Below are 56833 nucleotides of genomic sequence, written 5' to 3' on the forward strand. Positions count from 1 at the left end.
GGCGCCAACGCCCGGCAGACCGAGATGGAGGCCCGGCTCCAGGTCCGTACCCATGAGGAGCGGGTGAAGGGGCTCGCCGGGCGGGCCGACTCGCTCGACCGTGCCGCACACGCGGAACGCGAGGCACGCGCGCGTGCCGAGCAGCGCCGCGCCCGGCTGCGGCACGAGGCGGCCGTGGCGGAGGCCGTGGCCTCCGGCGCCCGGCAGCTGCTCGCGCACATCGAGGTGTCCCTCGCCCGGGCCGAGCAGGAGCGCACCGCCGCCGAGGCCGCCAAGGCGCGGCGCGAGCAGGAGCTGACCGCCGCGCGCACCGCCGGTCGGGAACTGAAGGCGGAACTCGACAAGTTGACCGACTCGGTGCACCGCGGCGAGGTGCTCGGCGCCGAGAAGCGGCTGCGCATAGAGCAGCTGGAGACCAAGGCGCTGGAGGAGCTGGGTGTCGAGCCGGAGGGGCTGGTGACCGAGTACGGCCCGCACCAGCTCGTGCCGCCCTCGCCCCCCGCCGACGGCGAGGTGCTGCCCGAGGACCCCGAGCACCCGCGCAACCAGCCCAAGCCCTTCCACCGGGCCGAACAGGAGCGCCGGCTCAAGGCCGCCGAGCGGGCCTACCAGCAGCTCGGCAAGGTCAACCCGCTGGCGCTGGAGGAGTTCGCGGCGCTGGAGGAGCGGCACAAGTTCCTCAGCGAGCAGCTGGAGGACCTGAAGAAGACCCGTGCCGACCTGCTGCAGGTGGTGAAGGAGGTCGACGAGCGCGTCGAGCAGGTCTTCACCGAGGCCTACCGGGACACCGCCCGCGAGTTCGAGGGCGTGTTCAGCAGGCTGTTCCCCGGTGGTGACGGCCGCCTGGTGCTGACCGACCCCGACAACATGCTGACCACCGGCGTGGACGTCGAGGCGCGCCCGCCGGGCAAGAAGGTCAAGCGGCTCTCCCTGCTCTCCGGCGGCGAGCGCTCGCTGACCGCGGTCGCGCTGCTGGTGTCGATCTTCAAGGCCCGGCCGAGCCCGTTCTATGTCATGGACGAGGTCGAGGCGGCGCTGGACGACACCAACCTCCAGCGGCTGATCCGGATCATGCAGGAGCTGCAGGAGACCTCGCAGCTGATCGTGATCACGCACCAGAAGCGCACGATGGAGGTCGCCGACGCGCTCTACGGCGTGTCGATGCAGGGTGACGGCGTCTCCAAGGTCATCTCCCAGCGCCTGCGGTAGCGCCGCGGTCAGCGCCGCCACTCAAGATCCACTCACTCAGCGTTCAAGAAATGAACACTGAGGCCTCGGACACATCGGAAAACTCACAGCTCCCGAACTATTGACTTCGAAACTTGAAGGCATAGTCTCTGCAACGTTGTTTTTACCTTCAGGTCTCACCTGTAAGGGCTCTACCCCCACCGGCAGCGTTGCCGTGGCCCGAGGAGATTTACGTGACCAGCACAACGCAGGCACCTCAGTCAGGAGCCAGGACGGCCCAACCCGAACATCTCGGGCACGTCATCTTCATCGCGGCGGCTGCCGCCATGGGCGGTTTCCTCTTCGGCTACGACAGCTCCGTGATCAACGGCGCGGTCGAGGCCATCCGGACCAAGTACGACATCGGCTCCGCGGCCCTCGCCCAGGTCATCGCGATCGCCCTGATCGGCTGCGCGGTCGGTGCCGCGACCGCCGGCCGCATAGCCGACCGGATCGGCCGTATCCGGGTCATGCAGATCGCCGCGCTTCTCTTCGTCGTGAGCGCCGTCGGCTCCGCGCTGCCCTTCTCCCTCTGGGACTTCGCCGTCTGGCGCGTCGTCGGCGGCTTCGCCATCGGCATGGCCTCCGTCATCGGCCCCGCCTACATCGCCGAGGTCGCCCCGCCCGCCTACCGCGGCCGCCTCGGCTCCTTCCAGCAGGCCGCGATCGTCGTCGGCATCGCCATCTCCCAGCTGGTCAACTGGGGCCTGCTCAACGCCGCCGGCGGCGACCAGCGCGGTCACCTGATGGGCCTGGAGGCCTGGCAGGTCATGCTCGGCGTCATGGTCGTCCCGGCCGTCCTCTACGGCATGCTCTCCTTCGCGATCCCCGAGTCCCCGCGCTTCCTGCTCTCCGTCGGCAAGCGTGAGCGCGCCAAGGAGATCCTCGCCGAGGTCGAGGGCAAGGACGTCGACCTGGACGCCCGCGTCGCCGAGATCGAGCACGCCATGACGAGCGAGCACAAGTCCACCTTCAAGGACCTGCTCGGCGGCGGCTTCTTCTTCAAGCCGATCGTCTGGGTCGGTATCGGCCTGTCGGTCTTCCAGCAGTTCGTCGGCATCAACGTCGCGTTCTACTACTCCTCGACGCTGTGGCAGTCGGTCGGTGTCGACCCGACGGACTCGTTCTTCTACTCCTTCACGACGTCGATCATCAACATCATCGGCACCGTGATCGCGATGATCTTCGTGGACCGCGTCGGCCGCAAGCCGCTCGCCCTCATCGGCTCGATCGGCATGGCCGTCGGCCTGGCGCTGGAGGCCTGGGCGTTCTCGTACCACCTCGTCGACGGCAGGCTCCCGAGCACCCAGGGCTGGGTCGCCCTGATCGCCGCCCACGTGTTCGTCCTCTTCTTCGCCCTGTCGTGGGGTGTGGTCGTCTGGGTCATGCTCGGCGAGATGTTCCCGAACAAGATCCGCGCCGCCGCCCTGGGCGTGGCCGCCGCGGCACAGTGGATCGCCAACTGGGCCATCACCGCGAGCTTCCCGTCGCTGGCCGACTGGAACCTCTCCGGCACCTACGTCATCTACACGGTCTTCGCCGCGCTCTCGATCCCGTTCGTCCTGAAGTTCGTCAAGGAGACGAAGGGCAAGGCGCTGGAGGAGATGGGCTGACCAGCCCCGTGAACTCGGGGAGAAGGGCCAAGTCCCCGCTGCCCCTCTCCTCGTACCTTCCGCCGCCCCCGGCCCGGCCACTGCCCGGTCCGGGGGCGGCGGTGTCGTACGCGCCGGTCACCAGATGAGAACGCGGGCGCCCAGTCGCTGGGCCCGTAGCGTCGCCGCCTCGATGTTGTCCAAGCGGCTCTCGATGCCGTACGGATGCTCCCCGAGCGTCGCGCAGATCATGTCCAGGTGGGTGGGCAACAGGGCGATCTCCTCCAGGAACCGGGGAAGCTCCTCGGCCGGGACCTCCATCCAGTCGCCGTCGAGCAGGGGAAGATAACGGGCGCCCAGCGAGCGCACCACCTCCGAGCCCCACACCTTCCACCGCCAGGACTCGAACCCGGCCGAGTCATTGCACCCCTCGGGCACCTCGAGCACGTCGAACTCGCCGTTCGGCCCGCGGACGACCACATCCACACTCAGACTCACGGTCCCAGTGGAGCACCACCGGACCCGCCCGGACCACCCGATATCGCCGCAGGTCAGTTGCCCAGTGCCGGAATCACCCGCTCCGCGAACAGCCGCAGGCTCCGCCGCCCCTCCTCCAGCGGCATCCCGCCCACCAGGGGATGCAGTACGAGGCTGTCGGCGCCCAGCGCCACGCACTCCTCCGGCGTGAGGATCCGGTACACGCCCTCCGCGCGCAGCTCCTCAACCGTCGTGGCCGCCGATCGCACCGCCGAGCGGATCCCGCCCGACTGCCAGGAGGCGTAGGTCCGCGCCTCGTGCAGGAAGTGCTCGCCGTACTCCGCCCACGTCCGGTCCGGGTCCTCGGCGATGTGCAGCAGGGGAGTCTCGGCCGCGGGCATCATGACCCAGCCCTCGGTGCCGTACTCGGTGAGCTGCTCCTTGTAGTAGGACTCCAGCTCCGGCAGGTGCGCGCTCGGGAAGAACGGCAGGCCGAGCCGGGCGGCCCGGCGGGCGGCGGCCTTGGAGGAGCCGCCGACCAGCAGGAGCGGGTGCGGGTCGGTGTACGGGCGCGGGGTGAGCCGCACCGTGCGGCCCCGGTACGCGAACTCCTCGCCGGACCACGCCCTCAGCAGGGTCTGCAGCAACTCGTCCTGCAGCCGCCCCCGGAGTTTCCAGTCGACGTCGAACAGGGCGTACTCCTCGGGCCGGTAGCCGATCCCGGCCACCGTCACCAGCCGTCCGCCGCTCAGCAGGTCCAGTACGGCGATCTCCTCGGCGAGCCGCAGCGGGTCGTGCAGCGGGCCGATCACCGCCGACACGGTGACCGCGATCCGGCGGGTCGCCCCGAACACCGCGCCCGCGAAGGCGAACGGCGACGGCAGCCAGTTGTTGTCGGCGCCGTGGTGCTCCTCGGTCTGCACGGTGCTGATCCCGTGCTCGTCCGCGTACGCGGCCATCTCCAGGGCGGCCCGGTAGCGGGCGGAGAGGGCGGCGGGGCCGGCGCCGGGAGCGACGAGGTTGAAACGGACGACCGTGACGGGCATGGGAAGTCCCCCTCCGGTGCGATGCGATGGAGGGGGACGTTAGCTGACGGAGCGTCAGATGGCCATGGGGGAGAGGAGGTAGGGTCGCGGGATGAGCGAAGCCGTACCCACGGATCCGCGGGCCGAGGCAGGGCGTGGCCGGGTCGCGCTGTGGCTGGACCCGGACGAACTGCGGTGGCCGGCCGGCCACTGCTGCTGCCCCGCCGACGCCGACCAGGAGACCCGGGACCGCTGCTCCCGTCTCCGCTTCCGGGCGAGTGCCGCCCTGCACAAGAGCGGCCTGCCCGGCTGAGGCCCGTCACACGGAGGCGGTCGCGCGCTCCTCGGCCGGCTCGGCGACCTCGGCCGGCTCGACGGCCTGCGCCGGCTTCGTCACCGCCGGCTTCGGCAGCGCCAGGTACAGCAGGCCCGAGATCACGATCGTGGCGACCCAGCCGAGGCCGTACTCGCCGATGACGTTGTTCTTCGCGAGCGGACCGGTGAACCAGTCCGAGGTCGTGAACATCAGGCCCGACACCAGGCCGATCGCCCACGCGGCCACCGCCGCGGGGGAGAAGCCGCCCTTGTACCAGTAGGCGCTGGTGCGGGTCGTGTCCGTCATGGCGCGGCCGTCGTACTCGGTGCGGCGCAGCATGTCCGCGCCGAAGACACCGACCCAGGCGGAGAAGGCGACCGCCAGCAGCGACAGGAAGGCGATGAACGAGCCCATGAAGCTCGTCGCCACCAGCATCAGCACACCACCGAAGACCAGCGAGATCACGGCGTTCACCGAGACCGCCCAGTGCCTCGGCACCCTGATGCCGAGGGTCTGCGCGGTGAAGCCCGCCGAGTACATCGACATCGAGTTGATCAGCAGCATGCCGATCAGCGCGATGAACAGGTACGGCACCGCGATCCACGTCGGCAGGATCTCCCCGAGGAAGGACACCGGGTCGGTGGCCGAGGCCAGGTCCGGCGTGGACACCGCCATCACCGCGCCCATCAGGACCATGGGCAGCACGACGATGCCGGCACCGCCGACCGCCGTACCGACGATCGCCTTCGAAGACGCCGTACGCGGCAGGTAGCGGGTGAAGTCCGGCGCCGTCGGGATCCAGCTGACACCGCCCGCCGCGATCATGCCGACCCCGGTGATCACCGCGGCCGTGGAGCCGCCACCGTGGTGCAGCACCTTCGACCAGTCGGTGTTCGCCACGAGATAGACCAGGACCAGCACCGAGAAGACGCCGAAGAGATAGGTGGCGTACTTGTTGCACTTCTGCACGGCGTTGATGCCGAGGCCCGAGATCGCGAAGGTCGCCACGACGAACACCAGCAGCATCACCATGTCCAGCACGCTGTTCGTCTTGATGCCGAACAGGATGTCCAGGATGGTGAGCATCGCGTAGGCGCCGGTGACCGCGTTGATCGTCTCCCAGCCCCAGCGTGCGACCCAGATCAGCGAACCGGGCAGCAGATTGCCGCGCTGGCCGAAGACCGCGCGCGAGAGTGCCATGCCGGGCGCGCCGCCGCGCTTGCCGGCGATACCGATCAGACCGACCAGGCCGTACGAAACGACCGGCGCCGCCACCGCGACGACGAGCGCCTGCCAGATGTTCAGGTGGTACGCCACGACGAGGCTCGCGCCCATCGTCAGCAGCAGCACGCTGATGTTGGCGCCGACCCAGGTGGGGAACAGCTCACGGGTCTTCGCGGTGCGCTCGTGATCGGGGACCTGCTCGATACCTCGGGTCTCGAGAGCGCCTTCGGTCTCGACGGTTTTGCTCATGAAAAAGGGGCACCAGACGTGGGGGGACAGGGACGGTCGGGACTCTACGCGCGTCGACCGAGTCGCCACCATCGTACTTTGCTCCGAGTCCTACTAATAAGTGGCGTTTGTCTCTCGGAGGAAGCCACAAACCGGCTCCTGCGGCGAGGGCGTGTCACGGCCCACCGTATGAACCGTGACACGCCCTGGGGACGCTGCTCCGCGTACCCGAACGATCCTGATACTGGACCCGTTGTGACTCCGCCCATGTGGGCTTCCGGCCGACGCGAGGTCGGACCGCGGGCCAGCCCGGCCCGGCGGGCCAGTGGCCCCTGCGCGTACAACGAACGGCCCGATCGGGGGTCACGCATACTGGCCTTGTTATGGAAACCGTCATCCTTGCTGTAGTCATCGCCGTGGTCGTGCTCGCGGCACTCGGCGGGCTGGTGGTGGGCACCCGGCGCAAGAAGCCGCTGCCTCCGCCCCCTCCGAAGACGCCCGACATCACCGCGCCCCCGGCCGAGCCGCACATCGGCGAAGAGGCCGAGACGCCGCGCGAAGAACCGCGCCGGACCATCGAGGAGGTGGATCTCCCCGGCGGCCCCGCACCGGTCGTCGTGGAGGAGCCTCCCGCTGTCGCGGCTCCCGAGATCGAGATCCCGGAGCCCACCGCGGGCCGGCTGATCCGGCTGCGCGCCCGCCTTTCCCGTTCCCAGACCGCCCTCGGCAAGGGCCTGCTCACGCTGCTCTCGCGCGAGCACCTGGACGACGAGACCTGGGAGGAGATCGAGGACACGCTGCTCACCGCCGACGTCGGCGTGCAGCCCACCCAGGAGCTGGTCGAGAGCCTGCGCGAGCGCGTGAAGGTGCTCGGTACCCGCACCCCCGAGGAGCTGCGCGGCCTGCTGCGCGAGGAGCTGCTCAAGGTCGTCGGCACGGAGTTCGACCGCACGGTCAAGACCGAGCCCGCGGACCGCAAGCCCGGCATCGTGATGGTCGTCGGCGTCAACGGCACCGGCAAGACCACCACCACCGGCAAGCTCGCGCGCGTGCTCGTCGCGGACGGCCGTACGGTCGTGCTCGGCGCCGCCGACACCTTCCGTGCCGCCGCCGCCGACCAGCTCCAGACGTGGGGCGAGCGCGTCGGGGCCTACACCGTGCGCGGCCCGGAGGCCGGCGACCCCGCCTCCGTCGCCTTCGACGCGGTCAAGGAAGGCAAGGAGATGGGGGTCGACGTCGTCCTCATCGACACCGCCGGCCGCCTGCACACCAAGACCGGCCTCATGGACGAGCTCGGCAAGGTCAAGCGGGTCGTGGAGAAGCACGCGCCACTGGACGAGGTGCTGCTCGTCCTGGACGCCACCACCGGCCAGAACGGCCTCGTGCAGGCCCGCGTCTTCGCGGAGGTCGTGGACATCACCGGCATCGTGCTGACCAAGTTGGACGGCACGGCCAAGGGCGGCATCGTCGTCGCGGTCCAGCGCGAGCTGGGCGTGCCGGTCAAGCTGGTCGGCCTCGGCGAGGGCGCGGACGATCTCGCGCCGTTCGAGCCGGAGGCGTTCGTGGACGCGCTGATCGGGGACTGACTGGTCACCGAACCCGGCAGCTGACAGGAAGCGCCCGCCCCAAGGTGCAGTTGGGTCGGGCGCTGCTGCTTTTGCGCCAACCGGCGCCGCCTTCGCGGACGCGGTTGCTCGCCGTCGTGGTGCCTCAATTGATGGTTGCTGCGGTCGGGGGCCGGGGAGGACTACGTTCGCGCCCGCGACCGCACCGGGCCGAGGCCGAGCTGGAGGCGTTCGTGGACGGTACGACCGGTCTACGCCCGCGCCCGCGACCGGTGTGCCACGTACGCCAGCGTGCCCAGCAGCAGGCGGGCCGCCGGAGGGCGGGTCGCCGAGTCCAGTGCGGGTGGGCGCAGCCAGCGGACCGGTCCCAGGCCGCCCCGGTCGGAGGGGGGCGCGGTGATGTGCGTGCCGGGGCCGAGGCCGCGCAGGTCCAGGGCCGAGGGGTCGTCCCAGCCCATGCGGTACAGCAGCCGGGGGAGCTCCGCGGCGGCGCCGGGCGCGACGAAGAAGTGGGCGCGGCCGTCAGGGGTCGCGGTCACCGGACCGAGGGGGAGCCCCATCCGCTCCAGGCGGGCCAGGGCGCGGCGCCCGGCGGCCTCGGAGACCTCGACGACGTCGAACGCCCGGCCCACCGGAAGCATCGCCGCGGCACCCGGGAACTCCGACCAGGCCTTGCTCACCTCGTCCAGCGTGGCCCCGGCCGGCACCTGGGGCGCGAAGTCCAGCGGATGCGCGCCCGGCGCCGGGCAGTCGGCGTGTCCGCACGAGCAGACGCCCGCCGCGGCCCGCGCTCCCGGCACCACGTCCCAGCCCCACAACCCGGTGAACTCGGCGACAGCGGTGCACTCCGACGAACGGCCGCGCCGGCGCGTGCCGGAGCGGATCTCGCGAATGCCGCCGATCGTGAAGCCCATGCCCCCTCCAACGGGTCCAGCGCGCCGGTGGTTACGACACGGAACGAGACGGAAGCGGAACGTAACGCTACGGCTCCGCCTTCCCCGGTCGGCGCGCGGACAAGGCGGCGCCTTGAGGTGCAACGGGTGGCGCATCGGGGTGTTCGCGCCCCCGCGCGCTTCACTTCGCCCACTTCCGGCCGTCCTATGTCAAGTGAATCGCGTACGGCCGACCGTGAGTTCATTCGAAGGGGTGGCGAATGGTGGCGTTTCCGGGATCCCGGTGGTTGAGCGGGTGATCGTAGGATTACTGTGAGTGCGCGAGTCCGGTCGGCATATGCATGGATGGGTATGCCGGAGGCGAGTCGCCAGCTCGTTCGAAGGGTGAGAACCGGCGGACAAGAGGCCGTATTTACCGGCATTCTGATAAGGCTTGGCGCACTCGACGACAAGTGGTCTCAGGGATGGGGGCGTTCCAGTGAGCGGCAACGGCGGTAGTGGAGCGAACGCTGACAGGCGCCCCAATGAGCTGCTCGGCTCGTGGTTCGTGCGCAGCGGCTGGTCCAAGGGCGAGCTGGCCCGCCAGGTGAACCGCCGGGCACGCCAGCTGGGCGCCAACCACATCTCCACCGACACCTCGCGCGTGCGCCGCTGGCTGGACGGGGAGAACCCGCGCGAGCCGATCCCGCGCATCCTCTCGGAGCTGTTCTCCGAACGCTTCGGCTGTGTGGTCTCCATCGAGGACCTCGGCCTGCGCGCCGCCCGCCAGTCGCCCTCCGCGTCCGGAGTCGACCTGCCCTGGACGGCCCCGCAGACGGTCGCCCTGCTCGGCGAGTTCTCGCGCAGCGACCTGATGCTGGCCCGGCGCGGCTTCCTCGGCACCTCGCTGGCGCTGTCCGCCGGCCCCTCCCTCATCGAGCCCATGCAGCGCTGGCTCGTCCCGAGTCCCGGGTCCCCGGTCGCCGTCGAGCCGGAGCCCGTCCTCGACTCCCGCAGGCCCGGCCGGCTGTCCAAGCCGGAGCTGGACCTGCTGGAGTCCACCACGCGCATGTTCCGCCAGTGGGACGCCCAGTGCGGCGGCGGCCTGCGCCGCAAGGCGGTCGTCGGCCAGCTGCACGAGGTCACCGACCTGCTCCAGGAACCCCAGTCCGAGGCCACCACCCGCAAGCTCTTCAAGGTCGCCGCCGAACTCGCCGAACTGGCCGGCTGGATGTCGTACGACGTGGGACTCCAGCCCACCGCGCAGAAGTACTTCGTCCTCGCCCTGCACGCGGCCAAGGAGGCCGGCGACAAGCCCCTCGGCTCGTACATCCTCTCCAGTATGAGCCGCCAGATGATCCACCTCGGCCGGCCCGACGACGCCCTGGAGCTGATCCACCTCGCCCAGTACGGCAGCCGGGACTGCGCGAGCCCGCGCACCCAGTCCATGCTGTATGCGATGGAGGCCCGCGCGTACGCCAACATGGGCCAGCCCGGCAAGACCAAGCGCGCGGTCCGCATGGCCGAGGACACCTTCGCCGAGGCCGACGAGTGGGACGAGCCGGACCCGGACTGGATCCGCTTCTTCTCCGAGGCCGAGCTGTACGGCGAGAACTCCCACTCCTTCCGCGACCTCGCCTACGTCGCCGGACGCAGCCCCGCCTACGCCTCCCTCGCCGAGCCGCTGATGCGGAAGGCGGTGGAGAAGTTCGCGGAGGACGGCGAGCACCAGCGGTCGTACGCGCTGAACCTGATCGGCATGGCCACCGTGCACCTGCTCCAGCGCGAGCCCGAGCGGAGCACCGACTATGCCGCCCAGGCCATGGAGATCGCCAAGAAGGTCCGCTCCGAGCGTGTGAACACTCGTATTCGAAAGACGGTCGACACGGCCGTACGGGACTACGGCGATCTCGCCGTCGTCGTCGACCTCACCGATCAGCTCGCCGCCGACCTGCCGGAAACCGCCGAAGCGGTCTGACACACCCGGCTCCCCCGCCCCGGCCGCGGCCGGTCCTCCCGAATTGCCCGACTCGGCTCCCCCACGCCAGGTCATCGGAGAGGCCCTGCCGCGGCCGGCCTGTGTCACGGCGGGTCCGCCGGCGATGGTTGCGTCACGATAACGATCGGCAAGCCGCGAATCCGGCGGTTCATCCAGGCGTAACAAGCAGGGCGCCTTCGTCACCCCGGCGAAACAACGAGGGGCTTCCACCGAAACCGCCCTGCGCCAATCTCATGGCGCATAACCGGCCCACACCCCACGACCCGCCGGACCGCTCAGGCACCGCCCGCACGGGGCCGTACCAACCGACGAGGAGACGCCGATGGCTCCAGCCATCATGCTTGCGGCGGACGCACCCAAGCTGTCGTCCGCCAACACAGGCTTCATGCTGATCGCTTCCGCCCTGGTGCTGATCATGACGCCGGGTCTTGCCTTCTTCTACGGGGGCATGGTCCGCGTCAAGAGCACCCTGAACATGCTGATGATGAGCTTCATCAGCATGGGCATCGTCACCATTCTGTGGGTGCTCTACGGCTTCTCCCTCGCCTTCGGCACGAACAACGGCCTCATCGGCTGGGACTCCGACTGGTTCGGCCTGCGCAAGATCGGTCTGACGGAACTCTGGCCCGGCTACACCATCCCGATCTTCGTGTTCATGGTCTTCCAGATGATGTTCGCGATCATCACCCCGGCCCTGATAAGCGGCGCCCTCGCGGACCGCGTCAAGTTCTCGGCCTGGTCGCTCTTCATCGCCCTGTGGCTCACGCTCGTCTACGTTCCGGTCGCCCACTGGGTCTGGGGCGCCGACGGCTGGGCCTACAAGCTCGGCGTGATCGACTTCGCGGGTGGTACGGCGGTCCACATCAACGCGGGTGCGGGGGCGCTCGGTGTCATCCTCGTCATCGGCAAGCGCGTCGGCTTCAAGAAGGACCCGATGCGCCCGCACAGCCTGCCGCTGGTCATGCTCGGTGCCGGGCTCCTGTGGTTCGGCTGGTTCGGCTTCAACGCGGGCTCCTGGCTCGGCAACGACGACGGCGTCGGCGCGCTGATGTTCGTCAACACGCAGGTCGCCACCGCCGCCGCCATGCTGGCCTGGCTCGCCTACGAGAAGATCCGGCACGGCGCGTTCACCACGCTGGGCGCCGCCTCCGGCGCGGTCGCCGGCCTGGTCGCGATCACCCCGTCCGGCGGCGCGGTCTCCCCGCTCGGCGCGATCGCTGTCGGCGCCATCGCCGGTGTCGCCTGCGCCGCGGCCGTGGGCCTGAAGTTCAGGTTCGGCTACGACGACTCCCTCGACGTCGTCGGCGTCCACATGGTCGGCGGCATCATCGGCTCCCTGCTGATCGGCTTCTTCGCCACCGGCAAGGGCCAGTCCACCGCGACCGGTGTCTTCTACGGCGACCACTCCTTCACCCAGCTGTGGAAGCAGTGCGCCGGTGTCGGCGCGGTCCTCGCGTACTCGCTGATCGTCTCCGCGGTCCTCGCCTTCCTGCTCGACAAGACGATCGGCATGCGGGTCACCGAGGACGAGGAGATCTCGGGCATCGACCAGGCCGAGCACGCCGAGACCGCCTACGACTTCAGCGGCGCCGGCGGCGGTGTCATCGGCTCCGTCGCCCACGCCCCGTCCCTGGCCGCCACGCAGACCAAGAAGGTGGACGCATGAAGCTCATCACCGCCGTCGTCAAGCCCCACCGGCTGGATGAGATCAAGGAGGCCCTGCAGGCCTTCGGCGTGCACGGCCTGACGGTCACCGAGGCCAGCGGTTACGGTCGTCAGCGGGGCCACACCGAGGTCTACCGCGGTGCCGAGTACACCGTCGACCTTGTCCCGAAGATCCGCATAGAGGTCCTGGCCGAGGACGACGACGCCGAGCAGCTGATCGAGGTCATCGTCAAGGCGGCCCGCACCGGCAAGATCGGTGACGGCAAGGTCTGGTCCCTGCCGGTCGAGACGGCCGTACGGGTCCGCACCGGCGAGCGCGGTCCGGACGCGCTCTGACCTCAACTGTCGAGAACGGGAGTCGCTGGGTGACGGGAACGGACGAGCGGATGGCAGAGGACTCGGGACCCAGCGGCTACGCGGCGGCCCGGCTGCGCCTCCTCACCGAGGGGGCGCGGTCCGGGCCGCCGCGCCGTGCCGCCCTCGCGGAACTGACCGACGACTGGCTCGCCGGGCTGTTCAAGGCGGCCGCCGAGGGATTCCCGGGCGCCTGTCTGGTCGCCGTCGGCGGCTACGGCCGCGGGGAGCTGTCCCCGCGCAGCGACCTCGATCTGCTCCTGCTGCACGACGGCAGTGACCCCAAGGCGGTCGCCGCGCTGGCCGACCGCCTGTGGTATCCGATCTGGGACCTGGGCCTCGCCCTCGACCACTCCGTGCGCACCCCGGCGGAGGCCCGCAGGACCGCCGGGGAGGATTTGAAAGTCCAACTCGGCCTCCTGGACGCCCGCCACCTGGCCGGCGACATGGGTCTCACCGCCGGCCTGCGTACGGCCGTCCTCGCCGACTGGCGCAACCAGGCGCCCAAACGCCTCCCCGAACTCCAGGAACTCTGCGCCGAGCGCGCCGAGCGCCAGGGCGAGCTGCAGTACCTGCTGGAACCCGACCTCAAGGAGGCCCGCGGCGGCCTGCGGGACGCCACCGCCCTGCGCGCCGTGGCCGCCTCCTGGCTCGCCGACGCCCCGCGCGAGGGCCTCGCGGACGCCCGCCGGCGGCTGCTCGACGTACGGGACGCGCTGCACCTGGCCACCGGCCGGGCCACCGACCGGCTCGCGCTCCAGGAGCAGGACCAGGTCGCGGCCGAGCTGGGCCTGCTGGACGCGGACACCCTGCTGCGGCAGGTCTACGAGGCGGCGCGGGTCATCTCGTACGCCAGCGACGTCACCTGGCGCGAGGTGGGGCGCGTGCTGCGCTCGCGTGCCGTCCGTCCCCGCCTGCGCGCCATGCTCGGCGGCGGCAAGCCGGTGACGGAACGGTCGCCGCTGGCCGAGGGCGTGGTGGAGCAGGACGGCGAGGTAGTGCTCGCCCGCGCCGCACGCCCCGAACGCGACCCCGTGCTCCCCCTGCGCGCCGCGGCCGCCGCAGCGCAGGCCGGCCTCCCGCTCTCCCTGCACGCCGTACGGCGCATGGCCGCCACAGCGCGCCCCCTGCCCACGCCCTGGCCCGCCGAGGCCCGTGAGCAGCTGGTGACGCTGCTCGGCTCCGGCCGGCCGACCGTCGACGTCTGGGAGGCACTGGAGGCGGAGGGCCTGATCAGCCGCCTGCTGCCGGACTGGGAACGGGTCCGCTGCCGCCCGCAGCGCAACGCCGTCCATATCTGGACGGTCGACCGGCACCTGATCGAGACGGCCGTGCGTGCCTCCGAACTGACCCGCCGCGTCAGCCGCCCCGACCTGCTCCTGGTCGCCGCCCTGCTGCACGACATCGGCAAGGGCTGGCCCGGCGACCACTCGGTGGCCGGCGAGATCATCGCCAAGGACGTGGCGGCCCGGATCGGCTTCGACCGCGCGGACGTGGACGTGCTGTCCGCCCTGGTCCGCCATCACCTGCTGCTGATCGAGACGGCCACCCGCCGCGACCTGGACGACCCGGCCACGGTCCGCTCGGTCGCCGAGGCGGTCGGCACCCAGAGCACCCTGGAGCTGCTGCACGCCCTGACCGAGGCCGACGCCCTCGCCACCGGCCCCGCGGCCTGGTCCTCCTGGCGCGGCTCCCTCGTCGCCGACCTGGTCCGGCGGGTCTCCGCGGTGCTCGCCGGCGACGCCTCCGACGAGCCTGAGCCCGCGGCGCCCACGGCCGAGCACGAACGGCTGGCGATCGAGGCGTACCGCACGGGCGGCCCGGTGCTCGCACTGCGCGCCCAGCGGGAACCGGTCACCGAGGAGGAGTCCGCCCAGGAACCCCTCGGCGTCGAGCTGATCATCGCCGTACCCGACCAGCCCGCCGTCCTGCCCGCCGTCGCCGGTGTCCTCGCCGTGCACCGGCTCACCGTCCGCACGGCCGAGCTGCGCGCCCTGCGCCTGCCCGACGACGTCGACGACGGCTCGGTACTGCTGCTCAACTGGCGGGTCGCCGCCGAGTACGGCTCCCTGCCGCAGGCCACCCGGCTGCGCGCCGACCTCGTCCGCGCCCTGGATGCCACCCTGGACATCGCCGGCCGGCTCGCCGAACGGGACGCGGCCTATCCGAGGCGCCGCGGCTGGGTGGCCCCGCCGCCGAGGGTGACCGTCGCTCCGGCGGCCTCCCGCCACGCCACGGTGATCGAGGTCCGCGCCCAGGACGCCCCGGGCCTGCTGTACCGGATCGGGATGGCCCTGGAGAAGGCGGGGGTGCGGGTGCGGAGCATGCATGTGTCGACGCTGGGTTCCAACGCGGTGGACGCCTTCTACGTCACGACCGGCGCGGGCGAGCCGCTGCCGGGAGCGGACGCCGGGTCGCTGGCACGGGTCCTGGAGGAGACACTGCGGGCGTGACCGTGTGTCCCCGGTCGCGAACAGAGCGGGCGGGGACGATTTGCTTGCGGGGCCGGATACCCTGGAGGGCAGCCCGAACTGACTCCGACCTCGAGGACCGACGCCACCGTGTTCGACACCCTCTCCGACCGCCTCAGCGCGACTTTCAAGAATCTCCGCGGCAAGGGGCGCCTCAGCGAGGCGGACATCGACGCCACGGCGCGCGAGATCCGTATCGCGCTCCTCGAAGCGGACGTCGCCCTCCCGGTCGTCCGGACCTTCATCAAGAACGTCAAGGAGCGGGCGCTCGGCGCCGAGGTCTCCAAGGCGCTGAACCCGGCCCAGCAGGTTCTGAAGATCGTCAACGACGAGCTCGTCACCATCCTCGGCGGCGAGACCCGGCGGCTGCGCTTCGCCAAGCAGCCGCCCACCGTGATCATGCTGGCGGGTCTGCAGGGTGCCGGTAAGACCACCCTCGCGGGCAAGCTCGCCAAGTGGCTCAAGGAGCAGGGCCACTCGCCGCTGCTGGTCGCCGCCGACCTCCAGCGCCCGAACGCCGTCAACCAGCTGAGCGTGGTCGCCGAGCGCGCCGGCGTCGCCGTCTACGCGCCGGAGCCGGGCAACGGCATCGGTGACCCGGTCAAGGTCGCCAAGGAATCCATCGACTTCGCGAAGTCCAAGGTCCACGACATCGTGATCGTGGACACCGCCGGCCGCCTCGGTATCGACGCCGAGATGATGCAGCAGGCCGCGGACATCCGAGACGCCGTCTCCCCGGACGAGATCCTTTTCGTCGTCGACGCGATGATCGGTCAGGACGCCGTCAACACCGCCGAGGCCTTCCGCGACGGCGTCGGCTTCGACGGCGTGGTGCTCTCCAAGCTCGACGGTGACGCCCGCGGTGGTGCCGCCCTGTCGATCCGGCAGATCACCGGCAAGCCGATCATGTTCGCGTCGAACGGCGAGAAGCTCGACGACTTCGACGCCTTCCACCCGGACCGGATGGCCTCCCGCATCCTCGACCTGGGTGACCTGCTCACCCTGATCGAGCAGGCGGAGAAGACCTTCAGCCAGGAAGAGGCCGCCAAGATGGCCTCGAAGCTGGCGTCCAAGAAGGGCCAGGACTTCACCCTGGACGACTTCCTGGCCCAGATGGAGCAGGTCCGGAAGATGGGCAGCATCAGCAAGCTGCTCGGCATGCTCCCGGGCATGGGCCAGATCAAGGACCAGATCCAGAACATCGACGAGCGGGACGTCGACCGCACCGCCGCGATCATCAAGTCGATGACCCCGGGCGAGCGCCAGGACCCGACGATCATCAACGGCTCCCGCCGCGCCCGTATCGCCAAGGGTTCGGGTGTCGAGGTCGGCGCGGTGAAGAACCTGGTCGAGCGGTTCTTCGAGGCCCGCAAGATGATGTCCCGCATGGCCCAGGGCGGCGGCATGCCGGGCATGCCGGGGATCCCGGGCATGGGCGGCGGCCCCGGCCGGCAGAAGAAGCAGCAGAAGAAGGCCAAGGGCAAGCAGCGCTCCGGCAACCCGATGAAGCGCAGGCAGCAGGAGCTGGAGGAGGCCCAGCGCCGCGAGGCCGCCGCACAGGGCGGCGCCTTCGGGCTGCCGCAGCAGGGCGGTCAGGACTTCGAGCTGCCGGACGAGTTCAAGAAGTTCATGGGCTGAGTCCCGAGCCACACGGTCACCACGTTCATCGGCTGAACGCCGTTCGTACGTCCTTGAGGGCGCCCCCCGCCTAGGGGGGCGCCCTCAGCGCATGCCGAGGTCCGCCGTATGCCTTAACGTCCAGATATGAGCGATGCGGCGCCACCACGCAAGACTCCTGATCAACCGTGGCGCACCGAGGGCACCCCCGACGAATCGCCCCGGCGGCCCGGCGGCGGACGGATCCGTGGCGGAAAGTGGTGGGGGCTGCTCGTCACCGCGGTGATCGTCTTCCTGCTGGCCTATGTCGGACTGAACTATCTCGGCCAGGGCAACCAGCCGACCATCTCGTACACGGAGTTCAGCCGGCAGGTCGGCGCCGGCAATGTCGCGAAGATCTACTCCAAGGGCGACGCGATCCAGGGCCAGCTCAAGACCGCGCAGGCCAACCCCGAGGGCGGCGGGAAGTACACCAGGTTCAAGACACAGCGCCCGGCCTTCGCGAACGACAGGCTCTGGCAGAACCTGACCAGCCACGGGGTGACGGTGACCGCGCGGCCGGTCGTGCAGGAGCGCAGCCTCCTGGCCAACGTGCTGATGTCCCTGATCCCGATCGCGGTCCTGGTCGTGGTGTGGATCTTCTTCGCGCGGCGGCTCGGCGGGGCCCTGCCCGGCGCGGGCGGCCTCTTCGGCCGCCGGGCGCCGCCCAAACCGGTCGGGGTGCGGCCGGGCACCGAGCGCACGACCTTCGCGGACGTGGCCGGCATCGACGAGGTCAAGGGCGAACTGGACGACGTCGTCGACTTTCTGGAGCACCCCGACGTCTACCGCCGGATGGGCGCGAAGCTGCCCCGCGGTGTGCTGCTAGCAGGGCCGCCCGGCACCGGCAAGACCCTGCTCGCACGCGCGGTCGCGGGCGAGGCCGGCGTGCCCTTCTTCTCCGCCTCGGCGTCCGAGTTCATCGAGATGATCGTCGGCGTCGGCGCGTCCCGCGTCCGCGAACTCTTCGCCGAGGCCCGGAAGGTGGCGCCGTCGATCATCTTCATCGACGAGATCGACACCATCGGCCGGGCGCGCGCCGGCGGCGCTTCCATGAGCGGGCACGACGAGCGCGAGCAGACGCTGAACCAGATCCTGACAGAGATGGACGGCTTCTCGGGCGCGGAGGGCGTGATCGTCGTCGCCGCGACCAACCGCGCGGACATCCTGGACCCGGCCCTGACCCGTCCCGGCCGCTTCGACCGGGTGGTCAACGTGGCCCCGCCGGACCGGGCCGGGCGCGAGTCGATCCTGCGCATCCACACCCGGGACATCCCGCTCGCGCCCGATGTCGACCTGACCCAGCTGGCCCGTGTCACCCCGGGCATGACGGGCGCGGATCTGGCGAATCTCGCCAACGAGGCCGCGCTGCTCGCGGTGAAGCGCAAGCAGGAGCAGGTGACCGCCTCGGACATGTCCGAGGCGCTGGAGAAGGTCCAGCTGGGGGCCGAGCGCACCCTCGTGATGCCCGAGGAGGACCGCCGGCGCACCGCCTACCACGAGAGCGGCCACGCCCTCCTGGGCATGCTGCAGCCCGGCGCCGACCCGGTCCGCAAGATCACCATCGTGCCGCGCGGCCGGGCTCTCGGCGTGACCATGTCCACGCCCGAGGTGGAGCGGTACGCCCACTCGGAGGAGTACCTGCGCGGTCGCATCATCGGCGCCCTGGGCGGGATGGCGGCCGAGGAGGTCGTCTACGGAGTGGTCACCACGGGTGCGGAGAACGACCTCGAACAGGTCACCAACATCGCGCGCGGGATGGTGGCCCGCTGGGGCATGAGTGAGCGGGTCGGCCGCCTGTCCGCGCTCCCGAGCGATGCCCAGCAGGCCTACGGCCTCTCCGCCGCCCCGCAGACCCTCGATGTGATCGACACCGAGATGCGCCGGATCGTGGACGAGTGCTACGAGGAGGCGTGCCGCAAACTCCGCGACCATCGCGGCCAGTTGGACGCCCTCGCGCAGGCGCTGCTGGAGAACGAGACGCTGGAGGAGGCGGACGCGTACCGGATCGCCGGGATCACGCGCCTCACCAAGGACAGCGAGGTCTGAAAGGCTCCCTAGGGCACGCGCGCGACGAGGTAACGGAAGACGTTCGGCATCCACACGGTCCCGTCCGGGCGCCGGTACGGGTGCAGGGCCTCCGTCAGCTCCTTGTCGACCTGCTTGGCGTCCGTCGCCGTGATCGCCGCGTCGAACAGACCGGTCGACAGCAGCCCCCGTACGGCGCTGTCGACATCGGCGTACCCGAACGGACAGGCCACCCGCCCCGAGCCGTCCGGCTTCAGCCCCGCCCGCTGGGCGACCTCCTCCAGGTCGTCGCGCAGGGCGGGCCGCCAGCTGCGTGCGCTGCGCAGCGGATCGGCCAGTTTGGTCGCCACCCGCAGTACCGAGGAGGTGGCGCAGCGCTCCGGCGGACCCCAGCCGGCCAGCACCACGGCGGCCCCGCGCGCCGCCAGCGGCAGCGCCTCCGCCAGCAGCTCACCGAGCCCCTCGGAGTCGCCCGCGAGACACCCGATCGGCTCGAAGACGGTCACCAGGGTGTAGGCGGCGGTCTTCGCCCCGGCCGCGTCCCGGGGTGAGCCCGCGACGAGCTGCACGGCACGCGCGCGTGGCCCGCCGCTCGCGCCGCGCCCCCTGCCGTCGCCGTACGGAGCGCGCCCGGTGCCGCCGCGTGCACCGGACTCGGCGGGCTCGCCGGCGCTGTGTGCACCGGGGACCCCGCGCGCACCGCCGCCTCCATCCCGCGTCCCGGCCCGACCGGGACCGTCACCGCTGCCCACTGGCGCATCGGGTCCGCCGGGGAAACCCGGCCCGCCACGGCTGCCGCCGTGCTCCCCGGGCCGGCCGAAGGCGCTCCCGTCGGGGCCGCGCGAGGCGCCCGGCAGCAGGCGTTCGCGGGCGAGGGCGAGCCGCTCGGGCGAGGCGGCGTCGACACCGGTGACGCCGGCACCTCTGCCGGCCGCCAGCAGCAGCGCGAGCCCGGCGCCGCAGCGCAGGCCCAGCAGCCGGGTGGCGGGGCCCACTTCGAGCCGTTCGTAGACGGCTTCGTAGAGCGGCACCAGCATCCGCTCCTGGATCTCGGACCAGTCACGCGCGCGTGCGCACAGGTCCACGCGGGGTGCGGAATCCGCGTGAGGCATGTGCTGCCGCACGAGCGTAGGTGTCATAGGTAAGCGCCCCAATCCGCCGAGAGTTCACCGCTGTGCCCGGTTGCGTGGCCCCCGTGCCGTGCGCGCGCACTTCCCACGTATGCCAGGTAACTCCCGGCTCGCTGCCCCGTCCAGGGGTCGTGGGGCCCCGCTTGGGCTCCGGGCGCGGGTGTGGCGAGATTTCACGTCCCGGCAATCTGGATGGCCGTACGGTGTCCGCTCCGGGGGAACGAGCCGGTGCCGGCGGGGTCGGACGGCGGGGGGTAACGTCACGCGCGTCACTGACGCTGACCGGAGTGAGACCTCACGACGAGAGCGGCCGAAACGTCTCTTGCGCAACAGCCGACCACCCCTGCACCGGGGTCTGGACACCGGGCCGTAGCGCGGACTACGCACCAGCTTGGTAGGAGCTGTGTGGCTTCTCCGCAGATCAGCGCACCCGCCCTCGTCCGGACGCATCAGCGGCAACTGACGGGTACGTGCAAATTATTTGGGATGCCCCGGAATAGGAACACATTCGAGCCCCCGCTCGTTGTCATTACGTGAGCACGACACAGACACCACCTGTTCTCGCCGCAGAGCTGGCGCAGGCGTGGGCCGACATTCAGCGGTACCACCCCGAGCTGCCGGACCTTGCCGCGCCAGAATCCCTGATCGGAGAGTCGTCGTCCGCGTGTGGGCACGAGCTCTCCTTCGAGCGACTGCTCCATGAGGCAGTCCACGGCATCGCCGCCGCCCGTGGGATCCGCGACACCTCCCGCGCCGGCCGCTACCACAACCGCCGTTTTCTCGCGATCGCCGAGGAGCTGGGCCTCGACCACCCCGAGGAGCCGCACCCGAGCAGCGGTTTCTCGCTGGTCACGCTCAACCCCGAGGCCAAGCGGCGCTACCGCCCGACCATGGAGCGGCTGCAGCGCGCCCTGAAGGCCCACACGGCGGCGACTTCCTCGGACACCACCCGCAGCTTCCGCGGCCCGGCCGCCCGGCACGGCTCCTCCGGCGGCGGTGTCCGGGTCAAGGCGGTCTGCGACTGCGGTCGCAACGTCCGCGTGGTCCCCTCGGTCCTGGCCCAGGCGCCCATCGTCTGCGGCGGCTGCGGCAAGCCGTTCAGAATCCCGGAGGTCGCCGGAGCCGCGTGATCGCGAGCCGCGGAAGTACCGGCATCTCGTGGGTGCCGGGCTGCGGACGGCGACCGCGCGGTACGGGCAGCGCACCCGACGTGACCTCACCTCCACGCCGGGTGCCTCCCAGGCATGCCCGAAGCTCACCGGCGCACCCTCGGCCAGAAGCGACCCACAGGGTGTGGCACAATGGCTAGCTGTACTCGACAGCCGCACAGGACCCCTCTCTCCTCCGGCTGACGCGTCCATCGGGCACTCGGGTACCGCAACCCCACGCGGCAGCTCGCCGTGCCCAACCACGTCAAATCCAGGAGAACCCACTCCCGTGGCAGTCAAGATCAAGCTGAAGCGTCTGGGCAAGATCCGTTCGCCTCACTACCGCATCGTCGTCGCCGACTCCCGTACCCGCCGTGACGGCCGGGCCATCGAGGAGATCGGCAAGTACCACCCGACCTACAACCCGTCGGTCATCGAGGTGGACGCCGACCGCGTGGCGTACTGGCTGGGTGTCGGCGCGCAGCCGACCGAGCCCGTGCTCGCCATCCTGAAGAAGACCGGCGACTGGCAGAAGTTCAAGGGCGAGCCCGCCCCGGCGCCGCTGCTCGTCGCCGAGCCGAAGGCCGCGCGTCCGTCGTTCGAGGCTCTCGGCGGTGACGACGAGGGCAAGGGTGAGGCGATCACCCAGAAGAAGAAGGCTGAGAAGAAGGACGAGGCGGCCGCCGAGTCCGAGTCGACCGAGGCCTGAGCAGCATGCTCGAAGAGGCGCTTGAGCACCTCGTGAAGGGCATCGTCGACAACCCTGACGATGTGCAGGTCGCCTCGCGCAACCTGCGCCGCGGGCGCGTGCTCGAGGTCCGGGTCCACCCGGACGACCTCGGCAAGGTGATCGGCCGCAACGGCCGTACCGCGCGTGCCCTGCGCACCGTCGTGGGCGCCATCGGCGGTCGCGGTGTCCGCGTCGACCTCGTCGACGTGGACCACGTCCGCTGACGCTTCATCGCAACCGGCTCGGGCCGGGGAGGGCCACTGGCCGTCCCCGGCCCGCAGTCGTATGAGCAGGACGCCGGCAGGAGATGACAGGAGAATTGGACACGTGCAGCTGGTAGTCGCACGGATCGGCCGTGCCCATGGCATCAAGGGCGAGGTCACCGTCGAGGTACGCACCGACGAGCCGGAACTCAGGCTCGCGCCCGGCGCCGTACTCGCCACGGACCCCGCCTCCGCGGGACCGCTGACCATCGAGACGGGGCGCGTCCACAGCGGCCGCCTCCTCCTGCGCTTCGAGGGCGTCACCGACCGCAACGCCGCCGAGGCCCTGCGCAACACCCTCCTGATCGCCGAGGTCGACCCGGAGGAGCTGCCCGAGGGCGAGGACGAGTACTACGACCACCAGCTCATCGACCTGGACGTGGTCACCGAGGACGGGACGGAGGTCGGCCGGATCACCGAGATCTCGCACCTGCCCTCCCAGGACCTGTTCATCGTCGAGCGCCCGGACGGGACCGAGGTCATGATCCCCTTCGTGGAGGAGATCGTCACCGAGATCGACCTGGAGGAGCAGAAGGCGGTCATCGCGCCACCGCCCGGTCTGATCGACGACCGCGCAGAGATCGCGTCCCCCAGCGACACCGGGGAAGAGTCGTAATGCGCCTCGACGTCGTCACGATCTTCCCCGAGTACCTGGACCCGCTGAACGTCTCCCTCGTCGGCAAGGCACGCGCGCGTGGGCAGCTCGATGTCCAGGTGCACGATCTGCGCGCCTGGACCTACGACCGCCACAACACCGTCGACGACACGCCCTACGGCGGCGGCCCCGGCATGGTCATGAAGACCGAGCCCTGGGGAGACGCCCTGGACACGATCCTCGCCGACGGCTACGAGACCGGCGCCCAGGCCCCCGCGCTGATCGTCCCCACCCCCAGCGGCCGCCCCTTCACGCAGGAGCTGGCCGTGGAGCTCTCCGAGCGCCCCTGGCTGATCTTCACACCGGCCCGCTACGAGGGCATCGACCGGCGTGTCATGGACGAGTACGCCACCCGCGTGCCCGTCTACGAGGTCTCCATCGGCGACTATGTGCTGGCCGGCGGCGAGGCGGCCGTCCTGGTCATCACGGAGGCCGTCGCCCGGCTGCTGCCCGGCGTCCTCGGCAACGCCGAGTCCCACCGCGACGACTCCTTCGCGCCCGGCGCGATGGCGAGCCTCCTGGAAGGCCCCGTCTACACCAAGCCGCCCGTCTGGCGCGGCCGGGACATCCCGGAGGTGCTGCTCAGCGGCCACCACGGGAAGATCGCCCGGTGGCGCCGCGACGAGGCCCTCAGGCGCACGACCGCCAACCGGCCCGACCTGATCGAGCGCTGTGACCCCAAGGCCTTCGACAAGAAGGACCGCGAGATGCTCTCCATCCTGGGCTGGGAACCGGACCCGGAAGGCCACCCGTACGGCCGATTTTGGCGGCGGGCCGAGGGCATGGAAGAATAGACCGCTGTTGTGCGCCCGTCCGGCGTGCGCCCCTGCCACAGGGGGACACGACGCCCGCCCCGACCCGCACACGGCTTCGTGCAAACTCCTAGTTTCCGTTGATGACCTGTGGCATCAGCGAAGAAAGCAGACGAAATGTCTCACCTGCTCGACTCCGTCGACGCCGCGTCGCTGCGCAGCGACATCCCCGCCTTCCGCCCGGGTGACACCGTCAACGTCCACGTCCGCGTCATCGAGGGCAACCGCTCCCGTGTGCAGCAGTTCAAGGGCGTTGTGATCCGTCGCCAGGGCTCCGGCGTCCGCGAGACCTTCACGGTCCGCAAGGTCTCGTTCTCCGTCGGCGTCGAGCGCACCTTCCCGGTGCACACCCCGATCGTCGAGAAGATCGAGCTCGTCACCCGCGGTGACGTGCGTCGCGCCAAGCTGTACTACCTCCGTGACCTGCGCGGCAAGGCCGCGAAGATCAAGGAGAAGCGCGAGAGCTGAGCACTCTCCGGAGCCCATGGCCGGGCGGGATAGCATCTCGCCCCGATGGACACCGAAGCACAGCCGACGGAACGCGACCGCTCCTCCCACCCGGATTCCCCGGGGCCGGAGGGACGGTCGCGTTTCGCGTTGGTGGCGCGGATCGCCGACTGGGTGCCGGGCGGCCGGATCACCCTCACGCTCTTCCTCTGCCTGGCGTTTTTGCTCGTGCTCAACACTTTCGTGGTGCAACCGTTCCAGATTCCGAGCGGATCCATGGAACAGGGCTTGAGGATCGGGGACCGCGTTCTCGTAAATAAGTTGGCGTACGGTTTCGGTGCCCAGCCGCAGCGCGGCGACGTGATCGTGTTCGACGGTACGGGATATTTCGGGGACGCCGACTACATCAAGCGCGTGGTCGGTGTGGGGGGAGACCATGTGGTCTGCTGTGACAAGCAGGGGAGGATCGAGGTGAACGGCCGCGCCGTCGACGAGTCGGCGTTCCTCTATCCCGGGGACAGCGCCTCCAGCGTGCCCTTCGACGTCGTCGTTCCCGCCGGCCGGCTGTTCGTCCTCGGCGACCACCGCAGCGACTCCAGCGACTCCCGCGACCGTCTCGGCTCGCCCGGCGGCGGCATGATCCCGGTCGGCGACGTCATCGGCCGCGCCGACTGGATCCTGTGGCCGTACGACCACTGGACGCACCTGACGCGGCCCTCCGCCTACGCGCGCGTGCCCAGCACGGAGGGCGCGCATGGGTAACCGCGGCAAACCGCGCGGGGTGCCCGGCAGCCCCGCCGACAATCTGCTGCCCACCGGTTCGCGCCGCACCTCCGCGCCCGGCGGCGGCCGCACGCGCGCGGAGCGGCGGAAACTCCAGCGCAAGGTCAAACGCAAGCGCCGGCGTTCAGCCGTTCGGGAGATCCCTCTTCTGATCGGTGTCGCCGTCCTCATAGCCCTCGTGCTGAAGACCTTCCTCGTCCAGGCGTTCGTGATCCCGTCCGGCTCGATGGAGCAGACGATCCGGATCGGTGACCGCGTCCTGGTCGACAAGCTCACCCCGTGGTTCGGCTCCCAGCCGCAGCGCGGGGACGTCGTCGTCTTCCACGACCCGGGCGGCTGGCTGGCCGACGAGCAGACGGCCAAGAAGCACGACCCGGTCGTCGTCAAGCAACTCAAGGAAGGCCTCACCTTCATCGGGCTGCTGCCCTCCGACAACGAGAAGGACCTGATCAAGCGGGTCATCGGGGTCGGTGGCGACCACGTCAAGTGCTGTGACAAGCAGGGCCGGGTCACCGTCAACGGGGTACCGCTCACCGAGGGGGACTACATCTACCCGGGTGACGCTCCGTCCGCCCAGCCCTTCGACATCACCGTCCCCAAGGGCCGGTTGTGGGTCATGGGCGACCACCGGGGCAACTCCGCGGACTCCCGTTTCCACCAGGACACCCCGTACGGCGGAACGGTGTCCGAGAAATCCGTCGTCGGCCGGGCCGTCGCCATCGGCTGGCCGATCGGCCACTGGACACGCCTTCAGGAACCTAAAACCTTCGCAAGCGTGGCCGACTCCCCGTCTGGTGCGACCGCCGGTACCCCGCTGTCGCATAGGGTTGCCTCCGAGAATCCGAACGGAACGACCCAGCTCCCGACCCCTGCGGAACTCCCGCTCGTTATGGGAGTGGTGGGCCTGCGTCGTATGTGGTGCAGGCGGCGGCACAGAGTAAGGAGTTGGCGTGGGGGATGTGGCGGTTGGCGCACGGTCGGGGCACGACGGCGAGGAGCACCGCGGGCACCCCGTGGAAGCGCACGCCCCCGTGCCGGACAGCGCCATGACTTCCGGGAATGACGCGGCGGGCGACGAGGGCGCGCCCGACGACGAGCAGCGGCCGAGGGCCGAGGGCGCGGGTGCGGGCGAGGCCGCGGACCGGCCGAGGAAGCCCCGCTCCTTCTGGAAGGAGCTGCCGATCCTCGTCGTGATCGCGCTCGTTCTGGCGCTGTTGATCAAGACGTTCCTGGTGCAGGCGTTCTCGATCCCGTCGGCCTCGATGCAGGACACCCTCCAGGTGGGCGACCGCGTCCTGGTCGACAAGCTCACTCCGTGGTTCGGCTCCAAGCCCGAGCGCGGTGAGGTCGTGGTCTTCCACGACCCGGACGACTGGCTGGCGGGCGAACCGGCGGCGAGCCCGAACGCCGTGCAGCAGGTCCTCAGCTGGATCGGCCTGATGCCGTCCGCCAACGAGAAGGACCTCATCAAGCGGGTGATCGGCGTCGGCGGCGACACGATCCAGTGCAAGGGCACCGGCCCGCTGCTGGTCAACGGCCATGCGCTGAACGAGCCGTACGTCTACCCCGGCAACACGCCGTGCACCGATGACGAGACGGGCGGCCAGTTCAAGGTGACGGTGCCTCAGGGCTACATCTGGGTGATGGGCGACCACCGCCAGAACTCCCGCGACTCTCGCTACAACCAGGCCGACAAGCACCACGGCATGGTCCCGGTGAGCGACGTCGTGGGCCGCGCGATCGTCAAGGCCTGGCCGATCAACCACTGGGGCACCCTGCCGATCCCGGACACCTTCGACCAGCCCGGCATCAGCGACCAGTCCTCGGCGTCCGCGGCCCTGACGGTGGCCCCGCAGGGCGTGGCCATCGCCGCGGTGCTGCCGCTGGCGGTGTGGCGGCGCCGGCGCGCGGACCGGCTGGAGTCCAAGACCGAGCGCAAGGCGGCCGCGGGCAGCAGGTGACCGGACAGGTCCCGGCGCCCCCCGAGGGCGGGACGGTGGGCCGCCTGCGTGCCCACTCCGGCGACGCGCGAGCGGCCCGCTCTCCCCGGACCGGCTCGTGTACGTCGAGGACGGCAGCGGCGGCGTTCCCGAGCCGCTGAGCCCTTCGTACGGGCCGATCTGCCCCAGGCATCCGGAACCTGTGAGTCCGGCGCCTGCCGGGCCGTTGCCCCCGGTCCGGCGGCGGTCCTGGAACAGGGGCTGCCCCTGCCCGGTACTGCCGGGTAGGGTGCGGGTCCATGGGTGGCGAGAGCACGACGCGAACGGCCCCGCGCAGCGGCGGGACAGGCACGGCACAGCCCGGCGGCAGCCGGCTCGGACAGCGGCTGTCCTCGGTGGCCGTGGCACTGGGCCTGGTGCTGTTCCTCGGCGGATTCGCCTGGGCGGCGGTGACGTACCGGCCGTACACCGTGCCGACCAGTTCGATGACACCCACGATCGACGCCGGAGACCGGGTGCTGGCGCAGAAGGTCGACGGCGGTCAGGTGAAGCGCGGTGACGTCGTCGTCTTCACGGACAAGAGCTGGGTCACAGGCGCCAAGGTGGTCAAGCGGGTGGTCGCGGTCGGCGGCGACACCGTCTCCTGCTGCACGAACGGCAAGCTGACCGTCAACGGCAAGCAGATCGACGAGCCCTATCTGCCCAAGGGCAGCCTGGCCGAGATCCAGAACTTCCCGACGGTGACGGTTCCCCAGGGCCGGCTGTTCCTCCTCGGTGACGAGCGCCAGGGCTCCCTCGACTCCACGGCCCACCTCACCGACGCGGCCAAGGGCACGGTCTCCCGCGACGCCGTGAACGCCCGCGTGGACGCGGTCGTCTGGCCCTGGAAGGGCTCGCTGAAGCGCCCCACCGGCTTCGAGGCCCTCGGCACCCTTTCGCAGCCGGGTCCCCTGTCCACGATCGAGCTGCTGATCGCCGCCGGCGCCGTCCTGGTGCTGGCCGGCGGCGCCTACGGCCCGATCGCGAGTCGCATGGGCCGCTCCCGCGCGCGTACCGCCCGCCCGGAGGCGGCCGGTGTCCGCTGAGACCACGCGGACCGGCGAGGACTCGTACGGGGAGTCGTACGAGGGCGGGCTGCGCAAGGTGGCCCGGGTGGTCCTCCTCGACCCGGAGGACCGCATCCTGCTCCTGCACGGCCATGAACCGGACGATCCGGCCGACGACTGGTGGTTCACCCCCGGCGGCGGTCTGGAGGGCGCCGAGACGCGCGAGGAGGCCGCGCTCAGGGAACTCGCCGAGGAGACCGGCATCACGGACGTCGAACTCGGCCCGGTGCTGTGGCGCCGCATGTGCTCTTTCCCGTTCGCGGGCCGCCGCTGGGACCAGGACGAGTGGTACTACCTGGCCCGTACGACGCAGACGGCCACCGCGGCGCAGGGGCTGACGGAGCTGGAGCGGCGCAGTGTCGCCGGGGCGCGTTGGTGGACGTGTCAGGAACTGACCCGGGCACATGAGACGGTGTATCCGACCAGACTCGCCGAGCTGCTGCGCAGGCTGCTCGACGAAGGTCCTCCGGCCAGTCCTGTGACCCTCGATGCGGAAATCGTCTGAGGGCCCGTCGGACTGGCGCACAATGGGGGGATCGCACGGCTGAAGGGGAACATGCCATGAGCGCCGAGGACCTCGAGAAGTACGAGACCGAGATGGAGCTGAAGCTCTACCGGGAGTATCGAGATGTCGTCGGTCTGTTCAAATATGTGATCGAGACCGAGCGTCGTTTCTACCTCACCAACGACTATGAGATGCAGGTGCACTCGGTGCAGGGCGAGGTGTTTTTCGAGGTGTCGATGGCTGATGCCTGGGTCTGGGACATGTACCGGCCGGCGCGCTTCGTGAAGCAGGTGCGGGTCCTCACGTTCAAGGATGTGAACATCGAGGAGCTGAACAAGAGCGACCTGGAGCTGCCGGGCGGGTGACGGCTGCCGGTTGGTGTGGGGGACAGGGTTTTCCACAACCGCCGAGTTGTCCACCAAGATCAACATCTTGGGGCGGGATGCGTGACGGTTGGCGCCGGAGGTGGTGCCGACATGAACGCACGAGAAGCACTCGGCAAGTACGGCGAGGACCTGGCCGCCCGGAGGCTCGCCGCGACCGGAATGACGATCCTGGACCGCAACTGGCGCTGCGGCCGTTCCGGCGAGATCGACATCATCGCGCGGGACGGTGACGCACTCGTCGTCTGCGAGGTGAAGACCCGCAGGGGCGGCGGCTACGAACACCCCATGGCCGCGGTGACCCCCGAGAAGGCGGCCCGGCTGCGCGAGCTGGCCGAGCACTGGATCCACGCCCACGGAGGGGCACCGCCGGGCGGCGTCCGCATCGACCTGATCGGCGTCCTGCTGCCCCACCGCGGCGCCCCGTCCGTCGAGCACGTACGGGGGGTGGCCTGAATGGGGTTCGCCCGCACCTGTTCGGTGGCCCTGGTCGGCGTCGAGGGAGTGGTCGTCGAGGTCCAGGCCGACCTGGAACCGGGCGTCGCCGCCTTCACCCTGGTCGGCCTCCCGGACAAGAGCCTGACGGAGAGCAGGGACCGGGTCCGGGCGGCGGTGGTGAACTCGGGCGGCGAGTGGCCGCAGAAGAAGCTCACCGTCGGACTCAGCCCGGCCTCGGTACCCAAAGCCGGCTCCGGCTTCGATCTGGCCGTCGCCTGCGCGGTGCTCGGCGCCGCCGAGCGGATCGATCCGCGTGTCCTCGCGGACATCGTCATGATCGGGGAGCTGGGCCTGGACGGCCGGGTCCGACCGGTCCGCGGCACACTGCCGGCCGTGCTCGCGGCGGCCGACGCCGGCTACGAGCAAGTGGTCGTACCCGAGTGCGCAGCCGCCGAGGCCGCGCTGGTCCCCGGCGTCTCCGTGCTCGGCGTCCGCAGTCTGCGCCAGCTCATCGCGGTGCTCACCGACGAGCCCGTCCCCGAAGAGGAACCGGACGAGCAAGGCCGTCCCGACCCGCTCCTGGCCGGTCTGCGCGTGCCGGGCACGGGCGCGGCCACCGGCATGCACAGTGTCGGCACCGCACAGCACGAACACGATCACGACCTGGCGGACGTCGTGGGCCAGACCTCGGCCCGTACGGCCGTGGAGGTGGCCGCCGCCGGCGGGCACCACCTGTTCCTGGAGGGTCCGCCCGGCGCGGGCAAGACCATGCTCGCGGAGCGGCTGCCCGCCGTTCTTCCCCGGCTCACCAGGGAGGAATCGCTGGAGGTCACGGCGGTGCACTCGGTGGCCGGACTGCTGCCGCCGGGCAAGCCGCTCATCGACATGGCTCCCTACTGCGCCCCCCACCACTCGGCCACGATGCAGTCCCTCGTCGGCGGAGGCCCCGGCATCGCACGGCCCGGGGCGGTTTCCCTCGCCCATCGCGGCGTCCTGTTCCTGGACGAGGCGCCCGAGTTCCACAGCCAGACCCTGGACGCCCTGCGACAGCCGCTGGAGTCGGGCCATGTCGTGATCGCACGCAGCGCGGGCGTCGTCCGGTTCCCGGCCCGCTTCCTCATGGTGCTGGCGGCCAACCCCTGCCCCTGTGGACGCTTCTCGCAACGCGACTCCCTGTGCGAGTGCCCGCCCTCGGCGATCCGCCGCTACCAGTCCCGGCTCTCCGGTCCGCTGCTGGACCGGGTGGACCTGCGCGTCGAGGTCGATCCGGTCACCCGGGCCCAGCTCGTCGAACCGGGCGCCCGGGGCGAGTCCACGGCGACCGTGGCCGAGCGGGTACGGCAGGCCCGCGAGCGCACGGCGGCCCGCCTCGCCGGAACTCCCTGGCGCACCAACAGCGAGGTCCCCGGCCGCGAGCTGCGCAGCCGCTACCACCCCGTCGCCGGTGCGATGGACGAGGCCGAGCGCAACCTCGAGCGGGGCGTGCTCACCGCCCGGGGCATCGACCGGGTGCTGCGCGTCGCCTGGACGGTCGCCGACCTCGTCGGACACGACCGCCCGGACGCCACCGACGTCGCCCTGGCCCTGCAACTGCGCACCGGGGTGCCACGAGGGGTGCCGATGGCCATCGGGGCCCTGACATGACCACGGGCGAGGCCCCCGGAGACGAGCTGCTCGGGCGGGTCCTTCTCTGCCGAGTGATCGAGCCGGGGGACGAGGCCGGTGGGCGGTGGGTTCGGGAGTTCGGGGTGCGGGAGGTGGTGCGGCGGCTGCGGGAGGGCGTGCCGGCCCTGCCGGGGGTGAGCGAGGCGCGGTGGGCCGGTCTGGTCGCGCGGGCCCGGCGGGCCGAGCCGGAGCGGGATCTCGCGGTGGCCGGGGAGGCCGGGGCGCGGTTCGTGGGGCCCGGGGACGCCGAGTGGCCCGGACAGCTCGATGATCTGGGGGATGCCCGGCCGATCGGGCTGTGGGTGCGCGGGCGGGCCAGTCTGCGGATGTGGGCGCTCCGGTCCGTCGCCGTGGTGGGTGCGCGGGCCTGCACCGAGTACGGCGCCCATGCCGCCGCCACCCTCGCCGGCGGCCTCGCCGAGCGGGGCTGGGTCGTGGTCTCGGGCGGCGCGTACGGCATCGACGGCGCCGCCCACCGAGGCGCCCTCGCCGCCCGCGGAGCCACCGTCGCCGTCCTGGCCTGCGGTGTCGACCGGCCGTACCCGCGCGGCCACGCCGCCCTGATCAGCCGGATCGCGGAGCAGGGACTGGTCGTGGGCGAGCTGCCCCCGGGCGACCATCCGACGCCCAGCCGGTTCATCCTCCGCAACCGTGTGATCGCCGCCCTGACCAGAGGCACCGTCGTCGTGGAGGCCGCCTGCCGCAGCGGCTCGCTGGCCACCGCACGGGCCGCAGCGCGCCTCGGCCGCTTCACCATGGGCGTGCCCGGCCCCGTCACCAGCGCCCTCTCCGCCGGCGTGCACGAACTGCTGCGCGGAGAGGCCGCGCTGGTCACCGACGCCGCGGAGGTCGTCGAACTGGTGGGTGACATGGGTGAACTGGCGCCGGCCCGGCGCGGGCCCGTGCTGCCGCGCGACCTGCTGGAACCCGCCGCCCGCTCCGTCCTCGCCGCCCTGCCGGGCAATCGCGCGGCCACCGCGGAGGAGATCGCGCTCGGCACGCCGACCACCCGGGACGAGGCGATCGCGAGACTGTACGAACTCCGCGCACTTGGTTACGTCGAACGACACGGCGATGGCTGGAAGTTGACACGCCAGGCGGTGATGTCGGTCCGCACCGGTCGCGGTCCGTGCTGACCGAGCGTGTTCGGCCGTCCGGGGGAACCCCCGACGCCCTTGAGGTTTCCCGGAGTTGACACCCCGCCCGGTCACGCAGAGCGAGCCGCGGAACCAGCGCGCGACCCCGCCGAGAGCGCCCCGCGCACGGGTGGAGCCGCACTGTTCGCACACCGCGACACCTCAGTCACGCTACGCTCACGAAGGCGCCGACACGGATCGCGCCAACTCGACACCAGACCGACAGCTCACCCAGGCAGCCCACATCGCCCCCCGAACCCCAGCTCATCTCACTTCACAGCACTTCACAGCACTTCACGGCAGAACGGCACAAGGCGACGAATGCCCCAGCACACCTCCGGGTCCGACCGGGCGGCGATCCCCCCAGCCGCCCGCGACGGTGGCAGCGTGCGGCCGCCCGCTCCCTCGACGCTCGACGAGCTGTGGCGGTCGTACAAGGCGACGGGGGACGACCGGCTGCGGGAGCAGCTGATCCTGCACTACTCGCCGCTCGTGAAATACGTCGCGGGCCGGGTGAGTGTCGGTCTGCCGCCCAACGTCGAGCAGGCCGACTTCGTCTCCTCGGGCGTCTTCGGGCTGATCGACGCGATCGAGAAGTTCGACATCGACCGGGAGATCAAGTTCGAGACGTACGCGATCACCCGGATCCGGGGCGCCATGATCGACGAGCTGCGGGCGCTGGACTGGATCCCGCGGTCGGTGCGGCAGAAGGCGCGGAACGTGGAGCGGGCCTACGCCACCCTGGAGGCGCGGCTGCGGCGCACCCCGACCGAGGGCGAGGTGGCCGGCGAGCTGGGCATGGAGGTCGACGAACTGCACGCCGTGTTCAGCCAGTTGTCCCTGGCCAACGTGGTCGCGCTGGAGGAGCTGCTGCACGTCGGCAGCGAGGGCGGGGACCGGCTCAGCCTCATGGACACGCTGGAGGACACCGCCGCGGACAATCCCGTGGAGGTGGCCGAGGACCGGGAGCTGCGCCGCTTCCTCGCGCGGGCGATCAACACACTGCCCGAGCGGGAGAAGACCGTGGTCACGCTGTACTACTACGAGGGGCTCACGCTCGCCGAGATCGGCAACGTGCTCGGGGTCACCGAGAGCCGGGTCAGCCAGATCCACACCAAGTCCGTGCTGCAGCTGCGGGCCAAGCTGGCGAGCTTCGGGCGCTGAGGCCGGCGGCGCGGTCGGTGCCGTCGCGGCGAGTGGCTCCCGATCGGCTGGGGGCGTCCGTAAAGTGGTTGACGTGCCAAGGATTCGAGCGGCCTCCGTGGCCGAGCACCGGTCGATGCAGCGAGCCGCCCTGCTGGACGCGGCTCGGTCGTTGCTGTCCGAGGGCGGGACGGAAGCGCTGACGTTTCCCGCGCTGGCCGAGCGGACCGGGCTGGCGCGGTCGTCCGTGTACGAGTACTTCCGGTCGCGGGCCGCCGTGGTCGAGGAGCTGTGCGAGGTCGACTTTCCGCTGTGGGCGGCGGAGGTGGCGGCGGCGATGGAGCGGGCCGAGTCCGCCGAGGGCAAGGTCGAGGCGTATGTACGGCAGCAGCTGGCGCTGGTGGGGGACCGGCGGCACCGGGCGGTCGTCGCCATCTCCGCGAGTGAGCTGGACGCCGGGGCGCGGGAGAAGATCCGGGCGGCGCATGGCGGGCTCGTCGCGATGATCGCCGAGGCGCTCGGGGAGATGGGGCACGAGCAGCCTCGGCTGGCGGCGATGTTGCTGCAGGGGGTTGTGGACGCGGCCGTGCGGCGGATCGAGCTGGGGGCGGCGGAGGATCCCGCGGTGGTGACGGACGCCGCGGTGGCCATGGTGTTGCGGGGCGTGAAGGGCTGACGCCGGCTGCCGCCGGGCGGGTGCCGCCAGGCAGCTACGACGGCAGCGGTACCCCCAGCACCGGCAGCAGTCTCGGTGGCCCCCTGTGCAGGAGCCACGGCGGTAGCAGGGACAGAGGGTCCAGGTAGGTCGTCCCTCGGCGCAGGCCCCAGTGGACGCACGAAGCGGCGCAGTGGGAGGCCGTCGCCTCCACCGTGCCCACCGTCTGTCCCGCCGTCACCTCGTCCCCCTGCCGCACCAACGCGCTCACCGGCTCGTACGTCGTACGAAGATCCGTGCCCGTCAGCTCCACGGAGACCACCCCCTTCCCCGCCACCCGGCCCGCGAAGGACACCCGGCCCGGTGCGACCGCTCGTACGGGAGAACCGGCCGGCGCCGCCAGGTCGACGCCCCGGTGGCCGGGGCCGTACACCGTCGCCGGTGGCTCCCAGCCCCGTAACACCAAGGGCCGGACGCCCACCGGCCAGGTCCGCGCGATGGCCGGGACCGGGGCCTGAGGGGGCGGTGCGGGGGCCGGAGGCGTGGTGCCCGCCCAGGACCGGCAGGGCACCAGGGCGGCCAGTGCCAGGCCGAGGAGCAGAACCGCCGACAGCAGGACATATCGCATCGCTTCTCGCATGCGACAACCGTCCCGCACCCCGCCGATCACGGCCGGAGTCTGTGGACAACCCACCGGTTGTGGACAGCGGCGTCACCCGGTGCCCCGGCGGTCCCGTACACTTCTTCTGGCGATCCGGGTCACCGGGTCGACTTCGCACGCCCCGACACCAGGCCGTCAAGCGGTCGGTGTCAGCGCCTCTCGGTCCTTCGCGGCAAGGCGCGTCGCGGGCGTCAGGCGCGGGAGCCGTCCGGCATCCGCGGCACAACCGAGAAACTCAAGGAGATACGGCCATGGCCGTCGTCACGATGCGGGAGCTGCTGGAGAGCGGCGTCCACTTCGGTCACCAGACCCGTCGCTGGAACCCGAAGATGAAGCGCTTCATCTTCACCGAGCGCAACGGCATCTACATCATCGACCTGCTCCAGTCGCTGTCGTACATCGACCGCGCCTACGAGTTCGTCAAGGAGACCGTCGCCCACGGCGGCACGGTCATGTTCGTCGGCACCAAGAAGCAGGCGCAGGAGGCCATCGCCGAGCAGGCCACCCGCGTCGGCATGCCCTACGTCAACCAGCGCTGGCTGGGCGGCATGCTCACCAACTTCTCGACCGTCTACAAGCGTCTGCAGCGCCTCAAGGAGCTCGAGCAGATCGACTTCGAGGACGTCGCCGCGTCCGGTCTGACCAAGAAGGAGCTTCTCGTGCTCTCGCGCGAGAAGGCCAAGCTGGAGAAGACCCTCGGTGGTATCCGCGAGATGCAGAAGGTGCCGAGCGCCGTCTGGATCGTGGACACCAAGAAGGAGCACATCGCCGTCGGTGAGGCCCGGAAGCTGAACATTCCGGTCGTCGCGATCCTCGACACCAACTGCGACCCCGACGAGGTCGACTACAAGATCCCGGGCAACGACGACGCGATCCGCTCCGTCACCCTGCTCACCCGTGTGATCGCCGACGCCGTCGCCGAGGGCCTCATCGCCCGCTCCGGCGTCGCCACCGGCGAGAAGGGCGAGAAGGCCGCGGGCGAGCCGCTCGCCGAGTGGGAGCGCGACCTGCTCGAGGGTGAGAAGAAGGCCGACGAGGCCGAGAAGCCGGCCGAGGCCCCCGCTGCCGAGGCCCCCGCTGCCGAGGCCCCCGCTGCCGAGGCTCCGGCCGCCGAGGGCGAGCAGGCCTGACGCACGCGTTGACAGCGGGGGCGGTACTGCCACCGACAGCGCCTTCGGCGCGGTGAAGTCCACCCCCGCTGTTCACCCGTAGGTCCGCACGACGTATGCAACCCGCGTCTACATGTGGGACGCACACCGTGCGGATCTCAAGATCTCCCAGACTTCGAGAAAGACTCACAGACTCATGGCGAACTACACCGCCGCCGACGTCAAGAAGCTCCGTGAGCTCACCGGCGCCGGCATGATGGACTGCAAGAAGGCGCTGGACGAGGCCGAGGGCAACGTCGACAAGGCCGTCGAGGCGCTGCGCATCAAGGGCCAGAAGGGCGTCGCCAAGCGCGAGGGCCGCTCCGCCGAGAACGGCGCCGTGGTCTCCATCATCGCCGACGACAACTCCTCCGGCGTCCTGGTCGAGCTGAAGTGCGAGACCGACTTCGTCGCCAAGGGCGAGAAGTTCCAGGCCGTCGCCAAGAAGATCGCCGAGCACGTCGCCGCGACCTCCCCGGCCGACCTCGAGGCTCTGCTCGCCTCCGAGATCGAGCCCGGCAAGACCGTCCAGGCGTTCGTGGACGAGGCCAACGCCAACCTCGGCGAGAAGATCGTCCTGGACCGCTTCGCGCAGTTCGCCGACGGCTTCGTGCTCGCCTACATGCACCGCACCATGCCCGACCTGCCCCCGCAGATCGGTGTCCTGGTCGAGCTCGACAAGCCGAACGCCGAGGTCGCCAAGGGCGTTGCCCAGCACATCGCCGCCTTCGCGCCGAAGTACCTGGCCAAGGAGGACGTGCCGGCCGACGTCGTCGAGTCCGAGCGCCGCATCGCCGAGGAGACCACCCGCGCCGAGGGCAAGCCCGAGGCCGCGATCGCCAAGATCGTCGAGGGTCGCCTCAACGGCTTCTTCAAGGACGCCACGCTGCTCGGCCAGCCGTACGCGCTCGACAACAAGAAGTCGGTCCAGAAGGTGCTGGACGAGGCCGGTGTCACCCTGAAGCGCTTCTCGCGCATCAAGGTCGGCATCTGAGCCCGTTCCGCGATCGACGCGCGACCCGCGGGAAATTCTCGGTAGGGTCGACAGCAGTCGTCCGCGCACACCGCCACACCCCGGGGTGGGGCGGACGGCAGCAGATCTGACGAGGAGGCCATTGCCGCGTATGGGAGCGAAAAGCGACCCCACCGGCAATGGCCTTCTTCGTATGTGCAACACGTGAAAGAGGCGGGATCTCCCATGACCACCAAGGCCCAGAAGAGCGACGACGGCAAAGTACGCGGCCGGTTTCTGCTGAAGCTGTCCGGAGAGGCCTTCTCCGGCGGCGGGGGCCTGGGCGTGGACCCGGACGTGGTGCACAAGATCGCCCGCGAGATCGCGGCCGTCGTGCGTGACGGGGCCCAGGTCGCGGTCGTCATCGGCGGCGGCAACTTCTTCCGAGGCGCCGAACTCCAGCAGCGCGGCATGGACCGCGCCCGCTCCGACTACATGGGCATGCTCGGCACCGTGATGAACTGCCTCGCCCTCCAGGACTTCCTGGAGAAGGAGGGCATCGACAGCCGGGTGCAGACCGCCATCACCATGGGACAGGTCGCCGAGCCGTACATCCCGCTGCGCGCCGTGCGGCACCTGGAGAAGGGCCGCGTGGTCATCTTCGGCGCCGGTATGGGCATGCCGTACTTCTCCACCGACACCACCGCCGCCCAGCGCGCCCTGGAGATCGACGCCGAGGCGCTGCTCATGGGCAAGAACGGCGTGGACGGGGTCTACGACTCCGACCCCAAGACCAACCCCGACGCCGTCAAGTTCGACGCCCTCGGCTACGGCGAGGTCATCACCCGTGACCTCAAGGTCGCCGACGCCACCGCCATCACGCTCTGCCGCGACAACAAGCTCCCGATCCTCGTCTTCGAGCTCCTCGCGGAGGGCAATATCGCCCGTGCCGTCAAGGGTGAGAAGATCGGCACGCTGGTGGGTGACCAGGGCAGCCGGGACTGACCCGGCATCAACCCGGCCGGTGGCGCGCGGCCCCGTAAGGGGGCCGGACCCTGGCCGGGGGATGGACAATGTCCTGCCGGTCGGGAACCGTGCAGGAAGAAGACGCGACGCAGCCGGCCGCCGCCCGCCCAAGGAACCGCAGCCGGGCCTTACTCAAGACACGCAGGAGCAAGTGGTGATCGAAGAGACCCTCCTCGAGGCCGAGGAGAAGATGGAGAAGGCCGTCGTGGTCGCCAAGGAGGACTTCGCCGCGATCCGCACCGGCCGTGCGCACCCGGCGATGTTCAACAAGATCGTTGCCGACTACTACGGTGCCCCGACGCCGATCAACCAGCTGGCCTCGTTCTCCGTGCCGGAGCCGCGCATGGCGGTCGTGACCCCGTTCGACAAGAGCGCGCTGCGCAACATCGAGCAGGCGATCCGCGACTCCGACCTGGGGGTCAACCCCAGCAATGACGGCAACATCATCCGGGTGGTGTTCCCCGAGCTGACCGAGGAGCGCCGCCGCGAGTACATCAAGGTCGCCAAGGGCAAGGGTGAGGACGCGAAGGTCTCCATCCGGTCCGTGCGCCGCAAGGCCAAGGACGCCATCGACAAGCTGATCAAGGACGGCGAGGTCGGCGAGGACGAGGGCCGCCGCGCGGAGAAGGAGCTGGACGACACCACGGCGAAGTACGTCGCCCAGGTCGACGAGCTCCTGAAGCACAAGGAAGCGGAGCTGCTCGAAGTCTGATGAGCGACTCTTCCTGGGGGGCGCCGCCATCGGCGGGCCAGGCCGGGTACTGGGGGCCCACCGATGGCGGGCCCGCCCAGCCTGTCCCGGGGGCCGTCCCGGCGGGTCCCGCGTACGATGCGCCTGAGCCGCAGCAGACTCGCCCCATGCCCATCGTGCCCGAGGACCCCGCGTACGGCGCACACGCGTACGGCGGAGACCAGGGCGGCGACCGGGGGGCCGCTCGCCGGAGCGGCCCCTTGTTCCAGGAATTCCACGACGAGTTCCGCCCCGAGCCCCCACAGGCCCGCACCCTCCCGGCCGAGAACCAGAATCCGGAGCCCATGCCCGACGCCCACCAGCCGGCCCCAGCGCCGCAGAAGAAGAGCGCGGGCCGTGACCTGAGCGCGGCCATAGGCGTCGGGATCGGGCTCGGTGTGGTGATCGTCGCCTCCCTGTTCATCAAGAAAGCCGTGTTCGTCGGGGTCGTCGCGGTCGCGGTCGTCGTCGGCCTGTGGGAGCTGACCAGCAGGCTGCGGGAGCGCAAGGACATCAACGCGCCGCTGGTGCCGCTCGCGGTGGGCGGAGCGGCGATGGTGGTGGCGGGGTACGTCCGCGGCGCCGAGGGCGCCTGGGTCGCCATGGCGCTGACCGCCCTGGCCGTCCTGGTCTGGCGCATGACGGAGTCGCCGGAGGGCTATCTCAAGGACGTCACGGCGGGCGTCTTCGCGGCGTTCTACGTGCCGTTCCTCGCCACGTTCGTGGCGATGATGCTGACCGCGTCCGACGGCCCCTGGCGGGTTCTCACCTTCCTCCTCCTGACGGTCGTCAGCGACACCGGTGCCTACGCGGTCGGCTGGCGGTTCGGCAAGCACAAGCTGGCCCCGCGCATCAGCCCCGGCAAGACCCGCGAGGGCCTGGCCGGCGCGGTGCTGTTCGCGATGGTCGCGGGCGCGCTGTGCATGCAGTTCCTGATCGACGACGGCACCTGGTGGCAGGGCCTGCTGCTGGGCCTCGCGGTCGCGGCCAGCGCCACGCTGGGCGACCTCGGCGAATCCATGATCAAGCGCGACCTGGGCATCAAGGACATGGGCACCTTGCTCCCCGGCCACGGCGGCATCATGGACCGCCTCGACTCCCTGCTCCCGACGGCCCCGGTGGTCTGGCTCCTGCTGGTGCTCTTCGTCGGCTCCGCGTGAGGGCTGTGCCGTACGGCTTCCGGGCCCCCGTCCTGTGCGCAGGGCGGGGGCCCGTCGGCATTGGTCGTACGGCTCCTGAGGTGGGACGATCTGGAGGGTAGAGCCCTCTGTCCGGGAAAGGAGGGCCTCATGGCCGCCTTCCATGAAGAGATCGACGTCGACCGGAGTCCGGGCGATGTCTGGGCGTACCTCAGCGACCCGTCCCACCTGCCGGAGTGGCAGAAGAGCGCGGTGTCGGTCGAGCAGCTCGACGACAGCCCCTTCGGACTCGGGTCCCGGATCCGGATCACCCGCCATGTCGGCCGCCGCGACGTCCCGACGACCATGCGGGTCACCGAGTTCGAACCGCCGCGCTCCTGGAGCATGCAGGGCACCGAGGGCCCGGTCCGGGGCCGGGTGCACGGCGAGGTCGTCCCGCTCCCCGACGGCCGTACCCGCGTGACCATGGACCTGGACTTCGAGGGCCACGGCCTCGGCAGGGTGCTGATCCCTCTCGTCATACGCCCCCAGGTGCGCCGGGAACTCCCGGAGAACGAGCGGCTGCTCAAGGAGCGGCTGGAGCACGCCGCGATCTAGCCGTCCAGCCGGGGGAGTCCTCACCTGGCCCGGATCGCGGCGATGTCGAACTGGAGGCGGACCTTCTCGCTCACCATGGCCCCGCCCTGGGCCAGCCGGGCGTCGTAGGTCAGTCCCCAGTCGGAGCGTTTGATGGTGGTGGTGCCGTCGAAGCCGACCCGCTCGTCACCGAACGCGTCGATGACATGACCGATGTAGGTGAGTTCCAGGTCGACGGGGCGGGTGGTGTCCTTGATCGTGAGATCGCCGGTCATGCGGTAGACGTCCTCGCCCGCGAGCTGCACGGACGTGCTCGTGAAGGTCATCCGGGGGTGCGCCCCGGCGTCCAGGAACTGCCGGCCCACCACATGCGCGTCGCGCTGCTCGACACCCGTGTCGACGCTGGCCGTGTACAGCACGATGTCGGCCCGGGAGCGGGCCGGCTCGCGGCCGTCGAAGTACAGACGGCTCTCGTACTCGGTGAACGCGCCCCGCACCGTCGTCACCATTGCGTGCCGCACGGAGAACCCGATCCTGCTGTGCGCGGGATCGATCAGCCATTCGCCGGTGAGGGCCGCCAGCCCGGGATCGGGAAGAACGGCGGTACCGGTGGCACCGGCCGCCGGGCCGGCGGCGGCCACGGGCGTGGCGGACTGCTGCGCGCGCCGGTGGAAGGAGTTGCGGCCGAAAAGGTTCATGGCTCGTGGGTACGTCAGCGCAGGGGGCCGGACAAGGCCCGATCAGGAAACCCGACCGTTCCCCGGCAGAACTTCACAGGTCGTAGTAACGGCAACCGTCCCGTCCCGACACATTGGATATGCGACCGGTGTCCTGATTTGGGGTATTGACGTCATGTCTGTGGCATATGACGATAGGCGGAATCACGAGCGCCGAACCGTCGCCCTGTGAACCGCGCGGCGCTCCCGTCTCGGCCCGAAGGAGGGCGGCAATGAAGACGTTCCGGAGGTACATGCCGGGCAAGAAGTCGGCGGTGGCGGCAATGATCCTTGGGGCGACCCTCCTCGTCGCCCCGACCGCGACCGCCGCCACCGAGAGCCCGAAACCCCAGAGCCCCAGCCTCGACCGCTGCATCCACAGCGCTGGTCCGGCCGGGCGCTTCTATTACCCGGGCTTCGCCAACGTCCCCTGCATCTGAGTGGCGCATCGGACCAGGAGGGCTCAGTCGCACTCGGCTGGGCCCTCCTCCTGTAGCCGTAGCCGGCGACACCCGCAGGTCACCCAAGTGGATCTGCGACACTGGTACAGCCATGCCTAAGCCCGGAGAACTCACTTTCGTCGCCCCGCGCGGAGCCCAGAAGCCGCCGCGGCATCTTGCCGATCTCACGCCCGCCGAGCGCAAGGACGCGGTGGCCGAGATCGGGGAGAAGCCGTTCCGCGCCAAGCAGCTCTCGCAGCACTACTTCGCGCGGTACGCGCACGACCCGGAGCAGTGGACCGACATCCCCGCCGGATCGCGTGCCAAGCTCCAGGAAGCACTGTTCCCCGAGCTGATGACCGTCGTCCGGCATCTGTCCACCGACGAGGGGACCACCCGCAAGACGCTCTGGCGGCTGTTCGACGGGACCCTCGTCGAGTCCGTGCTGATGCGGTACCCGGACCGGGTCACCATGTGCATCAGCTCGCAGGCTGGGTGTGGGATGAACTGCCCGTTCTGTGCGACCGGGCAGGCGGGGCTCGACCGGAATCTGTCCACCGCGGAGATCGTCCACCAGATCGTGGACGGGATGCGGGCGCTGAGGGACGGAGAGGTGCCGGGTGGGCCTGCCCGGCTCTCCAACATCGTCTTCATGGGCATGGGGGAGCCGCTCGCCAACTACAAGCGCGTGGTCGGTGCCATCAGGGCGCTCACCGATCCCGCCCCCGACGGGTTGGGGCTCTCCCAGCGCGGGATCACCGTGTCCACCGTCGGGCTCGTGCCGGCCATCCACCGGTTCGCCGACGAGGGCTTCAAGTGCCGGCTCGCGATCTCCCTGCACGCCCCCGACGACGAGCTGCGCGACACCCTCGTCCCCGTGAACACGCGCTGGAAGGTGCGCGAGGTGCTGGACGCCGGGTTCGAGTACGTCGAGAAGAGCGGGCGCCGGCTGTCGATCGAGTACGCGCTCATCCGTGACATCAATGACCAGGCCTGGCGAGGGGACCGGCTGGGCCGGCTGCTCAAGGGCAAGCCCGTGCACGTCAACCTCATTCCGCTGAACCCGACTCCGGGCTCTAAGTGGACCGCCTCGCGGCCCGAGGACGAGAAGGCGTTCGTGGAGGCCATCGCCGCCCATGGTGTGCCCGTCACCATCCGGGACACCCGTGGCCAGGAGATCGACGGGGCCTGTGGTCAGCTGGCGGCCACCGAGCGGTAATCTGGCCACCGTCCATCACATCTTCATATTCCGACAGGGGAGCGCCACAGCGCTGAGAGTGCGGCGGACAGGGCCGCAGACCCTCTGAACCTCGCCCAGGTCATTCTGGGTAGGAAGTTCGGTCATCACTCGAGCTGTTGCGCCCTGCCCGGGTCCTTTCCACAAAGGCCCGGGCAGGGCCGCGTCTCTTCCTGGCCAACCCCCAGGAGGACATCCAGTGCACAACAAGACCTTCGTGGCCGTGGCGGTCGGGCTCGGCCTGATCACGCTGTCCGCGTGCGGATCGACGCACGCGTCGTCACACGCCAAGTCGTCCACAGGCGCCAAGACCGTGACCCTCGTCAGCCATGACTCGTGGGCCGTCTCCAAGAACGTGCTCCAGGACTTCGAGAAGAAGACCGGGTACACGGTCCGCGTCCTCAAGGACGGCGACGCCGGGCAGGCCGTCAACAAGGCGATCCTGACCAAGGACAACCCGCAGGGCGACGTCTTCTTCGGCGTCGACAACACCCTGCTGTCCCGCGCCCTCGACAACGGCCTCTTCCAGCCGTACACCGCCAAGGGCCTCGACAAGACCGGCGCCGCCTACCAGCTCGACAAGGACAAGCACCGGGTCACGCCGATCGACTACGGCGACATCTGCGTCAACTACGACAAGGCCTACTTCGGCAAGCACAAGCTGACCCCGCCGCAGTCCTTCGCCGACCTCGCCAAGCCCGAGTACAAGAACCTGCTGGTCACCGAGAACGCCGCCACCTCCTCGCCCGGCCTCGGCTTCCTGCTCGGCAGCGCCGCCCAGTTCGGCGACAACGGCTGGCAGGACTACTGGAAGAAGCTCAAGGACAACGGCGTCAAGGTCGTCGACGGCTGGGAGCAGGCGTACTACCAGGAGTTCTCGGGTTCGTCGGAGGGCAGGAAGGCCGGCGGTGACCGGCCGCTCGTCGTGTCGTACGCCTCCTCGCCGCCCGCCGAGGTCATCTACGCCAAGAAGCGGCCCAACACGGCCCCGACCGGGGTGTCGTACGGCACCTGCTTCCGGCAGATCGAGTTCGCCGGGCTGCTCAGCAACGCCCAGAACCCCCAGGGTGCCAAGGCGTTCATCGACTTCCTGGTCTCCAAGGAGTTCCAGGAGGACATGCCGCTGAACATGTTCGTCTACCCGGTGGTCGACGGTGCGCAGGTGCCCGCCGAGTTCACCGAGTACGGCAAGGCCGCCGAGCACCCCGAGACCATGGCCCCTGGCAAGATCGCCGCCAACCGTGACCAGTGGGTCAGGTCGTGGACCTCGCTCGTACTGAAGTAGCCCCCCGCAGGAGGGACTGGCGCGGGAGCGCGGCGCGGCTCGGACTGATGGTCCTGCCCGTCGCGTTCTTCGCGCTGTTCTTCGCCTGGCCCGTGGCCGCGATCGTCGCGCGCGGGCTGAAGGTCGACGGCGTCTGGCAGTTCGGGCGGCTCGCGGAGGTGGTCACGCAGCCGGACATCCGGCACGTACTGTGGTTCACCACCTGGCAGGCGCTCGCGTCCACCGCGCTCACCCTGCTGCTCGCGCTGCCCGCCGCCCATGTCTTCGCCCGGCTCGACTTCCCGGGCAAGCAGGTGCTGCGGGCCGTCGTCACCGTCCCGTTCGTGCTGCCGACCGTCGTCGTCGGCAGCGCGTTCCTCGCTCTCGTCGGGCACGGCGGGCTGCTGGACGACCTGTGGGGCGTACGGCTGGACACCACGGTGTGGGCGATCCTGCTGGCCCACGTCTTCTTCAACTACGCGGTCGTCGTACGGACCGTCGGCGGGTTGTGGTCCCAGCTCGACCCCCGGCAGGAGGAGGCCGCCCGCATGCTGGGTGCGTCTCCGCTCGGCGCCTGGCGGAAGGTCACCCTCCCGGCGCTCGCGCCCGCCGTGGCCGCCGCCGCGCTGATGGTGTTCCTGTTCACCTTCACCTCCTTCGGTGTCGTCCAGATCCTCGGCGGCCCCACCTTCTCGACCCTCGAAGTGGAGATCTACCGGCAGACCTCCGAGGTCTTCGATCTCTCCACCGCCGCTGTCCTCACCCTCGTCCAGTTCGTCGCGGTCGGCGCGATCCTCGTCGTGCACGCCTGGACGGTACGGCGCCAGGAGATCGCCCTGCGGCTGGTCGACCCGAAGGCGACCGCCCGCCGCCCGCGCGGCGCCGGGCAGTGGACCCTGCTCGCCGGCGTCCTCGTCACCATCGCGCTGCTGCTCGTCCTGCCCCTCGCCGTCCTGGTCCGCCGCTCCCTGGACGCGCCGGGCCTCGGCTACTACCGGGCGCTGACGAACTCCGACGGCGGTACGTTCCTGGTGGCGCCCGTCCATGCGGTGTGGACCTCGCTGCAGTACGCCGTCGCCGCCACCGCCATCGCCGTAGTGATCGGAGGTCTCGCCGCCGCCGCGCTGGCCCGCCGGGACGCCGGACGGCTGGTCCGGGGCTTCGACGCGCTGCTGATGCTGCCGCTCGGCGTCTCCGCCGTGACCGTCGGCTTCGGCTTCCTGATCGCCCTGGACAAGCCGCCGCTGGACCTGAGGCAGTCCTGGATCCTCGTCCCGCTCGCGCAGGCGCTGGTCGGCGCCCCCTTCGTCGTACGGACCATGCTGCCCGTGCTGCGCGCGGTGGACGCACGGCTCCGGGAAGCCGCCGCCGTGCTCGGGGCCTCGCCCTGGCGGGTGTGGCGGGAGGTGGACCTGCCGCTGGTGCGGCGGGCGCTGCTGGTCGCGGCCGGGTTCGCGTTCGCCGTCTCGCTCGGCGAGTTCGGGGCGACCGTGTTCATCGCCCGGCCCGACAACCCCACGCTTCCGGTCGCCGTGGCCCGGCTGCTCAGCCGCCCCGGAGACCTCAACTACGGCCAGGCGATGGCCCTTTCGACCATTCTGATGGTGGTGTGCGCCGCCGCGCTGCTGCTCCTGGAGCGGCTGCGCACCGACCGGACGGGGGAGTTCTAGATGCTGCCGGCCGGACTGAGGAGTTCTGGATGCTGCTGAGCCTCGATGCCGCGACCGTGCGCTTCGGCGGGCGGGCCGTGCTCGACGCGGTCGATCTCGACGTCGCCGAGCACGAGGTGGTGTGTGTGCTCGGGCCGAGCGGCAGTGGGAAGTCGACCCTGCTGCGGGCGGTCGCCGGGCTCCAGCCGCTGTCCGGCGGGCGGGTGTTGCTCGACGGCCGCGACCAGTCGGGTGTGCCCGCGCACCGGCGGGGCGTCGGCCTGATGTTCCAGGACCACCAGCTCTTCCCGCAGCGGGACGTCGGCGCGAACGTGGCGTTCGGGCTGCGCATGCACGGCGTCGCCAAGGGCGAACGGGCCGTCGAGGTCGGGCAGTTGCTGGACCTGGTCGGGCTGCCCGGGGCCGCCCGGCGGGCCGTGGCCTCCCTGTCCGGCGGCGAGCAGCAGCGCGTGGCCCTCGCCCGCGCGCTCGCACCCCGGCCCCGGCTGCTCATGCTGGACGAACCGCTCGGCCAGCTCGACCGCTCGCTCCGGGAACGCCTGGTGGTCGAACTGCGGGAGCTGTTCGGCCGGTTGGGTACGACCGTGCTCGCCGTGACCCACGACCAGGGCGAGGCGTTCGCGCTGGCCGACCGGGTGGTGGTGATGCGGGACGGGCGGATCGCGCAGTCCGGCACCCCGCTCGAGGTGTGGCAGCGGCCCGCCGACGCGTTCGTGGCCCGCTTCCTCGGCTTCGACAACGTGGCCGAGGCGACCGTCGCGGGGACGGCCGCCGACAGCCCCTGGGGCAAGCTGCCGGTCCCCGACGGCTCCCCTCAGGGCGCGCGCACCCTGCTCGTCCGGCCCGCCGGGGTACGGCTCGTGGCGGCCGGCGCCGGACTGTCGTGCACGGTGACCGCGCGCACCTTCAAGGGCACCCATGTGGCCGTCCACCTCCAGCCCGCGGACGGGCCGCGCCTGGAGGCGGCCTGCGCGCTGCGGGAGGCCCCGGAGGTCGGCGCGTCGGTCGGCGTGGAGTTCGACGCGACCGAAACGGTCGTCCTCGGCTGATCGCCGGGCCCCTAGGGTGAGGGGCATGACATTGCTCGCACACGATCGCTACTGCGACGAAATCGCACTCCAGGTCGGCCAGTTCAGGGCGCTGGTGACCTCGGGTGCGGATCTGACGGCCACCGTGCCCACCTGCCCCGAGTGGACGCTGGAACAGCTCGTACGGCACATGGGCGGCGCCCTGCGCTGGGTGGCCACACTCGTCCGGACCCGGGCCGAGGAGATGGTCCCGCACGAGCAGGTGCCGCTCGGCGGGGGACCGGACGCCGAAGGGGACGCGGCAGCCCTCGACGCATGGCTCGCCGAGGCCGGCGCGCAGGTCGTGGAGGCGCTGCGCGAGGCCGGTCCCGACGCCAAGGTGTGGGCCTGGACGGGCACGTCCACGAGTGCGTTCTGGGCCCGCCGGATGACCCATGAGATCACCGTTCACCGCGCGGACGCCGCGCTCACCGTCGGGGCGCCCTACGAGGTCGCGCCTGAGGTCGCCGCCGATGCGCTGGACGAGTGGCTGCAGCTCGTGGAGTGGGTGCAGCGCACCGGGGTGCGGGAGTGGGCCACGGAGCTGCGCGGCCCGGGCCGCAGCATCCATCTGCACGCCACCGACACCGGCCCGGAGCTGAACGCCGAGTGGCTCATCGAGCTGGGCGAGGACGGCATCGGCTGGCGGCGCGGCCACGAGAAGGCCACGGTCGCCCTGCGCGGCCCGCTCACCTCCGTGCTGCTCGCCTTCTACAACCGGCTGCCCCTGGACGCCCCAGGCCTCGAGATCCTCGGCGAGCGTGAGCTGCTGGAGTTCTGGCGGAAGCAGGCCACCTTCGGCTGACACACGACCGCGGCCCGTCCCCTGGGGATAGGGGAACGGGCCGCGGCGCCGTACCTGTTGCGGGAAGGGCGTCAGCCGTTGCCGCGGGTGCCACGACGGCGCATGCCGAACCAGACAGCGCCACCGCCGGCGACGACCAGCGCGCCCGCGATGCCGGCGATCAGGCCGGTGTTGGAGTTGGCACCGGTCTCGGCGAGGTTCGAGTCACCGGCCGCCGGGGATGGTGCGTTGCCGGACGTGCCCGCCGGAGCGGAGCTGGATCCGGAGGCCGACGGGGTCGGGGTCGCCGACCCCGTCGGGGCGGACGTCGACGGCGACGGCTTCGGCGTCGAGGAGGCCGGCGGGGTCGGGGTGGAGCTCTCGGTCTTGCAGGCGGTGGACGGGGTCACCAAGTTCTCCTTGATGTCCGCGTCGAGGATGTTGGCCGCCTTGATGTGGATGCGGTAGGTCGCGTTCGGCTTCCAGTCCTCGGAGAAGGTGACCGGAGTGCCCTCGGCCGAGCCCTTGACCTCCTGCTTGCCCACCTGGGTCTCGACGCCACCGTTGCTCTCGAGGAACACGGTGACCTGGGCCGGGGTGCCGTAGCCGTCGGTGTCGGTGACGACGATGACACCCTTTTGGCCGTCGCACTTGGCTTCGGCCTTGAAGTCCTGGATGTTGCACGCGAACGCCGAGCCGGACAGACCCAGCACGACCGCGGCGGAAGCGGAGACAACACCCAGAGCGCGCACGGAACGACGTACGCCACGGTGAGTTATGGACAACGTTTGTCCTTTACAGAGTGCAAACTGCGGGGGGTTCAGGAGGAGTTGAGGCACCGGATGAGGTGAGTGCCCCATCACCCCCAAGAGGCTCACAGGTCTATAAGCGCTCCATAAGCAGTGTCAACGCATATGCCGTCAACGGCCGTTGGCTTTACCCGCTTATTGCACACCGAGACGTTTGATCGCGTCCGGAGCCTGCTCGATCCGGTCAATGAGGGTGATACGGGACTCCATCGACCGGTCCCGGGCGAGTGCCCGCAACAGCTGCCAGGCCGGCAACTCCCGTGTCCAGTGCGCCTCGTCGACGAGCACCATCGGCGTCGGCTCGCCCCGCGACTCGTAGTAGTTCGGCGTCGCGTTGTCGAAGATCTCCTGTACGGTCCCGGCGGCGCCCGGTAGGAAGACCACCCCGGCGTTCGAGCGGGCCAGCAGGCCGTCCTCCCGGGTGGCGTTGGCGAAGTACTTGGCTATGTGCGCGGCGAAGGCGTTGGGCGGCTCGTGGCCGTAGAACCAGGTGGGGATGCCCACCGACGCGCCGCCGCCGGGCCAGCGCTCGCGGACCTCGAAGGCGGCGCGCGCCCAGTCGGTGACGGAGGGCCTGAACGAGGGCGCCTTGGCGAGGAGCCGGAGCGCGTCGTCCAGCATCTCGTCCGCGAAGGGCGCTGCGTACGCGCCGAGGTTCGCCGCCTCCATCGCGCCGGGACCGCCGCCGGTGGCGACCGTGAACCCGGCACGGGTCAGTTCCCGGCCGAGGCGGGCGGCGCCGGCGTACGCGGCCGTACCGCGCTCCATGGCGTGGCCGCCCATGACGCCCACCACCCGGGCACCGACGAGGAGTTCGTCGAGGGCGTCGGAGACGGCGTCGTCGTGGACCGAGCGGAGCATCGAGGCGAAGATGTCGCCGTCGGCTCTGGTCTGCTGGAACCAGGCGTAGGCCCGGGCGTCCGGAGTCGCCTCGTAGCCCTGGTCGAGCGAGTCGAAGAGTTCGCCGGGCGCGTAGACGAAACCGCGGTACGGGTCGAACGGCAGCCCCGGGACCGGCGGGAACACCAGGGCCCCGGAGGCGCGCACCCCGGTCGCCGCCTCGGCGTCCATGGGACAGCCGAGGAAGACGGCGCCGGTCGTGTCGGTGCTGAGCAGGACGTCCGTACGGCTCGTCAGATCGACGGCCTGGATTCGGTATCGGGCGAGTGTGCCGTGCTCGGCGACGACCTCGTCGAACTCGGCGAGGGACTCGATCTCACGGTCGCGGGCGGCACGGTTCGGCTGGGCGGGTGTCGGATGCACCCGCCCATGCTAGGTGTCAGCCCTGGACCGCCGCCGGGTCCATCCAGATGACCTCCCAGGTGTGGCCGTCGAGGTCGTCGAAGGCGCGGCCGTACATGAAGCCGAGGTCCTGGGTCTGGCCGCTCGGGGTGGCGCCCGACGCGAGGGCCTTGTCCACCAGTTCGTCCACCTTCTCGCGGCTCTCGGCGCTCAGCGCGACCAGCACCTCACTGGTCTTCGTGGCGTCGGCGATCTCCTTCTCGGTGAAGGTCGCGTAGAACGGCTTGGTGAGCAGCATCGCGACGATGGTGTCGCTGATCACCACGGAGGCGGCCTTCTCGTCGCTGAACTGCGGGTTGATCGTGTAGCCGAGCTCCGTGAAGAACTTCTTCGAGGCGTCGAGGTCGTTCACGGGCAGGTTCACGAAGATCATCTGCTGGTACATGAGGTGTCTCTCCCGGGGCGGTTCGCTCGTTCAGGGTCAGCGTGTTCGGTGGGTAGACCGGGGGCCCCGGGAGAACTCATCGGTCGCCGCAGATCTTTTTTCACCGGTCCACGGGGAGAGCCGCCAGGGCGGCGACGGCCAGGGTGAGCGGGCCGAACAGCGCCAGCAGGGCCGCCGCGCGCAGGGTCGCGGCCGCGCGCAGCATCGAGGCCGGGGCGCCGAGCCGGAGCAGCGCGGCGGTCGTGTCGGCCTGGCACTGGCGCGTCTCCACGGCCGCGGTGAGGAGGGTGGCGACCGTGCAGCCGGTGACGAGGAGCGCGCCGAGGGTGGTCAGCGGGCCGAACGCCGGTGCCGGGCCGGAGTGCAGCGTGGCCATGGCGTAGCCGGCGGACGCGACCGCGCAGACGACGCCGAGGGGGCGGCCGATGCGGGTGGCCTCCGTCATGAGGACCCGTCCGGCCAGGAGGCGGAGGGCGCCGGGGCGGGTGCACTGCAGGAGCCGGCCGCACAGATGGGTCAGGCCGGGGCCGGCCAGCACCAGGCCGGTCGCGGTGAGGAGCCGGCCGAGGAGCAGGGCGGCGTGCGCGTGGTCGGCGTAGGCCTGGACGGCGAGCCCGGTGGCGAGCAGGGCGACGCCCCAGGGGAGGCCGACGGGGGCCTCTTTGGGGGGTTGGGGGGTGCCGTCGGCCCAGGCCCCGTCCTGGGCGGGAGGCTCGGGGCCGGGTTCGCCGTCCGGCGATGTGTGGCCGCCGTCCGCGTCCGCCCGTGCCGCCCCGGAGTCACCACGGCCCGCGGGGTGCGGATGGGATTGCGCGCCGTCGTCGCGTGCGCCCGCCGCCTGACGGCCGGGCCGCTCGCCGTCGTGGGCGCCGCCGGCCTGCTCGTCGTCGGCCGTCTCCCCGTGCTTGTCCCGAGCACCATCGGTCCCCGGCCGCCCGTGCGCCCCAAATCTCCCGTACGCCCCGAACGTCTCCCGAGCCATCGAGTAGCCGTACGCCCCGAAGCGGCCGTAGCTGCGCAGGAGCGGGGTGGTGGGGCGGGGGTCTTTCGGGCGGAGGGTCAGGGCCACCGTGGCCGACGCGAGGGCCGGGACCAGGCCCAGCAGGGTCAGGGCCGCCGGGACCGGGAGGTGTTTGCCCGCGGCCAGGAAGTCCCCCGCAGCGCCGCCGAAGGGTGCGGCGGTGAGGTCGCCGCGCAGATGGAGGAAGGCCACCGCGGCCAGCAGGGAGCCCAGGGTGCAGGACAGCGCCGTGGTCAGCGCGGAGACCGCCATCAGACGCGCCGGACCGAGGCCCACGGCGGACAGCCCCGTGCGCGGCCGGGTGCCGGGGTCGGTGCGGGCGACGGCCAGCGCGAAGTACACGGTCGCGGCGAGCGGCACCGCGCACCAGGCGAGCCGCAGCGCGGCGGCGTCCGCGTGGTCCGGGTGGTTCACGGCGTAGCCGAGGCAGGCGAGCAGGAGGAAGCCGGTGCCGCCGGCCGCCGCGGCCACCAGCAGGCGGCGCAACTGGACGGCGGGCCCGGCCGCCCCCGTCAGACGGAGAGCGACCACGCGGCGCGGCCTTCCGTCTCGGGGGCTTCGGGCAGGTGCACGGTGCTGACACGCCGGCCGTCCAGCAGGGCCACGGTGCGGTCGGCGAGGGCAGCGGTGTCGGAGTCGTGAGTGGCGAGGACCACGGTGATGCCGTGCGAGCGGGCGGCCGAGGTGAGCGTGCGCAGTACGTGAGTGCGGTCGGCGTGGTGCAGCGGAGCCGTGGGCTCGTCGGCGAAGAGGACCGTGGGGGCCGGGGCCAGCGCCCGGGCGATGGCCACGCGCTGGCGCTCGGCCTGCCGGAGTTCGTGCGGGCGGTTGCGGGCCCGGTCGCCGACGTCGAGCCGTTCCAGCCATTCCAGCGCGGCGACCTTGGCCCTACGGCGGCCGGCGCCGCGCAGCATCAGGGGGAGTGCGGCGTTCTCCCAGGCGTTCAGCTCGGGGACCAGCACCGGCGCCGGGTCGATCCAGCCGAAGTGGTTCCGGCGCAGCCGTTCCCGGCGCATCGGGCCCAGGGTGTGCAGGGGTGTGCTGTTGAACCACACCTCGCCGCCGTTCACCGGCACCAGGCCGGACAGACAGCGCAGCAGGGTCGTCTTGCCGCTGCCGCGCGGGCCGGTGACGGCGAGGATCTCGCCCACGCGCACGCCGAGCGAGATCCCGGCGAGTCCCGGGGAGCCGTCGGGGTGCCTGAAGTGCAGGGAGCGTGCCCAGAGCACGTCGTTGTCCGGCGGGGCCTCGGCCTCCATGGGCGTACACCTCGTTCTGATCCGTTTTCCCGTGCCTCATCCCTCGTGTGGGGGAACGAAGGCTGGGCCGATCGGTCACTGGCACGCTAGGCAGCCGTCGCCGGGAGGCCGGACAGCACACGGCCCCGGGCCGCCGTTCTCACTCGAACGGACGGCACCGGGGCCGGGGTAGATCAGCTGATCGGACGAATCAGGCTCAGAGCTTGGTCCACGCCTCCGTCAGCGTCGCGCGCAGGATCTGCTCGATCTCGTCGAAGGTCTCCTGGTTGGAGATCAGCGGCGGGGCGAGCTGGACGACCGGGTCGCCGCGGTCGTCGGCACGGCAGTACAGGCCGTTGTCGAACAGCGCCTTGGAGAGGAAGCCGTACAGGACGCGCTCGGTCTCCTCCTCGTTGAAGGACTCCTTGGTGTTCTTGTCCTTCACCAGCTCGATGCCGTAGAAGAAGCCGTTGCCGCGGACGTCGCCGACGATCGGCAGGTCGTGCAGCTTCTGCAGGGTCTGCAGGAAGGCGCCCTCGTTGTCCAGCACGTGCTGGTTCAGGCCCTCGCGCTCGAACAGGTCGAGGTTGGCCAGACCCACCGCGGCGGAGACCGGGTGGCCACCGAAGGTGTAGCCGTGCAGGAAGGTGTTGTCGCCCTTGTAGAACGGCTCGGCGAGCTTGTCGGAGATGATGCAGGCGCCGATCGGGGAGTAGCCCGAGGTCATGCCCTTGGCGCAGGTGATCATGTCCGGGACGTAGCCGAACTTGTCGCAGGCGAACATGGTGCCGAGGCGGCCGAAGGCGCAGATGACCTCGTCCGACACGAGCAGCACGTCGTACTTGTCGCAGATCTCGCGCACGCGCTGGAAGTATCCGGGCGGCGGCGGGAAGCAGCCGCCGGCGTTCTGCACCGGCTCCAGGAAGACCGCGGCGACGGTGTCCGGGCCCTCGAAGAGGATCTGCTGCTCGATCTGGTCGGCGGCCCAGCGGCCGAAGGCCTCCGGGTCGTCTCCGAAGATCGGCGCGCGGTAGATGTTGGTGTTCGGCACCTTGTGCGCGCCCGGGACGAGCGGCTCGAACGGGGCCTTCAGACCGGGCAGACCCGTGATGGACAGGGCGCCCTGCGGGGTGCCGTGGTAGGCGACCGCGCGGGAGATGACCTTGTACTTGGTCGGCTTGCCCTTGAGCTTGAAGTACTGCTTGGCGAGCTTCCAGGCCGTCTCGACGGCCTCGCCGCCGCCGGTGGTGAAGAAGACCTTGTTCAGGTCGCCCGGGGCGTAGTCGGCGAGGCGCTCGGCCAGCTCGACGGCCTTGGGGTGGGCGTAGGACCACACCGGGAAGAAGGCCAGCTCCTGGGCCTGCTTGAACGCGGTCTCGGCGAGTTCCGTACGGCCGTGACCGGCCTGGACCACGAACAGACCCGCGAGACCGTCGAGGTAGCGCTTGCCCTTGTCGTCGTAGATGTAGGTGCCCTCACCCCGGACGATGGTCGGGACGGGGGAGTTCTCGTACGAGGACATGCGGGTGAAGTGCATCCACAGGTGGTCGTACGCGCTGCGGCTGAGGTCCTTGGTGCTCACGGTTATCGGGTCCTCACGGTTATCGGGTTCCCCACATGTAGGTCTGCTTCTTCAGCTTCAGGTAGACGAAGCTCTCGGTGGAGCGCACTCCGGGCAGGGACCGGATGCGTTTGTTGATGACGTCCAGCAGGTGGTCGTCGTCCTCGCAGACGATCTCGGCGAGGATGTCGAACGAGCCCGCGGTCATCACCACGTACTCGACTTCCGACATGTCGGTCAGCGCGTCCGCGATCGACTCGACATCGCCCTCGACGTTGATCCCGACCATCGCCTGCCGGCGGAAGCCCACGGTGAGCGGGTCCGTGACGGCGACGATCTGCATCACGCCCTGGTCCAGCAGCTTCTGGACGCGCTGGCGCACGGCCGCCTCGGAGAGCCCGACCGCCTTGCCGATCGCGGCGTACGGCCTGCGGCCGTCCTCCTGGAGCTGCTGGATGATGGCGAGGGAGACGGCATCCAACTGGGGGGTGCCGCCGTTCCTGGACTCGCGGGTGGAGTCCCTCTGGTCTGCGCTTCGACTGGCCACGGCCTCACTGTGCACGAGGTCTCGACAGTTTCGCAAGCCCCGATCGATGAAATTCGTTGTTTAAGAGTCCCGGTCGTGCGGATTTCGCAGAACTCGCGGCGGTGGGGGTGTTGAAAACGTGGGCGCGGCGGCTAGGGTGGGTGTCTCAGTGAGTGGACGGAAAGAACCAGATCAGGAGGCCGGCAGTGAGCACCGAGCTGCGTCGTCTGCGCAACTACATCGACGGTGAGTTCCGGGACGCCGCCGACGGACGGACCACCGAGGTGGTCAACCCCGCGACGGGCGAGGCGTACGCGACCGCGCCGCTGTCCGGCACGGCGGACGTGGACGCCGCGATGGAGGCCGCCGCCCGCGCCTTCCCGGCCTGGCGCGACACCACCCCCGCCGAGCGTCAGAAGGCTCTCCTCAAGATCGCGGACGCGTTCGAGGAGCGCGCCGAGGAACTGGTCGCGGCCGAGGTGGAGAACACGGGCAAGCCGATCGGGCTCACCCGCTCCGAGGAGATCCCGCCGATGGTCGACCAGATCCGCTTCTTCGCGGGCGCGGCGCGGATGCTGGAGGGCCGCTCGGCCGGCGAGTACATGGAGGGGATGACCTCGATCATCCGCCGTGAGCCGGTCGGCGTCTGCGCGCAGGTCGCGCCCTGGAACTACCCGATGATGATGGCCGTGTGGAAGTTCGCCCCCGCGATCGCGGCCGGCAACACCGTGGTCCTCAAGCCCTCGGACACCACCCCGGCCTCCACCGTCCTGATCGCCGACATCATCGGTTCGGTCCTGCCCAAGGGCGTCTTCAACGTCGTTTGCGGCGACCGTGAGACCGGCCGGCTGATGGTCGAGCACGACACCCCGGCGATGGCCTCCATCACCGGCTCGGTCCGCGCCGGCATGTCGGTGGCCGAGTCGGCGTCGAAGGACCTCAAGCGGGTCCACCTGGAGCTCGGCGGCAAGGCCCCGGTCGTCGTCTTCGAGGACACCGACATCGCCAAGGCCGTCGAGGACATCTCCGTGGCGGGCTTCTTCAACGCCGGCCAGGACTGTACGGCCGCCTGCCGCGTCCTCGTCCACGAGTCGATCCACGACGAGTTCGTGGCCGCGCTGGCCAAGGCAGCCGAGGACACCAAGACCGGTCAGCCGGACGACGAGGACGTCCTCTTCGGCCCGCTCAACAACCCCAACCAGCTCAAGCAGGTCGAGGGCTTCATCGAGCGGCTGCCCGCCCACGCGCGCGTGGAGGCCGGCGGCAAGCGGGTCGGCGACAAGGGCTACTTCTTCGCGCCGACCGTCGTCTCCGGCGTCAAGCAGGACGACGAGATCATCCAGAAGGAGGTCTTCGGCCCGGTCATCACCGTCCAGTCCTTCTCCGACGAGAACCAGGCCGTGGAGTGGGCCAACGGCGTGGAGTACGCCCTCGCCTCCTCGGTGTGGACCAAGGACCACGCCCGCGCCATGCGCATGTCCAAGAAGCTCGACTTCGGCTGCGTGTGGATCAACACCCACATCCCGCTGGTCGCGGAGATGCCGCACGGCGGCTTCAAGAAGTCCGGGTACGGCAAGGACCTGTCGGCGTACGGCTTCGAGGACTACACGCGGATCAAGCACGTGATGACGTCCCTGGGCGAGTAGGCACCGGCGACAGCAGTGAGCGGCCCCCGGACGGGTTCACCCTCCCGTCCGGGGGCCGGCTCACCACTGATGGCCTGTCAGCGCTCCGATCAGCGCGCCGGAGACGGCCGCCAGGGTGAGCGCGAGGCCGCCGAGGAACAGGGGGCGCCCGGCGAGCACCAGCAGCGGGGAGAGGAAGAGCTGCGTGGCCGGGTTTCGTGCGGCCTCCCGGGTGGCCTTGTCGTAGGCGTCCAGCGCACGGGCGTACTCGACGGCCATCATGTGCGTGGTGCCCGGACGGCCGGTGGCGAAGGGATGCCCGGCCAGCAACTCGCCGAACGCCGTCAACTGGTCCTGGAAACGGGTTGCTTCCTCCCGCGCCCTGCGGCGCCGCTCACCCCGTGGCAACATCCGGCCGTTGTCCGGCTGGGAGACGGCCGGGGCACCTGCAGAAACCGGAGGATTTCCCGGCCGTTCGCTGCCGTACCCCGGCAACGGCGGATGACCGTGACCGACAAGGTGTCTCACAGCCGGAGGCCTGCTCGACGCAGCGTCCATTGTCGGTCCGTGCGGCGGAACGGCATCCTTCCGGGATGCCCCGGACTTCCTCTCGTACGTCACCGATGTCCCGCCGCTCCCTCCTGCGCGCACTCGGCGGCACCGCCGCGCTCGGTGCCCTGGCCGGCTGCGGGGTGCCCGCCGCCTATGTCGCGCCCGGTGACCGGGCCGTCGCCGACGAGTCCGCGGGCGACAAGAGACTGACCTGGGCGAACTGGCCGTTGTACATCGACACCGATGACAAGAACCCGAACAAGCGGCCCACGTTGGAGGCGTTCGAGAAGCGCACCGGGGTCTCCGTGGACTACGTCGAGGAGATCAACGACAACGACGAGTTCTTCGGCAAGATCAGCCCGGCGCTGATGAACCATCAGTCCACCGGCCGCGACCTGATCGTCATCAGCGACTGGATGTGCGCCCGGTTCGTCCGGCTCGGCTGGGTCCAGGAGATGGACCGGGCCCACCAGCCGAACGTGGCCAAGTGCCTGGACCCGCTGCTCCGTTCGCCCGCCTTCGACAAGGGCCGCAGGTTCACGGTGCCGTGGCAGTCGGGCATCACCGGCATCGCGTACAACCGCAGGAAGCTGGGCCGCGAGATCCGGCACGTCAAGGACCTCTGGGCGAGCGACCTCAAGGGCCGAGTGACCCTCCTGTCCGGCCTGGACGAGTCCTTCGCCCTCCTCATGCAGGGCAACGGCGTGGACATCACCCGGTGGACGGCGGACGACTTCCACACCGTCTGCGACGAGGTGGAGCGCGA

At 70.7% G+C, this 56833-nt stretch carries 56 protein-coding genes (2 of these 56 cut by a window edge); 41 read left to right on the forward strand and 15 right to left on the reverse strand.

From position 1 onward, the window contains the following. Both ACWCQS_RS18030 and ACWCQS_RS18035 read left to right on the forward strand, forming a co-directional pair. Window positions 1–1209 carry the final stretch of an AAA family ATPase gene (locus ACWCQS_RS18030; protein WP_451005298.1) on the forward strand. It extends 2439 nt beyond the left edge of the window, so the window shows 1209 of its 3648 coding nt (coding positions 2440–3648); its start codon lies off the left edge, out of view; its stop codon occupies window positions 1207–1209. Between the two features lie 212 nt (window positions 1210–1421). Next, window positions 1422–2840 (forward strand): sugar porter family MFS transporter, encoded by a 1419-nt coding sequence (locus ACWCQS_RS18035; protein WP_451005299.1) that lies wholly within the window; start codon window positions 1422–1424, stop codon window positions 2838–2840. A gap of 117 nt (window positions 2841–2957) precedes the next feature. On the opposite strand, the gene ACWCQS_RS18040 is transcribed toward ACWCQS_RS18035, so the two are convergent. Then, window positions 2958–3317 (reverse strand): hypothetical protein, encoded by a 360-nt coding sequence (locus ACWCQS_RS18040; protein WP_451005300.1) that lies wholly within the window; start codon window positions 3315–3317, stop codon window positions 2958–2960. A gap of 53 nt (window positions 3318–3370) precedes the next feature. After that, window positions 3371–4342 (reverse strand): LLM class flavin-dependent oxidoreductase, encoded by a 972-nt coding sequence (locus ACWCQS_RS18045; RefSeq protein ID WP_451005301.1) that lies wholly within the window; start codon window positions 4340–4342, stop codon window positions 3371–3373. Window positions 4343–4433: 91 nt separating this feature from the next. Here ACWCQS_RS18045 and ACWCQS_RS18050 point away from each other — a divergent pair, with 91 nt between their 5' ends. Beyond that, complete coding sequence (locus ACWCQS_RS18050) at window positions 4434–4634, forward strand: hypothetical protein (RefSeq protein WP_451005302.1); 201 nt, start codon at window positions 4434–4436, stop codon at window positions 4632–4634. Between the two features lie 6 nt (window positions 4635–4640). Here the strand turns inward: ACWCQS_RS18050 and ACWCQS_RS18055 are convergent, their stop codons facing one another. Beyond that, the gene (locus ACWCQS_RS18055) at window positions 4641–6110 is read right to left on the reverse strand and encodes a cytosine permease (RefSeq protein WP_451005303.1); all 1470 of its coding nucleotides are present in this window, start codon (window positions 6108–6110) and stop codon (window positions 4641–4643) included. Window positions 6111–6472: 362 nt separating this feature from the next. On the opposite strand from ACWCQS_RS18055, the gene ftsY reads away from it, so the two are divergent. Then, a complete protein-coding gene (gene ftsY, locus ACWCQS_RS18060) occupies window positions 6473–7675 on the forward strand; it encodes a signal recognition particle-docking protein FtsY (RefSeq protein WP_451005304.1) in 1203 nt (400 codons plus the stop codon). Window positions 7676–7905: 230 nt separating this feature from the next. Here ftsY and ACWCQS_RS18065 read toward each other — a convergent pair whose 3' ends face one another. Then, a complete protein-coding gene (locus ACWCQS_RS18065) occupies window positions 7906–8568 on the reverse strand; it encodes a bifunctional DNA primase/polymerase (protein ID WP_451005305.1) in 663 nt (220 codons plus the stop codon). Window positions 8569–9025: 457 nt separating this feature from the next. Here ACWCQS_RS18065 and nsdA point away from each other — a divergent pair, with 457 nt between their 5' ends. The 6 genes from nsdA (at window position 9026) to ftsH (ending at window position 18720) form a co-directional block, all read left to right on the forward strand. Further along, complete coding sequence (gene nsdA, locus ACWCQS_RS18070) at window positions 9026–10504, forward strand: transcriptional repressor NsdA (RefSeq protein ID WP_451005306.1); 1479 nt, start codon at window positions 9026–9028, stop codon at window positions 10502–10504. 343 nt (window positions 10505–10847) lie between these two features. Then, complete coding sequence (locus ACWCQS_RS18075; protein WP_451005307.1) at window positions 10848–12191, forward strand: ammonium transporter; 1344 nt, start codon at window positions 10848–10850, stop codon at window positions 12189–12191. Beyond that, complete coding sequence (locus ACWCQS_RS18080; RefSeq protein ID WP_030990174.1) at window positions 12188–12526, forward strand: P-II family nitrogen regulator; 339 nt, start codon at window positions 12188–12190, stop codon at window positions 12524–12526. Before ACWCQS_RS18075 ends, ACWCQS_RS18080 begins: the two co-directional genes overlap by 4 nt. A gap of 29 nt (window positions 12527–12555) precedes the next feature. Then, complete coding sequence (locus ACWCQS_RS18085) at window positions 12556–14997, forward strand: [protein-PII] uridylyltransferase (RefSeq protein ID WP_451005308.1); 2442 nt, start codon at window positions 12556–12558, stop codon at window positions 14995–14997. A 108-nt stretch (window positions 14998–15105) separates the two neighbouring features. Further along, window positions 15106–16653 carry a signal recognition particle protein gene (gene ffh, locus ACWCQS_RS18090; RefSeq protein WP_451005309.1) on the forward strand — a complete coding sequence of 516 codons (1548 nt, stop codon included), beginning with the start codon at window positions 15106–15108 and terminating at the stop codon, window positions 16651–16653. 126 nt (window positions 16654–16779) lie between these two features. After that, window positions 16780–18720 (forward strand): ATP-dependent zinc metalloprotease FtsH, encoded by a 1941-nt coding sequence (gene ftsH / locus ACWCQS_RS18095; RefSeq protein ID WP_451005310.1) that lies wholly within the window; start codon window positions 16780–16782, stop codon window positions 18718–18720. An 8-nt stretch (window positions 18721–18728) separates the two neighbouring features. Here ftsH and ACWCQS_RS18100 read toward each other — a convergent pair whose 3' ends face one another. Continuing rightward, window positions 18729–19736 (reverse strand): SAM-dependent methyltransferase, encoded by a 1008-nt coding sequence (locus ACWCQS_RS18100; protein ID WP_451005349.1) that lies wholly within the window; start codon window positions 19734–19736, stop codon window positions 18729–18731. 626 nt (window positions 19737–20362) lie between these two features. Between ACWCQS_RS18100 and ACWCQS_RS18105 the strand changes: the two genes are divergently transcribed. The 17 genes from ACWCQS_RS18105 (at window position 20363) to ACWCQS_RS18185 (ending at window position 33659) form a co-directional block, all read left to right on the forward strand. Then, complete coding sequence (locus ACWCQS_RS18105; RefSeq protein WP_388628043.1) at window positions 20363–20959, forward strand: hypothetical protein; 597 nt, start codon at window positions 20363–20365, stop codon at window positions 20957–20959. A 307-nt stretch (window positions 20960–21266) separates the two neighbouring features. After that, entirely contained in the window at window positions 21267–21686 is a 420-nt protein-coding gene (rpsP, locus tag ACWCQS_RS18110) for a 30S ribosomal protein S16 (protein WP_184970374.1), read from the forward strand. Between the two features lie 5 nt (window positions 21687–21691). Beyond that, window positions 21692–21931: an RNA-binding protein gene (locus ACWCQS_RS18115; protein ID WP_003973401.1), complete on the forward strand. Its 240-nt coding sequence runs from the start codon at window positions 21692–21694 to the stop codon at window positions 21929–21931. A 103-nt stretch (window positions 21932–22034) separates the two neighbouring features. After that, window positions 22035–22586 carry a ribosome maturation factor RimM gene (gene rimM / locus ACWCQS_RS18120; protein ID WP_450980375.1) on the forward strand — a complete coding sequence of 184 codons (552 nt, stop codon included), beginning with the start codon at window positions 22035–22037 and terminating at the stop codon, window positions 22584–22586. Continuing rightward, window positions 22586–23419: a tRNA (guanosine(37)-N1)-methyltransferase TrmD gene (gene trmD / locus ACWCQS_RS18125; protein WP_451005311.1), complete on the forward strand. Its 834-nt coding sequence runs from the start codon at window positions 22586–22588 to the stop codon at window positions 23417–23419. The genes rimM and trmD overlap by 1 nt, the downstream gene beginning before the upstream one ends. A gap of 135 nt (window positions 23420–23554) precedes the next feature. After that, window positions 23555–23905 carry a 50S ribosomal protein L19 gene (gene rplS / locus ACWCQS_RS18130; protein ID WP_055704359.1) on the forward strand — a complete coding sequence of 117 codons (351 nt, stop codon included), beginning with the start codon at window positions 23555–23557 and terminating at the stop codon, window positions 23903–23905. A 45-nt stretch (window positions 23906–23950) separates the two neighbouring features. Next, entirely contained in the window at window positions 23951–24646 is a 696-nt protein-coding gene (gene lepB, locus ACWCQS_RS18135) for a signal peptidase I (protein WP_451005312.1), read from the forward strand. Continuing rightward, complete coding sequence (lepB, locus tag ACWCQS_RS18140; RefSeq protein WP_451005313.1) at window positions 24639–25730, forward strand: signal peptidase I; 1092 nt, start codon at window positions 24639–24641, stop codon at window positions 25728–25730. The genes lepB (ACWCQS_RS18135) and lepB (ACWCQS_RS18140) overlap by 8 nt, the downstream gene beginning before the upstream one ends. Next, a complete protein-coding gene (gene lepB / locus ACWCQS_RS18145) occupies window positions 25618–26628 on the forward strand; it encodes a signal peptidase I (protein ID WP_451005314.1) in 1011 nt (336 codons plus the stop codon). The genes lepB (ACWCQS_RS18140) and lepB (ACWCQS_RS18145) overlap by 113 nt, the downstream gene beginning before the upstream one ends. A gap of 278 nt (window positions 26629–26906) precedes the next feature. Next, window positions 26907–27692 (forward strand): signal peptidase I, encoded by a 786-nt coding sequence (gene lepB, locus ACWCQS_RS18150; protein WP_451005315.1) that lies wholly within the window; start codon window positions 26907–26909, stop codon window positions 27690–27692. After that, window positions 27682–28218, forward strand: coding sequence for an NUDIX hydrolase (locus ACWCQS_RS18155; protein WP_451005316.1), 537 nt, complete (start codon window positions 27682–27684; stop codon window positions 28216–28218). The genes lepB (ACWCQS_RS18150) and ACWCQS_RS18155 overlap by 11 nt, the downstream gene beginning before the upstream one ends. Window positions 28219–28274: 56 nt before the next feature. Beyond that, window positions 28275–28583, forward strand: a complete 309-nt coding sequence (locus ACWCQS_RS18160) for a DUF2469 domain-containing protein (RefSeq protein WP_003965949.1) — start codon at window positions 28275–28277, stop codon at window positions 28581–28583. 81 nt (window positions 28584–28664) lie between these two features. Next, window positions 28665–29057 (forward strand): YraN family protein, encoded by a 393-nt coding sequence (locus ACWCQS_RS18165; protein WP_451005317.1) that lies wholly within the window; start codon window positions 28665–28667, stop codon window positions 29055–29057. Continuing rightward, on the forward strand, window positions 29058–30683 hold the full coding sequence (locus ACWCQS_RS18170; protein ID WP_451005318.1) for a YifB family Mg chelatase-like AAA ATPase: 1626 nt from the start codon (window positions 29058–29060) through the stop codon (window positions 30681–30683). Further along, window positions 30680–31840: a DNA-processing protein DprA gene (dprA, locus tag ACWCQS_RS18175; protein ID WP_451005319.1), complete on the forward strand. Its 1161-nt coding sequence runs from the start codon at window positions 30680–30682 to the stop codon at window positions 31838–31840. The genes ACWCQS_RS18170 and dprA overlap by 4 nt, the downstream gene beginning before the upstream one ends. Before the next feature lie 321 nt (window positions 31841–32161). Further along, on the forward strand, window positions 32162–33004 hold the full coding sequence (whiG, locus tag ACWCQS_RS18180; RefSeq protein ID WP_388628014.1) for an RNA polymerase sigma factor WhiG: 843 nt from the start codon (window positions 32162–32164) through the stop codon (window positions 33002–33004). A 97-nt stretch (window positions 33005–33101) separates the two neighbouring features. Further along, on the forward strand, window positions 33102–33659 hold the full coding sequence (locus tag ACWCQS_RS18185) for a TetR/AcrR family transcriptional regulator (RefSeq protein ID WP_451005350.1): 558 nt from the start codon (window positions 33102–33104) through the stop codon (window positions 33657–33659). Window positions 33660–33693: 34 nt separating this feature from the next. On the opposite strand, the gene ACWCQS_RS18190 is transcribed toward ACWCQS_RS18185, so the two are convergent. Beyond that, window positions 33694–34278: a murein hydrolase activator EnvC family protein gene (locus ACWCQS_RS18190; RefSeq protein ID WP_451005320.1), complete on the reverse strand. Its 585-nt coding sequence runs from the start codon at window positions 34276–34278 to the stop codon at window positions 33694–33696. 272 nt (window positions 34279–34550) lie between these two features. On the opposite strand from ACWCQS_RS18190, the gene rpsB reads away from it, so the two are divergent. The 6 genes from rpsB to ACWCQS_RS18220 all read left to right on the forward strand — a co-directional run bounded on the left by rpsB (window position 34551) and on the right by ACWCQS_RS18220 (window position 39891). After that, entirely contained in the window at window positions 34551–35429 is an 879-nt protein-coding gene (gene rpsB / locus ACWCQS_RS18195) for a 30S ribosomal protein S2 (protein WP_451005321.1), read from the forward strand. Between the two features lie 175 nt (window positions 35430–35604). Next, window positions 35605–36441, forward strand: a complete 837-nt coding sequence (gene tsf, locus ACWCQS_RS18200; RefSeq protein ID WP_450980363.1) for a translation elongation factor Ts — start codon at window positions 35605–35607, stop codon at window positions 36439–36441. Between the two features lie 204 nt (window positions 36442–36645). Next, entirely contained in the window at window positions 36646–37404 is a 759-nt protein-coding gene (gene pyrH, locus ACWCQS_RS18205; RefSeq protein WP_228623032.1) for a UMP kinase, read from the forward strand. A 175-nt stretch (window positions 37405–37579) separates the two neighbouring features. Beyond that, the gene (gene frr, locus ACWCQS_RS18210; RefSeq protein WP_014675285.1) at window positions 37580–38137 is read left to right on the forward strand and encodes a ribosome recycling factor; all 558 of its coding nucleotides are present in this window, start codon (window positions 37580–37582) and stop codon (window positions 38135–38137) included. Continuing rightward, on the forward strand, window positions 38137–39315 hold the full coding sequence (locus ACWCQS_RS18215) for a phosphatidate cytidylyltransferase (RefSeq protein WP_451005322.1): 1179 nt from the start codon (window positions 38137–38139) through the stop codon (window positions 39313–39315). Before frr ends, ACWCQS_RS18215 begins: the two co-directional genes overlap by 1 nt. A gap of 129 nt (window positions 39316–39444) precedes the next feature. Next, entirely contained in the window at window positions 39445–39891 is a 447-nt protein-coding gene (locus ACWCQS_RS18220) for an SRPBCC family protein (RefSeq protein ID WP_451005323.1), read from the forward strand. 20 nt (window positions 39892–39911) lie between these two features. Here ACWCQS_RS18220 and ACWCQS_RS18225 read toward each other — a convergent pair whose 3' ends face one another. After that, window positions 39912–40568, reverse strand: coding sequence for a YceI family protein (locus tag ACWCQS_RS18225; RefSeq protein WP_451005324.1), 657 nt, complete (start codon window positions 40566–40568; stop codon window positions 39912–39914). Between the two features lie 251 nt (window positions 40569–40819). Here ACWCQS_RS18225 and ACWCQS_RS18230 point away from each other — a divergent pair, with 251 nt between their 5' ends. From ACWCQS_RS18230 to ACWCQS_RS18255, 6 genes are all read left to right on the forward strand, one after another. Then, window positions 40820–41026, forward strand: coding sequence for a hypothetical protein (locus ACWCQS_RS18230; protein ID WP_451005325.1), 207 nt, complete (start codon window positions 40820–40822; stop codon window positions 41024–41026). A gap of 112 nt (window positions 41027–41138) precedes the next feature. Further along, entirely contained in the window at window positions 41139–42245 is a 1107-nt protein-coding gene (rlmN, locus tag ACWCQS_RS18235) for a 23S rRNA (adenine(2503)-C(2))-methyltransferase RlmN (protein ID WP_388627993.1), read from the forward strand. A 217-nt stretch (window positions 42246–42462) separates the two neighbouring features. After that, window positions 42463–43548 carry a thiamine ABC transporter substrate-binding protein gene (locus ACWCQS_RS18240; RefSeq protein WP_451005326.1) on the forward strand — a complete coding sequence of 362 codons (1086 nt, stop codon included), beginning with the start codon at window positions 42463–42465 and terminating at the stop codon, window positions 43546–43548. 47 nt (window positions 43549–43595) lie between these two features. Beyond that, window positions 43596–45197 (forward strand): ABC transporter permease, encoded by a 1602-nt coding sequence (locus tag ACWCQS_RS18245; protein WP_451005327.1) that lies wholly within the window; start codon window positions 43596–43598, stop codon window positions 45195–45197. Between the two features lie 29 nt (window positions 45198–45226). Beyond that, entirely contained in the window at window positions 45227–46246 is a 1020-nt protein-coding gene (locus tag ACWCQS_RS18250) for an ABC transporter ATP-binding protein (RefSeq protein WP_451005328.1), read from the forward strand. 25 nt (window positions 46247–46271) lie between these two features. Further along, a complete protein-coding gene (locus ACWCQS_RS18255; protein WP_451005329.1) occupies window positions 46272–47069 on the forward strand; it encodes a maleylpyruvate isomerase family mycothiol-dependent enzyme in 798 nt (265 codons plus the stop codon). A 71-nt stretch (window positions 47070–47140) separates the two neighbouring features. Here ACWCQS_RS18255 and ACWCQS_RS18260 read toward each other — a convergent pair whose 3' ends face one another. From ACWCQS_RS18260 to ACWCQS_RS18290, 7 genes are all read right to left on the reverse strand, one after another. Then, window positions 47141–47800 carry an LAETG motif-containing sortase-dependent surface protein gene (locus tag ACWCQS_RS18260; protein ID WP_451005330.1) on the reverse strand — a complete coding sequence of 220 codons (660 nt, stop codon included), beginning with the start codon at window positions 47798–47800 and terminating at the stop codon, window positions 47141–47143. Window positions 47801–47992: 192 nt separating this feature from the next. After that, window positions 47993–49120: an LOG family protein gene (locus tag ACWCQS_RS18265; protein WP_451005331.1), complete on the reverse strand. Its 1128-nt coding sequence runs from the start codon at window positions 49118–49120 to the stop codon at window positions 47993–47995. Between the two features lie 16 nt (window positions 49121–49136). Continuing rightward, window positions 49137–49544, reverse strand: coding sequence for a VOC family protein (locus ACWCQS_RS18270; RefSeq protein WP_451005332.1), 408 nt, complete (start codon window positions 49542–49544; stop codon window positions 49137–49139). 100 nt (window positions 49545–49644) lie between these two features. Then, window positions 49645–51096 carry a hypothetical protein gene (locus ACWCQS_RS18275; RefSeq protein ID WP_451005333.1) on the reverse strand — a complete coding sequence of 484 codons (1452 nt, stop codon included), beginning with the start codon at window positions 51094–51096 and terminating at the stop codon, window positions 49645–49647. Further along, window positions 51078–51824, reverse strand: coding sequence for an ABC transporter ATP-binding protein (locus tag ACWCQS_RS18280; protein ID WP_451005334.1), 747 nt, complete (start codon window positions 51822–51824; stop codon window positions 51078–51080). Before ACWCQS_RS18280 ends, ACWCQS_RS18275 begins: the two co-directional genes overlap by 19 nt. 196 nt (window positions 51825–52020) lie before the next feature. Next, on the reverse strand, window positions 52021–53385 hold the full coding sequence (locus ACWCQS_RS18285) for an aspartate aminotransferase family protein (protein WP_451005335.1): 1365 nt from the start codon (window positions 53383–53385) through the stop codon (window positions 52021–52023). Window positions 53386–53404: 19 nt separating this feature from the next. Continuing rightward, entirely contained in the window at window positions 53405–53926 is a 522-nt protein-coding gene (locus tag ACWCQS_RS18290; RefSeq protein ID WP_388627961.1) for an Lrp/AsnC family transcriptional regulator, read from the reverse strand. Window positions 53927–54096: 170 nt separating this feature from the next. On the opposite strand from ACWCQS_RS18290, the gene ACWCQS_RS18295 reads away from it, so the two are divergent. Further along, window positions 54097–55536 carry a gamma-aminobutyraldehyde dehydrogenase gene (locus ACWCQS_RS18295; RefSeq protein ID WP_451005336.1) on the forward strand — a complete coding sequence of 480 codons (1440 nt, stop codon included), beginning with the start codon at window positions 54097–54099 and terminating at the stop codon, window positions 55534–55536. 60 nt (window positions 55537–55596) lie between these two features. Here ACWCQS_RS18295 and ACWCQS_RS18300 read toward each other — a convergent pair whose 3' ends face one another. Beyond that, a complete protein-coding gene (locus tag ACWCQS_RS18300; protein ID WP_451005337.1) occupies window positions 55597–55926 on the reverse strand; it encodes a hypothetical protein in 330 nt (109 codons plus the stop codon). Window positions 55927–56108: 182 nt separating this feature from the next. Here ACWCQS_RS18300 and ACWCQS_RS18305 point away from each other — a divergent pair, with 182 nt between their 5' ends. Further along, window positions 56109–56833: the 5' portion of an extracellular solute-binding protein gene (locus tag ACWCQS_RS18305; protein WP_451005338.1), read on the forward strand. 469 nt of this gene lie beyond the right edge of the window; only the first 725 of its 1194 coding nucleotides appear in the window; its start codon is at window positions 56109–56111; the stop codon falls past the right edge of the window.

It is taken from the genome of Streptomyces sp. NPDC002076 (genome assembly GCF_053593835.1).

What these genes read in the sequence shown, in the direction of transcription:
- ACWCQS_RS18045 (WP_451005301.1), bottom strand. Translation starts at nt 4,342, where the DNA reads ATGCCCGTCACGGTCGTCCGTTTCAACCTCGTCGCTCCCGGCGCCGGC.
- ACWCQS_RS18050 (WP_451005302.1), top strand. Translation starts at nt 4,434, where the DNA reads ATGAGCGAAGCCGTACCCACGGATCCGCGGGCCGAGGCAGGGCGTGGC.
- ACWCQS_RS18055 (WP_451005303.1), bottom strand. Translation starts at nt 6,110, where the DNA reads ATGAGCAAAACCGTCGAGACCGAAGGCGCTCTCGAGACCCGAGGTATC.
- ftsY (WP_451005304.1), top strand. Translation starts at nt 6,473, where the DNA reads ATGGAAACCGTCATCCTTGCTGTAGTCATCGCCGTGGTCGTGCTCGCG.
- ACWCQS_RS18065 (WP_451005305.1), bottom strand. Translation starts at nt 8,568, where the DNA reads ATGGGCTTCACGATCGGCGGCATTCGCGAGATCCGCTCCGGCACGCGC.
- ACWCQS_RS18075 (WP_451005307.1), top strand. Translation starts at nt 10,848, where the DNA reads ATGGCTCCAGCCATCATGCTTGCGGCGGACGCACCCAAGCTGTCGTCC.
- ACWCQS_RS18080 (WP_030990174.1), top strand. Translation starts at nt 12,188, where the DNA reads ATGAAGCTCATCACCGCCGTCGTCAAGCCCCACCGGCTGGATGAGATC.
- ftsH (WP_451005310.1), top strand. Translation starts at nt 16,780, where the DNA reads ATGAGCGATGCGGCGCCACCACGCAAGACTCCTGATCAACCGTGGCGC.
- ACWCQS_RS18100 (WP_451005349.1), bottom strand. Translation starts at nt 19,736, where the DNA reads ATGCTGGTGCCGCTCTACGAAGCCGTCTACGAACGGCTCGAAGTGGGC.
- ACWCQS_RS18115 (WP_003973401.1), top strand. Translation starts at nt 21,692, where the DNA reads ATGCTCGAAGAGGCGCTTGAGCACCTCGTGAAGGGCATCGTCGACAAC.
- trmD (WP_451005311.1), top strand. Translation starts at nt 22,586, where the DNA reads ATGCGCCTCGACGTCGTCACGATCTTCCCCGAGTACCTGGACCCGCTG.
- rplS (WP_055704359.1), top strand. Translation starts at nt 23,555, where the DNA reads ATGTCTCACCTGCTCGACTCCGTCGACGCCGCGTCGCTGCGCAGCGAC.
- lepB (WP_451005312.1), top strand. Translation starts at nt 23,951, where the DNA reads ATGGACACCGAAGCACAGCCGACGGAACGCGACCGCTCCTCCCACCCG.
- lepB (WP_451005313.1), top strand. Translation starts at nt 24,639, where the DNA reads ATGGGTAACCGCGGCAAACCGCGCGGGGTGCCCGGCAGCCCCGCCGAC.
- lepB (WP_451005315.1), top strand. Translation starts at nt 26,907, where the DNA reads ATGGGTGGCGAGAGCACGACGCGAACGGCCCCGCGCAGCGGCGGGACA.
- ACWCQS_RS18160 (WP_003965949.1), top strand. Translation starts at nt 28,275, where the DNA reads ATGAGCGCCGAGGACCTCGAGAAGTACGAGACCGAGATGGAGCTGAAG.
- ACWCQS_RS18170 (WP_451005318.1), top strand. Translation starts at nt 29,058, where the DNA reads ATGGGGTTCGCCCGCACCTGTTCGGTGGCCCTGGTCGGCGTCGAGGGA.
- dprA (WP_451005319.1), top strand. Translation starts at nt 30,680, where the DNA reads ATGACCACGGGCGAGGCCCCCGGAGACGAGCTGCTCGGGCGGGTCCTT.
- whiG (WP_388628014.1), top strand. Translation starts at nt 32,162, where the DNA reads ATGCCCCAGCACACCTCCGGGTCCGACCGGGCGGCGATCCCCCCAGCC.
- ACWCQS_RS18190 (WP_451005320.1), bottom strand. Translation starts at nt 34,278, where the DNA reads ATGCGAGAAGCGATGCGATATGTCCTGCTGTCGGCGGTTCTGCTCCTC.
- rpsB (WP_451005321.1), top strand. Translation starts at nt 34,551, where the DNA reads ATGGCCGTCGTCACGATGCGGGAGCTGCTGGAGAGCGGCGTCCACTTC.
- tsf (WP_450980363.1), top strand. Translation starts at nt 35,605, where the DNA reads ATGGCGAACTACACCGCCGCCGACGTCAAGAAGCTCCGTGAGCTCACC.
- pyrH (WP_228623032.1), top strand. Translation starts at nt 36,646, where the DNA reads ATGACCACCAAGGCCCAGAAGAGCGACGACGGCAAAGTACGCGGCCGG.
- ACWCQS_RS18215 (WP_451005322.1), top strand. Translation starts at nt 38,137, where the DNA reads ATGAGCGACTCTTCCTGGGGGGCGCCGCCATCGGCGGGCCAGGCCGGG.
- ACWCQS_RS18220 (WP_451005323.1), top strand. Translation starts at nt 39,445, where the DNA reads ATGGCCGCCTTCCATGAAGAGATCGACGTCGACCGGAGTCCGGGCGAT.
- ACWCQS_RS18225 (WP_451005324.1), bottom strand. Translation starts at nt 40,568, where the DNA reads ATGAACCTTTTCGGCCGCAACTCCTTCCACCGGCGCGCGCAGCAGTCC.
- ACWCQS_RS18230 (WP_451005325.1), top strand. Translation starts at nt 40,820, where the DNA reads ATGAAGACGTTCCGGAGGTACATGCCGGGCAAGAAGTCGGCGGTGGCG.
- rlmN (WP_388627993.1), top strand. Translation starts at nt 41,139, where the DNA reads ATGCCTAAGCCCGGAGAACTCACTTTCGTCGCCCCGCGCGGAGCCCAG.
- ACWCQS_RS18245 (WP_451005327.1), top strand. Translation starts at nt 43,596, where the DNA reads ATGGTCCTGCCCGTCGCGTTCTTCGCGCTGTTCTTCGCCTGGCCCGTG.
- ACWCQS_RS18250 (WP_451005328.1), top strand. Translation starts at nt 45,227, where the DNA reads ATGCTGCTGAGCCTCGATGCCGCGACCGTGCGCTTCGGCGGGCGGGCC.
- ACWCQS_RS18255 (WP_451005329.1), top strand. Translation starts at nt 46,272, where the DNA reads ATGACATTGCTCGCACACGATCGCTACTGCGACGAAATCGCACTCCAG.
- ACWCQS_RS18270 (WP_451005332.1), bottom strand. Translation starts at nt 49,544, where the DNA reads ATGTACCAGCAGATGATCTTCGTGAACCTGCCCGTGAACGACCTCGAC.
- ACWCQS_RS18280 (WP_451005334.1), bottom strand. Translation starts at nt 51,824, where the DNA reads ATGGAGGCCGAGGCCCCGCCGGACAACGACGTGCTCTGGGCACGCTCC.
- ACWCQS_RS18300 (WP_451005337.1), bottom strand. Translation starts at nt 55,926, where the DNA reads ATGTTGCCACGGGGTGAGCGGCGCCGCAGGGCGCGGGAGGAAGCAACC.